At 53.9% G+C, this 57671-nt stretch carries 47 protein-coding genes (2 of these 47 running past the window's edge); 14 read left to right on the forward strand and 33 right to left on the reverse strand.

What is annotated here, in order from left to right:
* The 9 genes from H7F31_RS00765 to H7F31_RS00800 all read right to left on the reverse strand — a co-directional run.
* On the reverse strand, positions 1–2233 hold the 5' portion of the coding sequence (locus H7F31_RS00765) for a hypothetical protein (RefSeq protein ID WP_187102584.1). The gene continues 98 nt to the left of window position 1, outside the view; only the first 2233 of its 2331 coding nucleotides appear in the window; the start codon lies at positions 2231–2233; the stop codon falls past the left edge of the window.
* A gap of 61 nt (positions 2234–2294) precedes the next feature.
* Positions 2295–2417, reverse strand: coding sequence for a hypothetical protein (locus H7F31_RS34085; protein WP_256976036.1), 123 nt, complete (start codon positions 2415–2417; stop codon positions 2295–2297).
* Positions 2418–2461: 44 nt separating this feature from the next.
* Complete coding sequence (locus H7F31_RS00770; protein WP_187102585.1) at positions 2462–2881, reverse strand: phage tail assembly chaperone; 420 nt, start codon at positions 2879–2881, stop codon at positions 2462–2464.
* Positions 2882–2920: 39 nt separating this feature from the next.
* Positions 2921–3379: a phage tail tube protein gene (locus H7F31_RS00775; RefSeq protein WP_187102586.1), complete on the reverse strand. Its 459-nt coding sequence runs from the start codon at positions 3377–3379 to the stop codon at positions 2921–2923.
* A gap of 1 nt (position 3380) precedes the next feature.
* A complete protein-coding gene (locus tag H7F31_RS00780; RefSeq protein ID WP_187102587.1) occupies positions 3381–4700 on the reverse strand; it encodes a phage tail sheath family protein in 1320 nt (439 codons plus the stop codon).
* Between the two features lies 1 nt (position 4701).
* Entirely contained in the window at positions 4702–4881 is a 180-nt protein-coding gene (locus tag H7F31_RS00785; RefSeq protein WP_187102588.1) for a hypothetical protein, read from the reverse strand.
* Complete coding sequence (locus H7F31_RS00790) at positions 4878–5300, reverse strand: phage tail terminator family protein (protein WP_187102589.1); 423 nt, start codon at positions 5298–5300, stop codon at positions 4878–4880. The genes H7F31_RS00785 and H7F31_RS00790 overlap by 4 nt, the downstream gene beginning before the upstream one ends.
* A 250-nt stretch (positions 5301–5550) precedes the next feature.
* Positions 5551–6510 carry an MraY family glycosyltransferase gene (locus tag H7F31_RS00795; RefSeq protein WP_108995680.1) on the reverse strand — a complete coding sequence of 320 codons (960 nt, stop codon included), beginning with the start codon at positions 6508–6510 and terminating at the stop codon, positions 5551–5553.
* Between the two features lie 91 nt (positions 6511–6601).
* Complete coding sequence (locus tag H7F31_RS00800; protein ID WP_187102590.1) at positions 6602–7087, reverse strand: hypothetical protein; 486 nt, start codon at positions 7085–7087, stop codon at positions 6602–6604.
* Positions 7088–7302: 215 nt separating this feature from the next.
* Here H7F31_RS00800 and H7F31_RS00805 point away from each other — a divergent pair, with 215 nt between their 5' ends.
* The 3 genes from H7F31_RS00805 to H7F31_RS00815 all read left to right on the forward strand — a co-directional run bounded on the left by H7F31_RS00805 (position 7303) and on the right by H7F31_RS00815 (position 8998).
* The gene (locus H7F31_RS00805) at positions 7303–7695 is read left to right on the forward strand and encodes a helix-turn-helix domain-containing protein (RefSeq protein ID WP_181376941.1); all 393 of its coding nucleotides are present in this window, start codon (positions 7303–7305) and stop codon (positions 7693–7695) included.
* 73 nt (positions 7696–7768) lie between these two features.
* Positions 7769–8410: an ImmA/IrrE family metallo-endopeptidase gene (locus H7F31_RS00810; protein ID WP_187102591.1), complete on the forward strand. Its 642-nt coding sequence runs from the start codon at positions 7769–7771 to the stop codon at positions 8408–8410.
* 189 nt (positions 8411–8599) lie between these two features.
* Positions 8600–8998, forward strand: a complete 399-nt coding sequence (locus H7F31_RS00815; RefSeq protein ID WP_187102592.1) for a hypothetical protein — start codon at positions 8600–8602, stop codon at positions 8996–8998.
* A 1079-nt stretch (positions 8999–10077) separates the two neighbouring features.
* Here the strand turns inward: H7F31_RS00815 and H7F31_RS00820 are convergent.
* The gene (locus tag H7F31_RS00820; RefSeq protein WP_187105150.1) at positions 10078–11046 is read right to left on the reverse strand and encodes a LacI family DNA-binding transcriptional regulator; all 969 of its coding nucleotides are present in this window, start codon (positions 11044–11046) and stop codon (positions 10078–10080) included.
* Between the two features lie 507 nt (positions 11047–11553).
* Here H7F31_RS00820 and H7F31_RS00825 point away from each other — a divergent pair.
* The 3 genes from H7F31_RS00825 to H7F31_RS00835 all read left to right on the forward strand — a co-directional run bounded on the left by H7F31_RS00825 (position 11554) and on the right by H7F31_RS00835 (position 15086).
* Positions 11554–12498, forward strand: a complete 945-nt coding sequence (locus H7F31_RS00825; protein ID WP_214626672.1) for an ABC transporter permease — start codon at positions 11554–11556, stop codon at positions 12496–12498.
* Between the two features lie 17 nt (positions 12499–12515).
* Positions 12516–13412 (forward strand): carbohydrate ABC transporter permease, encoded by an 897-nt coding sequence (locus H7F31_RS00830; protein ID WP_087571656.1) that lies wholly within the window; start codon positions 12516–12518, stop codon positions 13410–13412.
* An 87-nt stretch (positions 13413–13499) separates the two neighbouring features.
* On the forward strand, positions 13500–15086 hold the full coding sequence (locus H7F31_RS00835) for a DUF3502 domain-containing protein (protein ID WP_187102593.1): 1587 nt from the start codon (positions 13500–13502) through the stop codon (positions 15084–15086).
* Between the two features lie 1061 nt (positions 15087–16147).
* Here H7F31_RS00835 and H7F31_RS00840 read toward each other — a convergent pair.
* The 7 genes from H7F31_RS00840 to H7F31_RS00870 all read right to left on the reverse strand — a co-directional run bounded on the left by H7F31_RS00840 (position 16148) and on the right by H7F31_RS00870 (position 27502).
* Positions 16148–17119 (reverse strand): LacI family DNA-binding transcriptional regulator, encoded by a 972-nt coding sequence (locus tag H7F31_RS00840; protein WP_187102594.1) that lies wholly within the window; start codon positions 17117–17119, stop codon positions 16148–16150.
* A 106-nt stretch (positions 17120–17225) separates the two neighbouring features.
* Positions 17226–20624 (reverse strand): GH36-type glycosyl hydrolase domain-containing protein, encoded by a 3399-nt coding sequence (locus H7F31_RS00845; protein ID WP_187102595.1) that lies wholly within the window; start codon positions 20622–20624, stop codon positions 17226–17228.
* A gap of 17 nt (positions 20625–20641) precedes the next feature.
* Positions 20642–22807 (reverse strand): glycoside hydrolase family 3 N-terminal domain-containing protein, encoded by a 2166-nt coding sequence (locus tag H7F31_RS00850; RefSeq protein ID WP_187102596.1) that lies wholly within the window; start codon positions 22805–22807, stop codon positions 20642–20644.
* Positions 22808–22876: 69 nt separating this feature from the next.
* The gene (locus H7F31_RS00855; protein WP_187102597.1) at positions 22877–24283 is read right to left on the reverse strand and encodes a sulfatase family protein; all 1407 of its coding nucleotides are present in this window, start codon (positions 24281–24283) and stop codon (positions 22877–22879) included.
* A 36-nt stretch (positions 24284–24319) separates the two neighbouring features.
* A complete protein-coding gene (locus H7F31_RS00860) occupies positions 24320–25180 on the reverse strand; it encodes a carbohydrate ABC transporter permease (RefSeq protein WP_087571397.1) in 861 nt (286 codons plus the stop codon).
* A gap of 15 nt (positions 25181–25195) precedes the next feature.
* Entirely contained in the window at positions 25196–26086 is an 891-nt protein-coding gene (locus H7F31_RS00865) for a carbohydrate ABC transporter permease (RefSeq protein ID WP_087571396.1), read from the reverse strand.
* A 147-nt stretch (positions 26087–26233) separates the two neighbouring features.
* Positions 26234–27502, reverse strand: coding sequence for a sugar ABC transporter substrate-binding protein (locus H7F31_RS00870; RefSeq protein ID WP_187102598.1), 1269 nt, complete (start codon positions 27500–27502; stop codon positions 26234–26236).
* A 486-nt stretch (positions 27503–27988) separates the two neighbouring features.
* Between H7F31_RS00870 and H7F31_RS00875 the strand changes: the two genes are divergently transcribed.
* Positions 27989–29002, forward strand: a complete 1014-nt coding sequence (locus tag H7F31_RS00875; RefSeq protein ID WP_187102599.1) for a GNAT family N-acetyltransferase — start codon at positions 27989–27991, stop codon at positions 29000–29002.
* 887 nt (positions 29003–29889) lie between these two features.
* On the opposite strand, the gene H7F31_RS00880 is transcribed toward H7F31_RS00875, so the two are convergent.
* The 4 genes from H7F31_RS00880 to H7F31_RS00895 all read right to left on the reverse strand — a co-directional run bounded on the left by H7F31_RS00880 (position 29890) and on the right by H7F31_RS00895 (position 33014).
* Complete coding sequence (locus tag H7F31_RS00880; protein ID WP_187102600.1) at positions 29890–30588, reverse strand: hypothetical protein; 699 nt, start codon at positions 30586–30588, stop codon at positions 29890–29892.
* Positions 30585–31796 (reverse strand): hypothetical protein, encoded by a 1212-nt coding sequence (locus H7F31_RS00885; protein WP_397374625.1) that lies wholly within the window; start codon positions 31794–31796, stop codon positions 30585–30587. The genes H7F31_RS00880 and H7F31_RS00885 overlap by 4 nt, the downstream gene beginning before the upstream one ends.
* 88 nt (positions 31797–31884) lie before the next feature.
* Complete coding sequence (locus H7F31_RS00890) at positions 31885–32463, reverse strand: hypothetical protein (protein WP_187102602.1); 579 nt, start codon at positions 32461–32463, stop codon at positions 31885–31887.
* Entirely contained in the window at positions 32460–33014 is a 555-nt protein-coding gene (locus tag H7F31_RS00895; RefSeq protein WP_261800255.1) for a sigma-70 family RNA polymerase sigma factor, read from the reverse strand. Before H7F31_RS00895 ends, H7F31_RS00890 begins: the two co-directional genes overlap by 4 nt.
* Positions 33015–33346: 332 nt before the next feature.
* Between H7F31_RS00895 and H7F31_RS00900 the strand changes: the two genes are divergently transcribed.
* Positions 33347–34741, forward strand: coding sequence for an asparaginase (locus tag H7F31_RS00900; RefSeq protein ID WP_187102603.1), 1395 nt, complete (start codon positions 33347–33349; stop codon positions 34739–34741).
* Positions 34742–34761: 20 nt separating this feature from the next.
* Entirely contained in the window at positions 34762–37230 is a 2469-nt protein-coding gene (locus H7F31_RS00905) for an asparaginase domain-containing protein (RefSeq protein ID WP_187102604.1), read from the forward strand.
* Positions 37231–37434: 204 nt separating this feature from the next.
* Here the strand turns inward: H7F31_RS00905 and H7F31_RS00910 are convergent, their stop codons facing one another.
* Positions 37435–37956, reverse strand: a complete 522-nt coding sequence (locus tag H7F31_RS00910; RefSeq protein ID WP_187102605.1) for a YwhD family protein — start codon at positions 37954–37956, stop codon at positions 37435–37437.
* A gap of 103 nt (positions 37957–38059) precedes the next feature.
* Between H7F31_RS00910 and H7F31_RS00915 the strand changes: the two genes are divergently transcribed.
* A complete protein-coding gene (locus H7F31_RS00915) occupies positions 38060–40075 on the forward strand; it encodes a M1 family metallopeptidase (protein ID WP_187102606.1) in 2016 nt (671 codons plus the stop codon).
* A gap of 50 nt (positions 40076–40125) precedes the next feature.
* Positions 40126–40941 carry a hypothetical protein gene (locus H7F31_RS00920; RefSeq protein ID WP_187102607.1) on the forward strand — a complete coding sequence of 272 codons (816 nt, stop codon included), beginning with the start codon at positions 40126–40128 and terminating at the stop codon, positions 40939–40941.
* A gap of 993 nt (positions 40942–41934) precedes the next feature.
* Here the strand turns inward: H7F31_RS00920 and H7F31_RS00925 are convergent.
* The 3 genes from H7F31_RS00925 to H7F31_RS00935 form a co-directional block, all read right to left on the reverse strand.
* On the reverse strand, positions 41935–42423 hold the full coding sequence (locus H7F31_RS00925) for a CcdC family protein (RefSeq protein ID WP_187102608.1): 489 nt from the start codon (positions 42421–42423) through the stop codon (positions 41935–41937).
* A gap of 15 nt (positions 42424–42438) precedes the next feature.
* Positions 42439–43428 carry an aldo/keto reductase gene (locus H7F31_RS00930; RefSeq protein WP_187102609.1) on the reverse strand — a complete coding sequence of 330 codons (990 nt, stop codon included), beginning with the start codon at positions 43426–43428 and terminating at the stop codon, positions 42439–42441.
* Positions 43429–43579: 151 nt separating this feature from the next.
* On the reverse strand, positions 43580–44107 hold the full coding sequence (locus tag H7F31_RS00935) for a PadR family transcriptional regulator (protein WP_187102610.1): 528 nt from the start codon (positions 44105–44107) through the stop codon (positions 43580–43582).
* Positions 44108–44259: 152 nt separating this feature from the next.
* Between H7F31_RS00935 and H7F31_RS00940 the strand changes: the two genes are divergently transcribed.
* Positions 44260–45336 (forward strand): serine hydrolase domain-containing protein, encoded by a 1077-nt coding sequence (locus tag H7F31_RS00940; RefSeq protein ID WP_187102611.1) that lies wholly within the window; start codon positions 44260–44262, stop codon positions 45334–45336.
* 117 nt (positions 45337–45453) lie between these two features.
* Here the strand turns inward: H7F31_RS00940 and H7F31_RS00945 are convergent, their stop codons facing one another.
* The 4 genes from H7F31_RS00945 to H7F31_RS00960 form a co-directional block, all read right to left on the reverse strand.
* Positions 45454–46281, reverse strand: coding sequence for a winged helix-turn-helix transcriptional regulator (locus H7F31_RS00945; protein ID WP_187102612.1), 828 nt, complete (start codon positions 46279–46281; stop codon positions 45454–45456).
* Entirely contained in the window at positions 46266–46652 is a 387-nt protein-coding gene (locus H7F31_RS00950) for a Fur family transcriptional regulator (protein WP_187102613.1), read from the reverse strand. The genes H7F31_RS00945 and H7F31_RS00950 overlap by 16 nt, the downstream gene beginning before the upstream one ends.
* Positions 46653–47196: 544 nt before the next feature.
* Positions 47197–48645, reverse strand: a complete 1449-nt coding sequence (gene cls, locus H7F31_RS00955; RefSeq protein ID WP_187102614.1) for a cardiolipin synthase — start codon at positions 48643–48645, stop codon at positions 47197–47199.
* Positions 48646–48759: 114 nt separating this feature from the next.
* Complete coding sequence (locus tag H7F31_RS00960) at positions 48760–49731, reverse strand: M15 family metallopeptidase (protein WP_187102615.1); 972 nt, start codon at positions 49729–49731, stop codon at positions 48760–48762.
* Between the two features lie 191 nt (positions 49732–49922).
* On the opposite strand from H7F31_RS00960, the gene H7F31_RS00965 reads away from it, so the two are divergent.
* Positions 49923–51785, forward strand: a complete 1863-nt coding sequence (locus H7F31_RS00965; protein ID WP_187102616.1) for an LTA synthase family protein — start codon at positions 49923–49925, stop codon at positions 51783–51785.
* A 102-nt stretch (positions 51786–51887) separates the two neighbouring features.
* On the opposite strand, the gene bcp is transcribed toward H7F31_RS00965, so the two are convergent.
* From bcp to H7F31_RS00980, 3 genes are all read right to left on the reverse strand, one after another.
* Positions 51888–52358, reverse strand: coding sequence for a thioredoxin-dependent thiol peroxidase (gene bcp, locus H7F31_RS00970; protein ID WP_187102617.1), 471 nt, complete (start codon positions 52356–52358; stop codon positions 51888–51890).
* Positions 52359–52436: 78 nt separating this feature from the next.
* Entirely contained in the window at positions 52437–53156 is a 720-nt protein-coding gene (locus H7F31_RS00975; RefSeq protein ID WP_187102618.1) for a VOC family protein, read from the reverse strand.
* Positions 53146–54252 (reverse strand): asparaginase, encoded by a 1107-nt coding sequence (locus H7F31_RS00980; RefSeq protein WP_187102619.1) that lies wholly within the window; start codon positions 54250–54252, stop codon positions 53146–53148. Before H7F31_RS00980 ends, H7F31_RS00975 begins: the two co-directional genes overlap by 11 nt.
* Before the next feature lie 263 nt (positions 54253–54515).
* On the opposite strand from H7F31_RS00980, the gene H7F31_RS00985 reads away from it, so the two are divergent.
* Positions 54516–56075 (forward strand): IS1182 family transposase, encoded by a 1560-nt coding sequence (locus tag H7F31_RS00985; RefSeq protein ID WP_187101891.1) that lies wholly within the window; start codon positions 54516–54518, stop codon positions 56073–56075.
* Positions 56076–56184: 109 nt separating this feature from the next.
* Here the strand turns inward: H7F31_RS00985 and H7F31_RS00990 are convergent, their stop codons facing one another.
* Positions 56185–57671 carry the 3' end of an MMPL family transporter gene (locus H7F31_RS00990; RefSeq protein ID WP_187102620.1) on the reverse strand. It continues 1711 nt past the right edge of the window, so only the last 1487 of its 3198 coding nucleotides appear in the window; its start codon lies off the right edge, out of view; the stop codon is at positions 56185–56187.

Here is a 57671-nt window from a genome sequence, read left to right on the forward strand (position 1 = left end):
CGCCCGTCTGCACGTTCACCGAAGGCGTCAGCGTGACAAAGTTTTGGATGTTCTTCAGCTCCGCAAGCTCACGCATCGTCTTCAAATCCTCGCTGTTGATTTCGACGGTATCGTTTACGCGGCCAACCTCGTCGAGGCGACCTCCGCCGACCACGACGGCCTCCGCCTGCGCAACAGCTGGCATACCGGCATTCAGTGGCTGCTCCGCCTCTGCTTCCTTGTTTCGCGCATCCTCTCGATCCTTCAGAAACTTCGCCAGTTCGGCTTCATTATCTGCGGCCTTCTTGGCGGCGACTCCTTCCATACCCACCTTCAAAGCACGTACCACTTGAAGATTCCCATCCGCCCAATCTTCTACTGATTCTGGAGAAGGTAACTTGAAATCCTTATCGAATATCTCGTTATATATTTCGATTAGCCCTTGGAACTTCTGATAAAACCAGCCAAAAAACTTGGAAATAATCTCCGAGAACCTTTTGAACACATTCAATACGCCTTCAACCATACCGAGGAAAAAAATCGGAATTTGATCGACGAATCCCAGGATCCAGTGCCAGATCCGAATGAAGAAAGCCGCAAACTGATCATTGGTCTTCCAGAGCGAGATGAGCGCCATGACAATGCCAACGATTGCGGAAGCAATGAGAATAAACACATTGGCCTTCATCGTAGCATTCATAGCTGCCCAAGCATTCTTGAGTCCAAGTGTGGCTAACTGCTGCCCTTGCTGCGCCACAGTAACAAGGACGGTGTAGGCTCTGCTAATGAGCTGGAGCGTGTTATAAGCCGAGATTGCCGCGTTCACTCCCTTGTAGACATGCTCGAATGCCCCCCAATTATCAACAACAAAAGCCGATACAGCGGCATTCTGCGTCATGAACAAGTTGAAAGCTTGATTCAATCCCGCCACCTGATCTTTGAGATTGGGCATGGGTGCCACGTTAGGAACAGCCTGTCCGCTATTGTTCATAACCCCTGTGGTTGGAGCCGTGCTCCCTGCCACATTATTAGCGGTAAGAGCGTTGTTTGCGACCGCCTCCCGTGAAGCTTGCTGCTCGGTAGATTTCACCGACATTTCCATTTGTTTTCTTTGCTGAGCTTTTTCCTGCTCGGAAATTGCTTTAGCAGCAACCTCCACCGTTTTCGCCAGCTTCCCTTCTTGATCCGCATTGTTTTGCGATGTTTGCTTCACCTGTTTGGTTTTCTCGGCTGAAGCTGCTGCCTTGCTAGCATCCGCCGCTAATTTTGCCAGCGATTCGCCCCGATCTACATCGCTGTTTACCGCCGGCTTCGCTTGCTCGCTGGTTTTAAACTCATTTAAAGCTTTATCCACCAGATCGGCAGTATTAACTAACTGGTTTCCAGATTCCTTCTCCTCTTTCGCCTGCGTCGATTTCTCTACTACCGCCATCGCCCTACTGGCCGTCTCGACTACCTTAGAGGCTTGCATTTGGGCAGTCTCTTCGCTTGCAGCCTGCTTTTCCGACTTCTCCTGCTGCTCGCTGGTTTTAAACTCATTTAAAGCTTTATCCACCAGATCGGCAGTATTAACTAACTGGTTTCCAGATTCCTTCTCCTCTTTCACCTGCGTCGATTTCTCTACCGCCGCCATCGCCTTACTGGCCGTCTCGACTGCCTTGGAGGCTTGCATTCGGGCAGTCTCTTCACCTGCAGCCTGCTTTTCCGACTTCTCCTGCTGATCGCTAAGTTTATTTTCTCCGCTCGCTTGCTCTACCTTTTGATTCAGTTCGAATATAGGAATAGCGCTCGTCAGCATTTCGCCAACTCTGGCAAACGCAGGGAGCACGTCCTTCTTGACCTTATCCTCGATCTGCTTCTTCTGATCTTGCTTGTCCGACCCAACGGCTGCAGCCAAAGCCGGGCTTGAGCCCGACACGCTCGCAGTCGCTGAGGCCCGTGCGGTCAGCTGCATAGCGCTCATATGCTTGGTCATGCCGGCCAGCCGCCCGCTCGTTTCCCGAATAGCGGCATTCATATCCGCCAGGCTGGATGCCGCTTCCGTCATGGGGTCGACTAACCGTTGAACGGCGCGCTCCATTCGTTCCACGCTCTTGTTCAACCGTTCCGGCGCTTGAGCGTCATAGGCCGACATGGATCGGTTCAAGCCCTCAGCTGCCCTGGCAGCCAACCGCATCATTCCCGACAAACCGCGTACCGAGCCAAGAAGCTTTCTCTGCTGCGTATCCAGCGCCTTCGCCGTACTCAATTCCATCACCACCTCTCCAATGCAAAAAGGCACGTATCGCTACGCGCCTCCGCTCTGAATTTTTTCCTTACTTCCGCCGCGCCGCCTGCTTCTTCTCCTCGGCGATCCGCTCCTGGATGCAGGCGATCATAAACGCCTTCTCCTCTCGAGTCTGACCCATGTATTCGCGCGGCGTCATATGGAATTTCATGAGGGCGTAGTACGCGTAGTTCGCGTCGCTGTCGCCCTCGCGAATTAGTTTTTTGCTTCGTCGACGAGCTCCTCGAAGTTCGTGTTATAACCCGAGATGCGCTGAATCTCCTTCGCCAGCTCCTCGATCTCGCCGGCCAGCAGCACCTTCTGCAGGTAGCTGTCCGCATCGAAGCAGCCAAGCTCGCGAATGCTCTCCGCATCCTTGAAGCTCGGGTTCACCGTGTGGTTCACCACGATCGCTTTCGTAATGGCGCCGGAGTCGATCTCCACCTTGCGGTCCTTGCTCTTGGGGTTGATCTTCATCGCCCGCTTTTGATAGGAAGCCATATCGTCGGCGCTCATGGCGCGGATCGTGAACTTCATCAACTGGCCCTCTTCATCGCGGAACCGGTCGGAGATGACGACCTCCTCCGTCAGGTTGTCCACGGGATGCCGATTCAAAAATTGTTGCAGTGTGCTCATCTACAATAGCCTCCTTTAATTTGTCGTTGCTAGGGATGTCTACAGCGCCGTGAAAGGTGTGTTAATCGTGAAGTCCTCGAAGGTGAACGGAAGTTCCTCCTCCAACGTGTCCTCTCCGGCCGCGTCGAACTTCGCCAGAAGCACGCTGTCCAAGTTGCAGCGCTTCAGCGTGACCGCCTGCTTGCCCGTGCGGGAAGCCGGGTCCTCGTTCACGATCATAAGTTCGAAATAAAAGTCCGTGCCTTTCGCAGCGTATTCCTCCATAAGCTGGCGGAATTTGGATGTGACATAATAAATCGTCAGCGTGCCGGTTCCCGTCCAGCCCATCGTTTTTTTGCCGATAGACGTTTTGCCGAGCATCGGCACGTCCGCTTTTGTCTTCTCGATCGTCGCTTCGCCCGTCTTGGCGTAGAACAATTCCTCCTGCTGTTTGCCGATCTTTATAATCGCCTTCGCTTGCTTGCCGCTAATCGTATCTTCTACATTCATATAGGCCATATTAGACTACCTCCACGGAAATATAGATTTTTTCGACGGCATCCACCGGCTGCACGCGCAGCTCGACCAATACGCCGTCAGTCTGCCCTTCGATCGGCTGCACGATTACGTCGGCTCCGGGGTCGAAGTTCTGAAGAGCGCCCAAATTCACCAGATTCGTCAAATAGTTGACGCATTCGTTCTTGAACAGCTCCCGGCCATTGGCATCGTTGGAGATTTTGCCAATATAATAGTTGCTGAACAATCCGGACAGATCGTTATTGATGGCATCCAGCGCTCGAATAACGCGGTTCTTAGAGAAGGTGCGTCCCTTGTCCGGAGAGAACGAAGTGAGCGAGTTAATGTCCTGCTCGACAAACGCTCTTCCGCCATCCTGCGTGAATAAGAACTCACCGTTCTGCAAAGCCGTCGTTGTCTGCGTATGCGTGTAACGCGGAGACGCGTCCACCGCGCCGTCGTACGAAGCGTAAGTGAGCGATTCGTTCACGCCGGCGGCTGCCGATGCTCCCGCTACCCATGCCGTCGCTTGTGCCGCCGTCAACGCGGCGCCATCCTCCAGAACGACGCCGTTTTTGACGCTGATGACGCCCTCGCTGTCGGCACCGGGATAGTTCTCCAGAACAAGCGTCGCTTTGCGTCCCTCATTGTTCCGAAGTCCGTTTACGAAGGCAACGAATACGGCCTTCAGATCTGTGTCGGTCGACGGCAGAGCCATCGCCTGGAACTGCTGCGTCTCGATCGCGTCCAGGTAATCCGAATAATCCTGGGCCGCAGCCGTGCCGTTCGAGCCGCCTGCAAGCGGAATGCCCGCGCTGGCAGCCAAATCGCCGGTCGCATTCCACGTCACCCAAGCGTTATCCTGCAGCCCCGCAATGTCGGCCACCGTCTGCGCATCCAACTCCGCGCCAGCCACTAACGTTCTGACGTCGAACAACGCTGCGTTGTCCACATTCGTCTCGACAACAATTGTAATGTCGTTGCCTCGAACGCCGCCATATCGCGCGGTCGCAACCAGCTCGCCGGCTGTCGCCGTAGCCTTAACGCCCTCATTTACGCGATACAGCAGGAGCGTTTTCGCCCGCTTTAGCGTCTCGCGCACCAGCAGCAGCTCCGGCGCCGACACCGGGTAGCCGAGCTTGTCCATCGTGTTTTCGCCCGCCTCGATCGCGATCAGTTGCTTGGATGCCCCCCACGGCAGGATCGCCGGCAAGGTAGCTACGCCTCTTTCGCCAACCGCTCCCAGCGGCTGCGGCGCATTTTTGAAGTTTACGTATACGCCTGGTCTTGTTTTGTTCGTTACCGTCCAATTTCCTCCGGTCATGTTACTCCACTCTCCTATTCGTAAAAGTTTGGGTTAGCCGCTTCGCTTGCTGAACCGTGTACGACTCTTCGTCCTTCAGCAAGGCAGCGAGCTGTTCTCGTTCTCTGGAGCTCCAGCCGCGTCCGCGCAGCAACTGCACTTTCGTGAACCTTGGCTCTTCCTTGGCCGTCGATTTTGTCATTTGACGCCCGCCTCCTGTTCCAACGCGCCCATCTTGGGAAGCTCCTGCTCGGTTCGCCGCAGCCGCATCACCATCTCGAAGCGGAAAGCCAGCTTCCCGTCCGCGACCTCGTGACGCATATTCGTCGTTCGATAACGCACGCCGCCCAAGTCCACTTGATCCAGCGCTTCGTACAATTGCTCCGCCACTCCATGCAGTTCGGCCGCGCCGCCTCCTCCATCCGAATAATGGATGGCGAAGCCGAATGTTCGGCTGCACATGTTGCCAAGCATCGCCGTCTGCGACACGGCTGGCAGCTCGACCAGCAGTTGCATGGCATCGACGCTGGCCGGCGCGTCGCCGATTACGTCGTATGCGGGGAGCTTGGCCGCCAGCATCGCGATCATGCCCGTCCTTATGCTATTGGCCGTTACAGCCACCGCGCACCGCCTCCTTTGTACCTGTCGTCCAATGGGATTCCGTATTGTGCAACGATTCCCAACCTCCTTTCTCTTACCTCGAAACTAGAACGTTTGTTCGTATTTCGACAACTAAATCTTAGCACGGGAATCGCCCCGAGTGCTCCCCAATTTACCCCCACTTTGCCCCGTAGGACTATGACACAACAAAAAAAGCCCCTCTAACGGACAGGTCCGCAAAGGGGCTTACTTAAGAGAATATAAGTTCGTTCTAAACTTGCACCAGCATCAAAATAATAGAAGATAAACCTAAGCAAGTGCTTAGCAGCATGAGTACCATCAGCGCCTGCTTGTGATTGAGTCCCGCCCGCAGCAAACGGTAATGGGCCTGGCTGGCATCCGCCTGGTACATCGGCTTGCCTTGCATAAAACGTTTGACGACAACGAACAGGTTGTCGAAGATCGGCACGCCAAGCGCCAGGATCGGGATAAATAAAGACAAGACCGTTGCTTGCTTGAACGCGCCGTCAAGCGCGATCACAGCCAGCAGGAAGCCTAGGAACGTCGCGCCGGCGTCTCCCATAAACACTTTGGCGGGAGGTTTGTTGTATTTGAGATAAGCTAGCGTAACCCCCACCAATATAATAGCCATAATGGCCGAATTGGACTGGCCCATCGTCAAAGCTACAATAAAAAGAGTGGCGGCAGAGATGGCCGAAAGCCCGCCCGCCAGTCCGTCCAGCCCATCCGAGAAATTGATGACCGTCGTCACGCCGAAAATCCAGAGGATCGTCAGGACGAACTGCAGGATGACCGGCAATACGATGTAGTCGCCGGAGAACGGATTATAGAAACCCGTGAACACGTTGCCGGAAACGTAGACAAGCACGGCCGCCGACAACTGCACGATCAACTTCGGCAGAGCCGGGAAATCTTTGCCCTTAGTCTTGTACCAATCGTCCAACGTTCCGATGGCCAGCAGCAAAATGCCGCCTGCGAACAACGCGCCGGTCTCCCATGTAATTTCTCTGGAGACAGCCAAATACGCGGCAAAAAATCCTATAAATATCGCATAACTCGCGGTTAGCGGAATGGGTTCCCGGTGCAGTTTGCGTTCGACGTCCTTACGGGGCTTGTCCACAAAATCGAGCTTGAAGGCCAGCTTGCTGAAAGGCGGAATCAGAATATACACGACAAGAAAAGACAGCAGAAACGCTGCTAAATAAAGAATAACACTCACCACCGATAATAAATTGTTAATGCCATCCGTATTATACCTTTTTTCGGTGAATGCTGTCGACTTTTGCCGCAGCCCAGCGAGTTCAAGCCTTTCCTTCCCACGCCAGCAGCCCCCAAAGCTTCAATGTACTCGCAACGGAAGAAACGCCGTCGTTTAAGCGTCGGTCCAGCGTTGAGCTTTTTTCGCCGCGTCTCATATAGTAGAGCGTCTCCGAATACGAGTGTCCCTTTAAATAACGAAGCGTGACCGCCTGCCGGGCCTCATCGTCCCGAATCATCCCAACCGCCCGCTCGATCGCTCCGCTGACCAACTCGCATTCCTCCGCCGCCAGCTTCTGATTATGCGCGACCTGGACGGCGTTGGCCGTCCGATTGCCGTACAAATCCTCGCCGTCCAGTCTGCGCGTCCTTTCGCTCTCATATAGCGTCGTTTTAATCAATTCTTCATGCTCCTTGTAATCCTCCACGACCCTCTTTAGTTCAATATAATTGCGAAGCAAACGCTGCGCCTGCTTCTTCTCATCCGTTGTAGGCTTGGCCAAATAAGTCATCGCGGTTTTTCCGTTCATGTAGGTCCCCCCTTAAAGTAAAAAGCAATATAGACTTGAACATCAAAAGTACAAGAATCTTGTACTTATAGATTTATGGTACGAACAAATGATCGCTTAGTCAATCCAAAAGTACAAGAATCTTGTTTTTTATTGCTTTTTCAGCTGTATCATGTACAATATACTTGTACTTTGCCTCCGCAAGATTTTTGTCATCCTAAGAAGGAGAGATCCCCTTGTTCAGAGCCGATCGGTTAACGGAACGCAGAAAGCTTCATAAACTAACGCAAGAGCAGCTCGCGCGACAAATTGACCTGACCAAGGCCGCGATCAGCAATTACGAGCAGGGCCGAAGCGTTCCGCCTCTAGAAACATTATCTTCGCTGGTGGACGCGCTGCAGACAAATGCCGATTATTTGCTGGGACTTACGGATGACCCCGAAGCGAAGACTCCCATCCAGTCCTCCCAGGAGGAGGGTTTGGCTCCTGTCTATCTCGCCTTTCTCGGCGGACCGCCGGAGGAAATGGACGAGGAGGAAGCGGAACACCTGAAGCGCGAGCTCGAGATGTTTCGCGCATTCAAGGAGAAGCGCCGCAAGGAAGGGCAACCTTACAACAACCAAGACTAGCATCAGAACCCCATGCGGGTTTTATTTTTGGCCATACATACGAACATACATTCTTATAAGTAGGAGGAGCATTATGGAAGAGCTGGATTTCGAGCTGTATCGCCCGACCGATTTGGAGCTTTGGATCGGATCTGTCTATGAGAAGAACGGCATTCATTACCCGGGGGATCTGGATGATCTGGATCATATCGCCACGCTGTTCGGGGCCCATCTCGCCTACACGCAGGGGAGTACCAAGGTAATCTTCGACGAAGAAGGGTTTTTCATGATTTTCCTGAATATTCACTTGGATCAAGCCGAGCAGAGACTCGCGTTTTTTCACGAGCTTGCTCATCCGGCTCTTCATTCTGGGGATCAGCGCCAATTGCCGCCGGCTTTTGTCGATCTGCAAGAATCGCAAGCGGCGCACTTCCAGCTTTATAGCGCAATACCCTACCACATCCTGAAAGAGCTAGAGCATCTCAGGCACCAGCCCCACTTTCCCCGGTTGATCGCAGGCGCGTTCGGCGTGCCGCTCTCCTTCGCGGAGACTCGGCTTGAACGAATGGCGGCACGCATGCGTCAGGAACGCTCTGACCGCAATCTGCGCGCTAAACTGGCTTCGCTCTCGGCGAAAGTATGCGGCTATGATCAACCCGAAGCGGCAGAACGGCTTCTTGCACAGCTCGCCAGACAAACCGCGCGGAAGAAGCAGCTGAAGAATACAGCGAGGTAAGTTCTTGTACGATATGGAGGAGACGATAGAGGGAGGGAAGTTGTGCGAATTTGGATGTGGAATATAAGAGAGAAGTCTTGTGAATAGGGATGTGACGATTTGGGAGGGAAGCCTTGTGAATAGGGATAGACGATATTACAGGGATGTCTGGTGAATACGGACGAGACGGAATAGGGAGGAGCCTCTGGAATGGACAATGGTAAATTGCATGTATTATATGAGAGAGACGGGGACGCCGGGCATCAATTGCCTGTTTGGGTCATGCTTACGGAGATGAGAGGAACGGACTGGGGGCAGACCTTATATATTCGGTTGGATGCGCCGTTCGAAGCTTATCCCTCCGACGAGCTGGATGCGGACGCACTGGCCGTCGCCGTTCCGGATCACGTTTACGTGCGGCATAAGGATGATCCTAACGTGATCGGCATTCATATGCCTTCTTTAAGAACCTATGTAGAAAGATATACAACCATGGCGGAATATCCCGTTCACTATACGGAAATGGACCGACTGCTGCTGCGCATAGCCGATATAGAGGATATTCTGCAATACGATGTTCGGGTGCTGCTGCCGTGGAACGAAGTTTGACCGCCGAGGTGTGACCGAACACCGCGTGCCGCGATGCGCGCGGTGCGGAGAGATGATCATCCGCAGAGGGATCGCCCTAGTTGGGCTTGTCCGGAAGTAGGGCATCGGCTGAGCTTTTGAAAGCAAAGGGAAAAACTCCATCTAATTCGTTGGATTGTGATTGCGAAGAAAAAACAGAAGGATTAGCTCCCTCTATTTCTCCTCAAAAGGCTGTGGAAGCCAGGCTGAAGGCAAATCAGAGGGCAGTAATCCCTTTATTTTTGCATTTCCGCTGATTTGGAGTGAAATAAAGGGAGTTTTTCCCGCAATTGAGTCAGGGCGAAATGTACGACCAGCTCGTCCCTAAGAGCGTCACTCTACACACTTACACAAACTTCTTGACGGAACCCTCGTCCGCGCGCATTTTACTAACCACCTCGCCGATCCCCTTCCTGCTAACGACACATGAAATACAGAGCACGAGACATCCCAGGCACTGACTCAACATTTATCCACTCTAACGAACTGAGATGACATCACTTCGGGGGTATCGTCGATTTTTGAATTCTAACGGACGGCGCAGACGTTCTATACGTGCTGCACCACTCCAAGTAACCAAATTTGCCCAATAAGGTTTCCCACGAGACTGCGATTCATTGTGTGCAAAGCTGTAAATGGAACTATATTTGATCATCGGCCAACCTGCAAACGGAAATGAGAGCTCTTATTTTGATCGATTGGCGTGATATTAAAATCTAACGGAACCCTGCGACTTTATTCGCGAGAAATCTAGGCAAAACGCGGACTTTTGCCCATCATAAGGGCTGTCAGTTCCATTAGAATCGCGAATTGCTGCTTTTTACCGATATAACGCCTTTCATTTCCGTTAAAGCAGCTCCAGTCGGTTTCTTACCGGACAGTTGCCCGCTGTTTCACCTATGCGCAGTTAATCGAAAGTCTCCCCACGCCCGCTAGATCCTACATTCCCCGATTTTCTCTCACATAGCGCCGACCTTTTCCGTTAGATCAGCATCTTGTCCATTAAAGCCGCGTCACGCCATTTACGACATTGGTCCGTTAGGGCCTGGACTCACCGTTAATTAAACCTGCCCCACCGACTCGCCTTCCACCAGCGAGACGTAGATGCGCTCGTGCTCCGCGCCGCTGCCTTCGATCAACCGGATGAGCTGCTCCGCAGCGACGGAGCCCCAGCGACGCTCGGAGTAGTCGATCGACGTCAGACGGGGCTGCAAAAAGTCGGCAATATCGATATGGTCGAAGCCCACCACATGAACATGCTCCCCTATGTGGTACGGCGTATCCTTTAATCCATGGTACATGCCGATCGCCATCTCGTCGTTCAGGCAGAAGACGCCGACCGGTCCGTCGTATTCGGACGCGATCCGCTTTGCCGCGGCAGTGCCGCTCGCTTTGTCAAAATTGCCAGGAAGCTCGCAGTAATCCAACTCCGGATCGCCGCGCTCCACGGTCTGGCGCGCGGCCGCGAGGCGCTGTTCCGAATCAAACGAGCCCTCGGGCCCCGTCAACGCGTATAGCTTCTTGTGCCCCTGGCGGATCAAATATTCCATCGCGAACGTCGCTCCGGCCTTATTGTCGAGCAAAACCTGTATGATGTTATCGTGGCTTAGCTCACGGTCGAGCACAACGAGCTTGTGTCCGCGGTTCGCATGCAGTATCAATTCCTCATCGGAGAATCGTCTGTCGAGGACGATCGCGCCGTCGAGCATGCCCTCCGGCAGCATGCGATGCGACTGCGTGCCGCTGCAGATGACAAGGTCATACCCGCGTTTGTTCAGTTCCTCCTTCATGCCCTGCAGCAGCTCGCCGTAAAAAGCTCCCTCAAAGGTCGTAAGAAACGCGCCGATGATGCGGGTTTCACGTTTCTTGAGCGTACGCGCAGCCGCGTTCGGCACATAATTTAATTCTTTGGCGACAGCCAATATTTTTTTGCTTGTTTCTTCCGTTACTTTCGAATTTCCGTTTAATGCATAGGATACGGTGGAAATCGAAACGCCTGCGTGTTTGGCAATATCTTTGATGCTTACCACAACATTCCCCATCCCCTTTCTCTTGTTGTCGTTAAACATTATTGCGAAACGTTTCAATTCCTTACTCTCCAACTTAAAAACCGTATTTTTCCGCAAAAGATATACGGTTGTTCGCTTCCCCAATCCAAGTTAAACGTTTCAATTCAATTATATTTCTTATTGTAAACGCATTCAACGTGGTCTTGTCAACAAAAAATTAGGGTTTACAATCAAAAAGAGTGATGATATATTCTAGGAGAAGCGTTTTCATTCCAATGAAAGCGATTACTCAAAATGAATCCATTGCTCATACTCTGTTTCAATCTTTTTTTTACCCAAAATATAAACGTTTCGATGATTTGCTGTAAAAACGTGCTCCACCCCATTCTGCCATGCTTCGTAAAGGAGGTCAGAACGTATTGTCAGCCTTTTTATGAAAGGGTCTCCAACAGTAACCTCATCCTTATTGAAAACGTTGCCAATCGGTCGGCCGAACTGTTTCTATCCATGATCAAGGAGTTGGTATACATGCGCGTCCTAACCAGTCTAAAGCTTCAATGCGGCAATATCGCGCGCGAAGTCATGAAGAATAAAATTCTTTTCCTCATGCTTCTGCCCGTTATTCTGTACTTCATCATCTTTCATTATCTGGTTATGCCGGGCGCTTACGTCGCCTTCGTTGACTTCAATATTAGCAAAGGGATTTTCGGAAGCCGATTTCTCGGGCTGGATAACTTCAAGTTTCTGATTCAGACCGGCGATCTTTGGAACATCACGAAAAACACGCTCCTCTACAATTTCGTTTTCCTGGCGCTCGGCAACGTCATTCAGGTCGTGTTCGCGATCATGCTCACCGAGGTAGCCGGGAAATGGTTCAAAAAAATTTCCCAATCGATCATTCTGCTGCCGCACTTCATCTCGATGGTTATCGTCGGCGTGTTTGCCTACAACATGCTGAACTTCAACTCCGGCTTTATCAATACGCTGCTTGTTCAGGCGGGACTTGAGCGTTACGAATTTTATTCGGATCCGGGAATCTGGAAGTACATCATCGTCGCCTTTAAAATCTGGAGCATGACCGGCTACGGCATGATCGTCTACCTGGCCGCCATAACCGGCATCAATAACGATCTGTACGAAGCCGCGTACATGGACGGAGCGAGCAACTGGCAACGCATCCGCTACATGACGCTTCCAATGCTCAAGCCGACGTTTATCCTGCTGCTGCTCTTCGGGCTCGGCGGCATCATGAAAGGCTCGTTCGACCTGTTCTACAACCTGATCGGCAACAACTCGGTGCTGTATCCGCAGACCGATATTATCGATACTTTCGTATTCCGCAGCTTGGTCGGCCAATTCAACTTCTCGATGGGTGCGGCGGTCGGCTTCTATCAATCGGCGTTCGGCCTGCTCCTGGTTCTTTTCGTCAACTACATCGTGCGGAAGGTCGAGCCGGACAGCGCATTATTCTAACAAGGGAGGCGAAATTCATGACTTCAGCCAAAATCAAGCAGGACCGCGGCACCCTCGCGATCAAGGCGATCAGCTACTTCAGCATTACCGCATTCGCCTTGGCTTGCCTCTTCCCGTTCGTTCTGATGATTTCTTCTTCGTTCATGAACGAACGCGAAATTCTTCAGGAAGGCTACAAGCTGTTCCCGAAAGAGATTTCGTTCAAGGCCTACGATATGATGCTCAACAATTCCACGGCGTTGACCAAAGCCTACGGCGTCACCATCTTCATCACGGTCGTCGGCACGCTGTTCGGACTGTTCATGATGTCGATGGCGGGCTTCGTGCTCAACCGGAAGGACTTCAAATACCGGAACTTCTTCTCGTTCATGATTTATTTCACGACGTTGTTCGGCGGCGGACTGATCCCGACCTATATTCTGATGGTCAAATACCTGGACCTCAAGGACAGCCTGTACGCGATGATTTTGCCCGGCATCGTCGGAGCATGGTCGATCTTTCTAATGCGGAACTTTATGAAGGCTATACCCGATTCGCTCTACGAATCGGCTACGATAGACGGCGCGGGCGACTTCCGAATCTATTGGCAGGTGTTCCTGCCGCTCGCCGTCCCGTCGCTGGCTACCGTCGGCTTGTTCACGGCGCTGGGCTTTTGGAACGAATGGTATAACGGCATGTTGTACATTCAGTCGCCCGATAAGTTCCCGCTTCAATACTTCCTGCAGCGAATGATTAACCAGACGAACATCCAGGCGCTCATTAACCAAGGCGCCGTCATCGACACGGCGGATCTGCCTTCGCAGTCCATCAAGATGGCGACGGCCGTGCTCGCCACAGGCCCGATCATTCTGCTTTATCCGTTCTTGCAGAGGTACTTCATCACCGGTCTGACGATCGGCGCGGTAAAAGGGTAAGATCATTTTCGTTAATAGACGGCCCACAGGACCGTTTATTATATAGCTTCATGATATGGGTTCCATTACGAAGGGGAGGTTTTTAGAATGAAAGGGAAAAAGTTATTAGGTGTGGCTCTTGCGGCCACGATGTCGATGAGCTTGCTTAGCGCTTGTTCTTCCAACAACGGGAATGAACCGACGAATACCGGATCCAATAACGGGAAGACGCCGACCCAAACGGAAGGTACGGGATCGAGCGGGGTGGACACCTCCAAGGAAGCGAAGCTCGTTTATTATCTGTGGGGCGGGGAAGGAGTCGCCAACAAGGATATTTTGGCCGAAATCAACAAAAAGCTGAAGGCGGACATTAACGCGACCATCGAAGTGAAATACATCGACTGGGGCGATATCGCGACGAAATATCCGCTGCTCTTCGCATCCGGCGAGAAGTTCGACATGTCCCACGCATCCCCGGGCGCCCAAGTTTCCTACTATACGCTCGCGTCGCAGGACGCGCTGGTCGATATCACGGACATGCTGGACAAAGTCGCGCCGAAGCTGAAAGCCGCGATTTCGGAAACCGCGTGGAAAGGCACCATGGTTGACGGCCGCATCTACGGCGTGCCTTCCATGTACAGCGAATATACGCCTTCCGGTTACGCATACCGTTCCGACCTGCTCAAGAAATACGGCATGGAGAAAATCGCTTCCATCGAAGACATGGAGAAATACATGGACAACGTCTTGGCGAACGAATCGTATGCGCCGATCAACGGCAACGCGGCGGATGCACAGAACATGTTCCGCATGCTGGTCGACACGACGGGCATGTGGCTGAACGCGCCGGGCATTTCGTTCTCCGAGCTTAACCTTGTGACGGAAAGCCCGGAAAGCTTTAAGAAAGTGTTCCACCCGGCCTTTACGCCGGAATTCGAGGCATGGGCGGTCAAAATGCGCGAGTGGTCCGATAAAGGCTACTGGCCGAAGGACATTTTGTCCTCGCAGGTCGGCGCGAACACGAACTTCCAGGCGGCCAACTCCGCGGGTTATCTGACGCACGCGCAGGACTGGATCGGCAAATACGGCGCCGACAAAAAGGCTCAGCCGGAAGCCGATCCTTACTTCTACACGTTCGGGGAAGCTAACGGCAAGATCAAGAGAAAGATCGGCGTCGAAAACTCGACGGTCATCAGCACGAACTCCGGCAATCCGGAGCGCGCCCTCATGGCTATCGAGAAGTTCATGACCGACCCGAGCTACTACAACCTGATCCAATACGGCATCGAAGGCCGTCAATACGAGATCGTCGACGGCGTGAAAAAGACGCCGGCGAGCTTCAACCAAGAGAAAGACGGCGGCGGCTTCGCGGCTTGGTCGTTGCGTACCGACGAGTACAACCTGCCGATGGATTCCGAGAACCCTGTCCGCAAATCGCTCTACGAAGAGTGGGATAAAGTGGCCATCAACGATCCGTACGTCGGCTTCAGCTTCGATCCGTCCAAGGTTACGACGGAGCTGGCGGCGATCTCGAACGTCAACATGCAGCTCGGCATGCAGCTGATGCTCGGCAAAACGAGCAAGGATCCCAAAACTGCCGTTGAAGAATACAGAGCAGACCTCAAGAAAGCCGGCATCGACAAGGTTATCGCCGAAGTCGAGGCTCAACTGGCGAACTTCGAGCCTATTCAATAAAACTCGTACAAGGCGAAACGGCTACGCCGTCCTTTGGCGGCGGGGCTCGTTTCGTTCCGAGAAATTTTTCGAGCCCCACGTCAAGTCGGATTTTTTCAAGAAAAGGACCTCATCCCACAGTGGAATTCGAGTTCCTTTTGCGTGTGAATCGGAACGTTTCCCTATCATTTGAACACTTTTGGGACAGTCCCCCTTGCGTTCGAGTGTCGCCAAATAGCATGAACAAAGCGAGCTTGTCGCATACGTATGGAGTATCCCTGCATGCGTGTATCAGTAACCCTCTAGCCCTCTATACATGAATCTATACATGAAAATGAATATGCAATCTTGTCTGAGTCGACGGGATATCGTTCAAAGGGATTCGTTTGCACATGGCAAGGCCCAAACATCGGATTCTCTGCACATTTGTGCATTTCTCCCCAATTTCCGAAACATATGGGGCCCTTGTACAGCGATTTGTACGAAAATACACAAATTCTCGCTTCACATCGTCGTTCGGGCCCCCTCTGAACAAATATTTATGTATATATGTACAAATATACGAAGGAACGGCTCTTACCTTACCATCATTGTGTATTTTCGCTCAATTATTGCGTAAACAGCACAAACTAATCTGCATCCGAGAGCGCCATAACCAAGCCGACACGATAGCAAACTTATATTCCCCCTTAATTCAAAAAAGGGGCTGTCAAAGTGACAGCCCCTTACTGCGTTATCGCATCAACAACAAACTAACGGAACTGAAAGGCGTTATTTCATCAAAAAACGCCATTTCGCCATTCTAACGGAACTGACAGCTCTTAAGAGGGGCACAAGTCCGCGGTTTGCCTGGATTTCTCACGAATAACGTCGCCCCGTTCCGTTAGATTCTACTAACACGCCAAATGATCAAAATAAGGCTTCTCAGTTCCTTTACAGGTTGTCGATGATCGATCGATTATAGCTTCATTTCCAGCTTTGCATCAATGAATCGATAGCCTCTTTTCTCGGGCTATCCCATCCCAAGTCGCCCCGCGCGACTCCAAGGGGCTGTCCCATAAGGTGACAGCCCCTTCTCTCGTTTATTCAATGCGCCCAACCGACTCGCCTTCGATCAGAGATACGTAGACGCGCTCATGCTCCGCGCCCTCGCATGCGATCAGCTTAATAAGCTGCTCTGCGGCAAGCGCGCCCCAGCGACGCTCCGAATAATCGACCGTGGCCAAACGCGGCTGCAAATAATCGGAGATCTCGATATGATCGAAGCCCACCACATGCAGATGTTCGCCGATCCGGTACGGCGTATCCTTTAACGCTTGATACACGCCGATTGCCATCTCGTCATTTTGACAAAATACGGCGGCCGGACCGTCGTATTCGGCAAGAATGCGTCTCGCGGCCGACACGCCGCTCGCTTTGTCGAAGTTGCCTGGAATTTCGTTGTACGTCAGTCCCGGTCCACCCCGCTCCACCGCTTGACGCACGGCTGCCAGCCGCTGATCGGAGTCGAAGGAGCCCTCCGGCCCCGTCACGACGTACAGCTTTTTATGCCCTTGCCGGATCAGATACTCGATTGCAAACGTCGCGCCCGCCTTGTTGTCGAGCAGCACCTGCACGATGTTCTCATGGCTCAGCTCACGGTCCAGCACAACCAGCTTATGGCCTCTCCCCGCATGAAGCAGCAGCTCTTCGTCCGAGAACAGTCTGTCCAAAATAATGGCGCCGTCCAGCATGCCTTCCGGCAGCATCCGGTGGGATTGCGTTCCGCTGCAGATGACGAGGTCGTAATCCCGCTTATTCAATTCTTCCTTCATGCCTTGCAGGAGCTCTCCGTAGAAAGCCCCTTCGAGGGTCGTCAGGTAGGCTCCGATAATTTTGGTCTCCCGCTTCTTGAGCGTTCGCGCTGCCGCATTAGGCACATAATTTAATTGTTTGGCCACGGCCAGAATTTTTTTGCTTGTTTCTTCCGTGACTTTGGGATTTCCATTTAACGCGTACGATACGGTCGAGATGGATACCCCCGCGTGCTTGGCAATGTCTTTTATACTTACCACAACTATCGCCCCTATTCCTTACTGCCCGCTTTCTTATCTCAGTCGATTATATAGTAAAAAGAGCAGCGATGGGAATACTACCCCATCGCCATCGCTCAACCTTCACTTATGCCATTGTAATGACGACTTCGTTCGAGCCCTCGGCGAACATGCCTTCCAGCGTCTCGCGAGCGATCCGCACGCCGCCCGGGCGATAGCGGTTCGTCACCGTGGCAGTATCGACTGCCGCTCCGTTTACCGTCACGCCGCGCACCGTGCCGCCGGCGATCTCGTAGCGGAACGTGACATTATGCCCCGCCCACCGGAACGCGAACCGAAGTCCGTCCAGCTCCGCAGGCATCACGGGATCGAGCACAAGGTCGCCGCCTTCCTGGCGGATGCCAAGCGCGTTCGAGATGAGCTGATTCATGTAGATGCCGGGACCGCTGGAGTAGATCCGCCAGCCGCCTTTTACCTGCACTTCGCCGGTACACAGCTTGCCAAAGCCTTCGCGCGCCTCGTAGCGATCCGCGAACTTGCCGTCGGAGCTGCTGAAGTACGAGTTGCTTTGGCGCCAGTCGGCGTTAGGCACAACGTCTCGGATGCCGACCGGATTTATGCTCGCAAGCGACGTCCACACTTCGTCCGTCTTGCCCAGCTTCGCCATCGCCTCGATATAACGAATATGCGCGTGGACGTATTGCAAGCCGATCTCGCGGCCAAAGTTCGCCGCTTGCTCCGCGCGCTTGAAGCGCGTGCTGACGCCGCCCGCATAATCGGCCGGACGGTTCATCAAACGTACGCCGTCCGGGCAATACAACTCCTGCTTGATCAGTCGATAATGCGACTCCGCCTGTTGTGCATCAAACAGCTCGCCGATCATGCTGCGCGTCATCGGCAGCAAACGGTATTCGATGCCCGTCTTGCTATCGCCCGGATGCAGCATCAGATCGATGCGGCCCGGTTCTTCCATATAGGCAAAGCCGGAAGTGACGCCATCCTTGACCAGGAAGCGGTTAAAGTCGGCCTTGATGCCTTCTGCCAGTTTCTTCAGCTCCGCCGACAGCCCGTCCAGCTCCTCGCTTTGACCGGCCAACGCGGCCGACAGCTGCGAGAACGTCTGGAAGGTCAGCGACACGGTCCAACTGCTGATCATAAACTGCTTTAGCTTGGCGTTAGCAGGCTGCAGGGTATCATCCCAGTCGCCATCGCCGTACGAGGACAACCGAGTGCCGTGAAGGAAGTGATCCTTGATGTAGCCAAGTTCCTTGCGAGCATGGTCCAGAATCGTATACGTCTCCTCCGTCTGCTCGCCATCATGGGTCGTATATGGCACGCGTTCTTCCAGAATCGTATAATCCTCGGTCACTCTCAGGTAGTCGCCCAGCACTTTGAGCGGCCATACGATGATGTCGCCGTGGCTCTCTTCCTGCTGTATCCGGTAATAGCGGTCGAACATGAACCATTGCGGCCAGTTGCCATCCTTCTTGTACTGATGCGAGTAGACCGTCTTTAAAATATCTTTCACTTGTTCGTGTTTGCCCATCGCCATAAAATATTCCGTCGGTCCCTGGCACACATCCCGCGTCCCCCATGCGGCACCGCTGTATTGCTCCAGGCCGTGCGGCACGGAATAATGAACGAGCATGTTGTGGGTGTACCACCAGGCCAACGCGTTGAACTTCTCCAGCTTCCGTGCCTTCTCCGCCGAGTCGTGCGACAAGCCGAAGCCGTTCATGACGGAGGAGAGGAACGAACGGTATTGTTCGATATCCGCTTCGACCGGAAGGTCGTTCGCGCCAACCGTTGCACCAGTCGCAACAAACTGCTCATCCGTCTTGTCCAGCCTGCCCTCAATCGTTAGCCGCCACTTGGCGGACGGAGCGAGCTCCAGCACGACCAGCGACGCCGAACCTGCCTGCGCTTCGGCGACGAATGCCCGCTCGTCCAACACCTTCATCTCCGCGCCGCGCAGACCGAGACGGAATTGCAGCTCCGGATAGACGCCCGAGCTTGGCGATTCCGCATGGGCGCGAAATACCAGCCCGCCCTCTTCTGCCTCCATCCGATATGGCAACTCGTATTCCTTGTCGTTCATCGTCATCTGATTCGACACGAGGAACCGGTACGATTTGCCCTTCCGGGAGACGACTTCAAGCGCCAGTTCGGGAGCATCGGCCTTCGTCCACGCGGTAATGACAAGAGTGTCCCCGCCTGTTTTGTAATACCAGCGCGCATAGTTGAAGCCGATCTCGTATAGGGAAGGCATCGTCAACAGGCGGAATTGCCCGTCGGTCTCCACGTAGATCCGCTGCCCGGACGTCTTCAGCACGTTCAGTGCGTTCCGAGCGTTCGTCATCAGCTTGTTGAACGACGTATTGCCGATCGTGATCTGCGAGTGGAAAATGCCGTACATATAATTGGTCGAGGACAATACGTTGTCGTTTATCCGGGCATTGTCGCCGCTCATCAAAATATGGCCATGCGGACGCTCCATTCGCAGCTCCTTGGCCTTCAGCACCACATGCTCGTACGTCGGGGTAAAGAAGGACAGCAGCTCGTCGCCATCGCGCTCTTCTTGCAATCGCACAGGGTACAACGTTTCGATCTCTTCAGGGGTTACATTCTCGGCACGCAGCGGATTTCCGATTCGATCACTCCACGAGACGCGTTCGCCAACCGGGCCAGTCTCGTCGTTTTTCCCCAGTGCCTGAGCGCCTTCCCATGCTGCAAGAATGTCCTCCGTATAAGCCAGCTCGCTTATTGCTTCCGGATGGTTCGGCTTCAGCAGGCCATAAAACACGAACGATGCCTCTTGACCGGCGGTTAACCGCACCGTCTGAGATTGCAGCGCCGTATAAGCGAATTCGTATTGATAGACCTTATCGTCCAGACGATCGCGACCGAGTGCTTCCGGCACGTCTGTTTCCTTGTAGGATAGTCCGAAGAACTGGAAGCCGTCGGTCGAATACGATACCGCTCCGGTGAGCGATCCTTGCTGCAAATATGGGAATCCGGTCGACATCGGCTGATTCTGTCTCGAGCAGACCGCGTATCCTTTCTCCTCCGTCTGAAAAACGGTATGGCCCAAGTATTGGGACATGTACGCTTCGTTCGTGCGCACCGCGCCTTTGTCGGCGAGGCCCACATCCTGGCCGTACACCAGATCCGCTTCCAATCCGTCGCCGCTAAGCCGGACATCCCAGAACCAGATCAGTCCCGGCATCAGCGTAAACGTCACCCGATAGGCTATGCCCAGCGTCTCCCCGTTCCAGACAACCCGGCGGCCTGCAGCCGCCACGTTGCTGTTCGACCTTACGCCAAGCAGCGGCGCAAACAGGTAATTGCCCTCTTTGCGCACGCGCACATACAAATTGTTCATGGATCCGTCCAACGGATTCGACATGACTTGATTGATCATCAGATCTTTGTAGCCGATCTCGCGCAGGTCTCCGCTGCTCAGAAATGTAAACGTCAAGCCGTCCGCTTGCACGGCAATTGTTTTCTCTTGCTGTTGAATACTCATCTCCGGGCTCCTTCCCACTATCTCAATTCGAACGCAAGCTCCCGTACGTCTCGGCTGTTCGGGCCGACCATGGCCAGAAATCGGCCGGGATCGCTGCTATACTGCAAGTCGGAATGATGATACCTGAGCATCTCTTCCGTTATTTGGAATGCGACCGTCTTCGTTTCGCCCGCTTCGAGCTTAACCTTCTCGAACCCCTTAAGCTCGCGCAACGGCCGGACGGTCTCGCCGGCCATGTCGCGGACGTACAGCTGCACCGTCTCTTCCGCTGCGAAATCTCCCGAGTTCGTCACCGCAACGGTCAGCGTCAGCTTGCCGTCCGCGCTCAGCGTGCCGGAAGACAACGAGGCTTCGCCATACCGGATGTCCGTATAGCCAAGTCCGTAACCGAACGGCAGCAACGGCTCGTTCGGAACGTCCAGATACTGCGATACGTAGCGTACGCGCTCGCCGTTCGGATCCTGCGGACGGCCCGTATTAAATGCGTTGTAATAAACCGGAATCTGTCCCGCCGAATGCGGGAAACTCATCGTTAATCGGCCCGAAGGAGCCGCGATGCCATACAACAGTTCAGCCACCGCAGCGCCGCCGTTCGTGCCGGGGTACCATGCCTCCAGCACGGCATCCGTCTCGGTCAGAACGCCTCGCAAATCCAGCGGGCGGCCGTTAAACAGCACGGCGACCGTTGGCTTGCCCAGCGCACGAACCTGCCGAACCAGCTCAAGCTGGCTTCCCGGCAGCGTAAGCTCCGAACGGCAGCCCGCTTCCCCGCTCATTTCCGAATCCTCGCCGAGCGCAAGCACGACGACGTCCGCCGAACGCGCTGCATCCAGCATGGCTGCGAGCTCTTCGTCCGACAAGCGCTCCGCACCGCCGCAGCCGACGGCCGTAACGGCTGAGGATCCGGCAACGACTCGCATGCCGTCTGCAAGCGTAACGACTTCTTCGCGCTTGCCCATGCACGACCAAGGACCGAGCAGGTCATCGCTGTTCGCGAACGGCCCGATTAACGCCACCTTCGCCCCTTTGGCAAGCGGCAGCGTTTTTCCCTCGTTCTGAAGCAGTACGCATGACTTAAGCGCCGCTTCATGCGCGGCAGCGCGATGTTCCGCGCTTAATAGCACTTCGCGTTCAACAGCAGAATCCGCATAACGATGCGGATTCTCGAACAGTCCCAGCTTGCGCTTCAGCTTTAGAATGCGCATAACCGCTTCGTCCAGCAGGCGAATGTCCACGTCTCCGCCCTCGACCAGCTCTTGCAGGTGATGCGGATAACATGGCGACATCATCTCGATATCAACGCCCGCTTCGATCGCCTTGCGCGCGCATTCCTTCTCGTCTTCCGCGACGCCGTGCGGAATCATCTCCTTAACGGCGCCCCAATCGGAGATCAACACGCCGTCAAAGCCCCATTCGCCGCGAAGCAGGTCGCGCATCAGCTTGCGGTTGGCCGTCGCAGGGATGCCGTCCACCGTATTAAACGCCGTCATGACCATCTCGCAGCCTTCTTCGAGCGCGGCCCGGTAGGACGGCATGTAATACTCGCGGCGCATCCATTCCGACATATCGACGGTGTTGTAGTCCCTTCCGCCCTCTGCAGCGCCATATGCCGCAAAATGTTTTATGCACGCGGCAATTTTATACGGCTCCTTGGACACGTCCTTGCCCTGATAGCCGCGCACGAAGGCGCGGGCGAACTGGCTGTTGAGCCACGGATCCTCGCCCGTAGATTCCATCACCCGTCCCCAGCGCGGATCGCGGGTCAGATCTGCCATCGGAGAGAATGTGACGTGAATGCCCGCCACGGCCGACTCTTTCGCCGCAATCGCGGCCGAACGTTCCGCCAGCTCAAGATCCCACGAACAGCCAAGCGCCAGAGGCACCGGGAAGATCGTGCGATAGCCATGGATAACGTCCGCCATCGTTAGCAGCGGGATGTTTAGCCGGTTATGCTTCAGGTGGGCTTCCTGAATCGCGATCGCTTCTTCGGCGCCGCCGAGCCCCAGCACGGATCCGGTCTGGCGAACCGTCTCTTCGGTAATGCCCATCCCTTCGAGCGGTCCCGTAATTTGGCCGGCGCTGTTCGCCCCTTCGTAGAAAGCGGGCGCGAGCTGTAGCAGTTGATTAACCTCCTCCTCCAGCGTCATCTCGTCCAGCAATCGTTGCAATTCGTAATCGTTCACTGCGTCATTCCTCCAAGCTTCCACTGAAATTCCGATGTTCGCCGAAGCCGAAAAGGATTCCGACGTCTTCTAGTGGATATATTCGTCCTGCACCTCGTCCATCAGACGCTCCAATTGCTTTGTAAGCGCGGCAATCCGGTCTGCATAATCAGGGTTGTCGTATATATTGTTTAACTCGTACGGATCCTGCTCCAGGTCGAAGCATTCCCATTCCGGCGGCCGGTTTTCGTCCCGCGAGTCCGTCGTGCCTAACGCCTGCGCGTAATAGTAGATAAGCTTGTAGCGATGAGTGCGGATGCCGTAATGCGAATAAACCTCATGAATGCCGTCCAGATGCATCCAATAGCGATAAACCATCGCAGTTCTCCAGTCCCCCGGCCTCTCGCCGTTTAACAGCGGCCGAATGCTGCCGCCCTGCATCCGCTCATGAACCGGCAACCCGGCATACTCCAGAAACGTAGGCGCAAAATCCGTGTTCAAAATCATATCCTCACACACGCCGCCCGGCTTGATTTCTTTCGGGTACCGAATCAGGAACGGCATGCGCAGCGATTCCTCGTACATGAACCTTTTGTCGAACCAGCCATGGTCGCCCAGGAAGAAACCTTGATCCGACGTATAGATGACAATCGTATCCTCGGCCAGTCCTTTCTCGTCAAGGTAGTCCAGCATCCTCCCGACGTTATCGTCGATGGAAGCGATACAGCGCAAATAATCCTTGATATAGCGTTGATACTTCCACTTCCGAGCTTCCTCCGGCGACAAGCCTTCGGGAGGCGGTCCCTTTGTATCGAGCTCGTTCAGGTCATCGATGCGCATCTTCGCCTGGACGGCAGCCTGCGAGCGGGTCGCATAATCGTCATTAAACGTCTCCGGCTCGGGAATATCGATATCCTCGTACAGATGCTTGTGTTTCTCGTCCGGTTCCCAATGGCGATGCGGTGCCTTGTGATGGCACATCAACATAAACGGGCGTTCCGGATCCCGATTATCGATCCACTCCAAAGACTTGTCCGTGACGACATCCGTAACGTATCCATTAAACGTCTTCCTTGTCCCCATCTCGTAGAAATCGGGATTACGGTACTCGCCCTGGTCCGGCAACACACTCCAATAATCGAAGCCGGTCGGATCGTGATATCCCCCATGACCCAGATGCCACTTGCCGATGATGGCCGTTTGATAACCGTCCGCTTGAAGCAGCTTGGGAAAGGTAACCTGCCTGCCGTCGAGATCGTCGCCAAGCGTCTTTACGCCGTTGATGTGATTGTAAGTACCCGTCAAAATCGTTGCGCGGCTCGGGGCACAGATCGAATTGGTGCAAAAGCAGTTATCGAAGCGCATCCCCTCGTCCGCCAACCGATCCAGATTCGGCGTCGCGTTAATCCGGCTGCCGTAAGCGCCGATCGCATGCGAAGCGTGGTCGTCCGACATGATAAACAAAATGTTCGGGCGCCTGCGTAAAGCTGAACTCATCCTCGCACCTTCCTTTTCCCATGAAAAATACGTAGCTTATTTCAATCCGGAAATCGTGAAGTTTTCAATAATGTGTTTCTGGAAGTAAGTGAACAACACGATGACCGGCGCCACCATAAACGTAGCTCCCGCCATCTGCAGACCAAAGTTCGCAGCGTATTGTCCCTTCAGCAAGGATAGTCCGACGGACAACGTATACAGGCTCTCGTCGTTCGCGATAATGAGGGGCCAAAGGAAGCTGTTCCAGCCCGCGATGAACGTCAGAATAGCCTGTACCGCCAGAATCGGCTTCGAGATCGGCAAGGCGATCTGCAAGAAGATGCGGTATTCGCTTGCGCCGTCCAGGCGCGTAGCCTCCAGCAGCTCCGTCGGAATGGTCGACATAAACTGTCGGAACAAGAAGATCGCGAACGCTCCTACGAGACCCGGCAGGACAATGCCCGTCATCGTGTTCGTCAGGCCCAACGAGTTCAGAATGAGATAAACCGGGATCATTGTTACCTGGCTCGGGATCATCATCGTGGCGAGCACCAGAACAAACAATCCGTTGCGGCCTTTAAAATCGTATTTGGCGAAGCCGAAACCGGCCAGCGCGTTAAGCATCAGACCTCCGAACGAGAACAGGACGATGATCAGCGTGTTTTTAAGATATACGCCAAAATTCATATTCTCGAACAGGTAGCTGAAATTGTAAGTCGTAAACGTTGCCGGCCAAAAGGTTGGCGGAATCTGTACGATCTCGCTCTCCGGCTTAAAGGAGGACAAAACCATCCAGAAGAACGGCAGAAGGAAAAATATGCCGCCAATGGTCAGCAAGATGCCGGATATCCACTGGAACGTTAAATTGCCTTCGCGATCCCGCGCCCCTCCTTTTTTCCCTGCGACAGTTGTACGCATGATGTTATCCCCCCTTTAAGTCATGTCCGACTCGTTCTTTTGCAGCCTGAGCTGAACGAGCGTCACGGCGATAATGCAGACAAACAGCACGAAGGAACCGGCGGCTGCATAGCCGAAGTTGTTGAATTTAAAGCCGTTTTGGTAGATAAAGAGCGCTACGGACAACGTGCCGTCGAGCGGACCGCCTTCCGTCATGACGAACGGCTCTTCGAAAAATTGCAGCCAACCTATCATCGTCGTGATCGACACGAAGAAGATCGCGAAGCGCAGCATCGGAATCGTAATGCTCGTCACTTGCTGCCAAGTGTTCGCTCCATCGAGCTGGGCGGCTTCGTAATACGTTTTCGGAATGCCTTGAAGCGCCGCGATGAAGATAATCATATTGAGACCGATCGCCTTCCAGATCGCAAGCAAGATCAGGGACAGCTTGGCAATTGTCGGTTCCGTCAGCCAAGGAACATCCGGCAGACCAACCGAATTCAACAGGTAGTTAAACAGGCCAAGCGCCGGATTATAAAGATAACTCCAGACAACCGCAACGGCAACGATATTGGTTACGGAAGGGAGGTAATAGACGACCCTAAAGGCTTTGAAGATTCGGGACGTGCCCAGATTGATCAGCAAAGCGATGGTTAAGGAGAACAGGATAACGAGCGGTACCCCGATTGCGACGTAGAAGAGCGTGTTGAGTATAGCCTTCAGGAAGACGGGATCCTTTAGCACTTCGACATAATTTTCGAAGCCAATAAACGAAACCCTGTCCCAATTCGCGAGTCCCCTTAAATCCATGTCCGTAAAGCTGATCACAAGCGCGACCACAATCGGTACGATGGAGAACAGCGTAAGTAGCAGCAAAGTCGGCGCAATAAAAAAATATGGCGCCTGCCTATTCATAAACCCTTTCATCACCTTGAACCTCACATCCTTCCTCATGCCGCAAACGGCATATATAGAAAGCGGGCCGGCCTATGCAGCCGGCCCGCTTCGGTCGCTTGTATGGCGACCGTCGCCCGCTTTAGCTGCGGTTGCCATACATGACAAGCTGGTGGATCGTTATTTCATCAATTTAATCGCGTCGTTGTTGAAGCTTTCCAGTTCTTTTTTCACGTCCGCGTTATTGCGGTAAATCACTTCGAAGTGTTTTACGTAGCTTTCGCTGATTTGCGCCCATTCGGTAATAACAGGCATCGGTTGGGCTGCGTTCAGCTGCTCGCCGATCACTTTATAGTTCTCGTCGTTCTTCAGCTTGTCGTCTTCCCAAGCAGCAGTAGCCGCCGGCAGGGAGCTAGTTGTCTCCATCCATTGAAGCTGCGTCTCCGGCTTGCTCATAAATGCGATGAACTTGGCTGCGGCATCTTTGTTCTTCGAGTATTCGAAGATCGACAGGTTGGAACCGCCAAGCAGCGAGATGTTGTTCTCTTTCTTCGGAAGAACCGCCATTGCCCATTTGCCGTCGATTTCCGGAGCTTGATCCTGAATCAGCTTGATCATCCAAGGACCGCTGATGAACATCGGCAGAATGCCTTCTTTGAAGGCAGGGATGATGTCGAGGCCCAGATCCTTCGGCGCGGAGCCGTTTTGGTAGAAGCTATTGATGTACTCTACCGCTTCGACGAATTTGGGGTCGCTGAAGTTAGGCTGGCCGTCCGCCGTGAACCATTCCGCGCCGTTCTGGCGGGAGAACATGAAGCCAAGCGATTGCTCCTTCGGATCGATGCTGATGCCGTACTTGCCGTCGCCGCGGGCCGCCAGCTTCTGCGCCGCGTCGGACAGCTCCTCCCAAGTTTTCGGAGCGGCTTCATAACCGACTTCCTTCAGCAGATCCGTGCGGTAGTATAATACGCGCGTTTCGACGTACCACGGGGAGCTGACATATTTGTCGCCCGCTTTGCCGGCCGCTACGGCGCCTTCGTAAAAGTTGTCCGGATTCAGCTCCGGATATTTTTCGACGTATGGCGTCAGATCCGCAAGCGCCTCCGCGTCGGCGAATTCCGGAATCCAGGACGTGCCCATCTGGATGACGTCAGGACCTTTTTTCGAAGCGATTGCCGTCAAGAGCTTCTCATGGCCTTGATTCCATGGCAGCGCCTGTACGTTGATCGTAATGTTCGGGTTTTCTTTCGTAAATTGCTCCGCCAGCTTAGGCAATGTTTTGGCCTCTTCGCCCATGCCCCATACGCTAAGCGTTACTTTTTCGTTTTCCTTGCCGCCGCCGTTGCCTGCTCCCGTATTGCCTTCCGTGTTGTTGCCGTTCGCCCCGCAGCCGGCGAGCAATCCCGCGCCTAGAGCAACCGTCGTAATCATCGCAAATGTCTTTTTCATCCTGCAAACCCCTCTCGAAATGTCATTTGATCATGTTCACTACCTGTTCTTACCCCGTTCCCTCGTATTCCAACCATTTGGACGATTTCATACTTATATTTGAAGCACGCGCCCTTGCATGGTTAGAATGCCCTTAGAAGCAGAGCTTCATTCCAATAAAGCTGTGGCCTCCAACTGATGCAACCTATTAGAGAAACGTTTCGATAACGACCAAAAATCATGCTGCGATTGTTTCTTCTTGTCAGATGATCGCAATCGAAACGTTTCGATATTGATTATAATGCAAGTTGAAATCGTATTCAAGTGAGGTTTTTAACTTTATCGAAACGTTTTTATTTCCATCTGCCGTATCTCTTGCCACGCTTGCTTACATTTTGTTTTCAGTATTATTTATTTCAAGCTAATGTTTCCCTATCCATGGACCTTTCGCGTAAGCGATACTTCAAATATATAAACTTGAGGATAAGAAAGGTCGGTGTTAAGTACATGAAACAACCTTTCACGCTGCGTGCCCTTCGATTGCCGGAGGACTACGCTCCGCTCGCCGAGCTCCTGAACGAATATTGGTCGGAGCCAACTACCGCCGGGCGTTTGGAGGAGGACGACAAAAAGCTGTACGAAGTCGGACATACCTGGATGGATGACAGCGGATTGCTTGGAGGTTATGACCGCACAAGACGCGTAGCCGTCTCCCTGGACGGAGATATCGTCGGATATGTATGGGCATGGCGGGCTCCGTGGACAGAGCCGGGGTATCTGTGCAACACATTGATTGTCGGCAAAGCTTATCGGGGGCAGGGAATTGGCGAAGCGCTGCTGCGCCACGCCTTCCACTGGGGAGAAGAACTTGGCGCAGCCTCCCTCATTACGGAGGTATGGGACGATCACCCGGAAGCTTTGCAATTCGCCGTTCGTCGGGGATTCGTCGTGGAACGCCACGCGTATCAGTCCGTGCTGCAGCTTGCCGACGTATCCCCGGAGTGGTCGGATCGCAATCCCGCAGCCATCCTGGCAAAAAGCGGACTAAGACTGTTGACTCTCGCGGATGAGCCAGGCGAGGAGAGCGAGCGCAAGCTTTACGAGCTATCCGCCTCGACAATGCGGGACATCCCCAGCTTCCTTGGCGACGTGCCTGACTTCGATCAGTGGAAGAAATGGTATCTGGAGGTGGACGGCTTTCGGCCTGGGCTGGTGCTGATTGCCGCCGCCGGCGACCGGTTCGTCGGCATGACGAACGTCCTCCATATTGAGGCGACCGGGGGATTGTATCATGAGTATACAGGAGTCGACCGCGAATACCGCGGCATAGGAGTTGCTCTCGCGTTAAAACTGGAGGCGATCCGCAAAGGCTTGCATTTGGGGGCGAGCTACATCCGGACGGACAACGATTCTATGAACGCGCCGATTCTGGCCATCAACCGGAAACTCGGTTACGAACCTCTGCGCGGCATGTACCGAATCGTAGCATCGATGGAGAAGGTAAAGGAGGCTCTCGCTTAGTCAGAAGGTTAAAGTCCCGGACATAGAGAGGCGGTCGATTCATTGTGGACGGCAGCGCAGTTAAGTAAAGGCTGATCTTACGGACACCACAGTCGCTATTTCGCAAAAATGGGGCCTGTTCAAATCGTAACGGACACAGACGACCTTACTTCCGTCAAAATCGCATAGAATAGGCGGAAATGCACCACATAGCGTCATCTGATTCCGTTAGATTTTCAATATCGCGAAAATGCTGCAAATAGAGGCTCTGAGGTCCGTTAGCGTAAGCAGAACGTTTCTGTTCAGTTACTCACATTGAATCGACAGCCTCATACACGACATTATGGGCATCATCATCGCTCAAATTGGCACCATTACGACCAAATAGTGTTTTTCTGAGGACGTCGATTCATTGTGTGTAAAACTGGAAAAAAGAAGCTGCAATCCATCATCGCCAACGTGTTAACAGAAGTGAGCGCCCTTATATGGATCGTTTGGCGCGATTTTAAAATCTAACGAAACTCTGCGACGTTATTCGTGAGAAATCCAGGCAAAACGCGGATTTTTGCCCCTCATAAGGGCTGTCAGTTCCGTTAGATTTGCGAAGTGCTGCTTTTTGCAGAAATAACGCCTTTCATTTCCGTTACAGTTGCTCCCGTTCATTTCTTACCGGACACTTGCCCGCAATTTCACCTTTGCACACTTAATAGACAACCTCTATATGTCCGTTAGATTTGGGCGAGGTTAAAAAAAGAACAAATAGCGTCGTTCGCGTCTGTTAGATTTCTTATTTTTTGTTCACAAGTTTTAGAGTTACACAATGTCCTAAACAAACAACAAAAAGCCCGGCAAACCTCTATGATCGAGGCATTGCCGGGCTGCCCATTTAGTATTTCTTTAGCAGTTCTTTAGTAGTTCTGCCTCTCCACCTGCAAGCCCTTCGGCAGCGCAAGCATTAGCATTGGTCTTACAGAATCGGTAACGAACCCTCCGTCTCTGCGGGGGACTGTTCCGATCACGATGTACATCGTATCCCCGACAACTTTCGTCCGCCAGATATCGTCGTTGATAGATGCGATCGGCCCCTCCGACCAATAACGAATTTGTCCCATAAGATGGGCTTCGCGAGTTTCCGACTCGTTTAACGTCACGCCGTCTGTCGCCTGGACGATGACCTTGGTCACCTCAGCCGGGATGGCGACGCCGTCCGTGTCGACGTATGCCGTGCGCTGCGTCATCTGCAATCCGGAGCGCAGCTCGTCGAAGACGCCCGTCGACATCAGCAGAGCAAGCAAAAGACTAGCCGCGCCGATCAGGCCGACAAAGAAGACGCTGATCCAGTCGTACCGGACGACGGTATCGCGGCTTCCGGACATTTTCAGATGAATCAGCAGCTCCGCGCCCAACAGGACAAATACGATGGGAGCGACCCATAGCAGCAACTCGTAGGCTTCCGTATCTTGCCAGAGGGAAACGGCAAAAGCCGTCCCCATCAAAATTAACGTAATGCCCATCGATAACGAGCCGACCCGCCATGTCCGGAGCCCTCGTTCTGCCGCTCCGGCGGATGGAGAGCCTGGCAGCGGCGGCATATTCATTGCGTTCATCGTCCGTCCCCTCCTTCTTTATCCCGTCCCGCAAAATCGCGTTCCGGCGGCATGACCGCGCCGAGCACGCTCTTGCTTCCGAAGGCAAGACGCAGGCCCAACACGATCATGACGAACGCGATGATCGCGGTCGGGAACATATATTTGTACATCAAATACTCGCGAACGATAACCGGAAAACGCTCATTGAGCGCCCGCATCACGATTCGGTCTACGAGGAAGTATGCCCCGAAGCCAAGAAGCGCGATTCCGAACCAACGCTGGTACGGCACGAACATCGGCAGCAGAGGCTCGTCGCTTAGCTCGCCGCGCTCGTAACGGCCAATCTGCTGGAGGGCGTCGAAGAAAGCGAAGCACCAGTAGAGCGGCAGCAAGAACAGGAAGAGCGACAGCCTTAAATTATCCATGACGTAGATGGCCAGCAGGAACCCTCCCATGTATTGAAGCCCCCGCTTCTGCAAGCCCAGATATAAGTGACCTGCACCTGGGAAAATGGACAGGGCGATGGTGAGCACTTTATTTTTATGGCCGGAACCGATATGCGCCTCGAAGCCCTCGAACAACGATTTGTCCTGCAGCTGTTCTCCCCGATGCTTCGCCTGCAGCAATTGAACGGCGTCGAACATGCTGTAAATCCAGATGACCGGCAGCGCCAGCAGGAAGACCAAAATTGCACCGGAGCCCATCACCGCGCTAATGAACACGATAATCGCGAACAACCCGATAAACGAAATAAGGAAGGTAATGCCGCGCTGCGTCAATCCGAGGAACATATGGCCAAGCCCCGGAATGACGGACAACATAATTGTTTTTGATTTCTCTTGCTCCTGCGCGTAGTCCAGCCGACCTCCATGACCGCCATAGACGCCGCTGTAACCCTCGCCGCCATTAGCCTGCGGTCCGTATGCATATCCGCCATCCCCGTAAACGGGGGGATTCCCTTGCAGCCCCGGGGCTTTGCCGGAAATTAACGTAAAAATCATATCCAGCATATTGATGAAAGCTGCCGCGAAAGCCAATATGATCATCATCATGAAGGCATCCGACTCGTAACCTCCGTTCGCAATTTGAATCAATATGCCCAGGCCGATCAAGCCGAAGAATAAACCCGCGTATATCAAACAACGAAAAGGTCTGCCCAAATACGCGTGTCCCGCTCCCGGTATAAACGACAGAAAAAATGCCGCAGCCTTGCTCTTGCGCACCATCACAACTCATCTCCTCTCTGCTTCCCTTAAAAATATCGCAACTGGAATATTCAAACCTTTTACACTCGCTGTTCTTGTCTTCAACCGTTTATTTAAATCGCGAAGCCTGAATGCCTTCCAGCCAGCTTCCCGTACGCTGGACTAACTCGTCAGACCAGGTAGGCTCGACACGCCAAGCGTTTTCGGCATCAGGCTGCGCAGGCATGGCAAGCTGGCTTTCATCCAGCTTCTCCAGTCCGCGTGTAAAATCCGCAAGAGCTCCGGAAGCGAGCAGCAGCAATGTAACCGATGCGGCTATTGTATATTGGACGACTGGCCTCTGCATGAGAGCGGGTCGCCGTTCCATACTTCTTCGCCTTGGCTCGACCGGCTTCATGGAGGCAGACTTCGGCATTGGAACCGGCACTTTAACTTGCCGTTCGGAGGATCCCGCTAACCGCGCGATCACTTTCTCCTCCATCGCCAACAGATCCGGCATCGGCTGCATCTCGCTGCCTGGTCCTCCCGCATCCGCCTCGTCACCTAACATGCTCATAAATAATGCCAGACATCGGTCGCATACCAGCAACTCGTCATCTACGCGCGCACGTTCCGCTTCTCCGAGAGTTCCTCTCGCGTAACCTCTCATGACTTCGGTCGATATATGTCGCATTTCGTTCTCTGTCATTCGAAATCCTCCTTCCGCCAGTGTCGCCTCATCCAGCTTCTTGCCCGGTACAGCCGCGACTCCACGCTCTTGCGTTCCAGACCTGTCTCGGCCGCGATTTGCTCATAGCTTTTCTCTTCCATGTAGAAGGCTTCTACCACCTCGCGATAATGCTCCGGCATGCCGCCGACCCGTTCATGCAAAGCTCTGCTCCACTCCTGCTTCATGGCTACATCCTCGGCAGCGGGGGAGGGCGTCGCATCCAGCATGCCGATCGCAGACACCGACGTTGCCCGCTGCAGCGCTTCCTCGCCGGCTCCCGACAGCTGCTCCGGCCTTCTGGCCTTGCTTCGTTTGTAATCGATCGCTCGATTGACCGCGATGCGGGTGATCCAGCTCTTTAATCCGTCCATACGGTAATTCGGGAGGGAACGGTAGATCTGGATAAGCACTTCCTGCGTTACGTCTTCCGCATCATGCGGCGACTGCAACACGGCGTGAACGGTGTGATAGATATAAGTTCCGTAAGCCTGCACGAACGGTCGATAATGCTCAGGCCCGCCGTCCCGCACAGCCTTGATCCACGCTTCGTCGTGAATGTCGCTCTCCTCCCTTCCCGCTTATATAGACGTCAGCCACTGCAGGAAACCCTGCGCTTTCCTCAAAAATATTTTTTATTTGTTTAAATGTAAGCTTTTATGACATGTAATCGTGGTTCATATTTCATTTTTCATTTATCTGAAAATTGATTTATCTATGTATCGAAACGAATTCAAAAGCATGAACAAGATATTTAATAATGTATGCGTTTTATTAGCCTACTTTTATGTTTGTCATATTATCTAACGTGAATTACGATTTTACCAAGGTTCTCTTATACACATTACTTAAAAGGAGAGATAACATGACACAAACTGTCGGGAAAATGATTGGCAAAAAGGTATTGATCTCTATTCTAGCATTCGCGCTCGTCGCAGGTGCAATCGGTTCATTAACCTGGAGAAACCTGGTCAATGCTGCCGAGCCTATCCCTCTTCCGACCTTCGACATCCCGGCGTTATCCGAAGCGCATCAAACTTCTCCTCTCCCCAACGTCATCGTGGTTGCTACTGGCGGCACGCTTGCCGGCGCAGCCCGCAACGGCGACAAAACGAACTTCCAAAGTTATTCGGCCGGCACTTATACAATGGAAAAGCTGCTCGGCGATTTGCCTCTGCATAAGACAGCAGACGTTTCCTCTTACCAATTCGGCAATAAAGGCTCAGGCGGCTATACGATTCAAGAGCTGTATGATCTGTCGCTTGCCGTGGATGCCGCTCTCGAACTATATGATGGGGCGGTCGTAACAACAGGCACGGACACGATGGAGGAGATCGCCTACTTCCTCGATCTGACCGTACGCAGCGAGAAGCCGGTCGTCGTCACTGGCGCTATGAGACCATGGGACGTTATCGGGACGGATGGACCCGCCAACCTGTATCAAGCGATCAAGGTCGCGGGCAGCGGCAAAACAAAATGGTTCGGTACCGTCGTCATGCTCAACGATGTGATCCACGCCGCTCGCGAAGTGACGAAGTCGAATTCGCATCGCATGGACACGTTCGAGACGCCAATGTTCGGCGCGATCGGTTACGTAGACGACCCTGCGGTTCGTATCTACCGCGCGCCGGCAAGAGCGCTCAAAGCAGGCACGCCGGAATGGGCCTCGCCGTTCGATCTGAAAACGATCGAGAAAACCAGCCTGCCGATCGTCGAGATCGCTTATAACTACCAAGAAGCTGGCGGCGGCGCGATTCGCGGCTTCGTCGAAGACGGCGCGAAAGGCATCGTAACGGCCGGAACGGGCGCTGGCGGCATTTCTTCAAAGATGAGCGCGGCCCGCACGGCAGCTATCCGGGATCATGGCGTCATGTTCGTAACAACGACAAGAACGGGCTCCGGCACGATGTACGGCGGCAGCGGCAATACGATCGCCGGCGATAACCTGAACGCTCAACATGCGCGTATGCTGCTTCTGCTCTCGCTCGCGTTTTCCAGTGACGCGAACACAATCCGCGGCTGGTTCTCCACCTTCGGAACGCAAGACGTGGAAATTTCCGTCGATGAGAACACCGCTTTGACGGCGAGTGTCGATGAGCCCGAAGCAACGGAGCCCGTTGTCGCCGAGCCGGTCGCAACAGAACCTGCCATCGAGCCTACTCCCGCAACTACGCCGGAGGTAACGGAGTCGCCTGCGGCTACGGAAGAAAGTGAAGCTCCGGCCGCTCCTGAAGCGCCAGAACTCGTAACGACACCATAAAAAGGGGGAGGTAAGCAGTCATGACCATATTCCAAACCAACAAGACGCTAAGGAAGCTGCTTGCTCCGCTGCTGGTCGCCGCGCTCCTCGCCACGCTGCTGGCCTCAAGTCCCGGTCCGGCACGCGCGGCGGATGCGCCTCCCTCATTGCCCACCTTCAACATACCGGCCCTATCGCAGACGCATATCGAATCGCCTCTGCCTAATGTTATCGTGGTCGCAACGGGGGGCACGCTTGCCGGCAAAGCCTCGAACAGCACAAGCTTCCAGAGCTATTCGGCCGGTACTTATACGATGGAGAAGCTGCTCGGCGATCTGCCCGTGCACAAGACCGCCGACGTATCCTCGTACCAATTCGGCAACAAAGGCTCCGGCGGCTATACGATGCAAGAGCTGTACGACCTCTCTCTCGCGGTCGACGCGGCGCTGGAGATTTACGACAGCGCGGTCGTGACGACGGGAACGGATACAATGGAGGAGATCGCCTACTTCCTCGATCTGACCGTGCGCAGCCCGAAGCCGGTAGTCGTCACCGGGGCGATGCGCCCCTGGGATGTAATCGGCACAGATGGCCCTGCCAACCTGTATCAAGCCATCAAGGTGGCGGGCAGCAATAAGACCCAATGGTTCGGCACCGTCGTCATGCTCAACGACGTGATCCATACGGCACGCGAAGTGACAAAGTCCAACTCGCACCGCATGGACACATTCGAAACGCCGATGTTCGGCGCGATAGGCTATGTCGATGATCCCGCCGTACGCATCTACCGCCTTACCGCTCGCGCAATGAAGGCCGGACAGGCGGATTGGGCGACTCCGTTCGATCTGCGCGCCATAGCAAAGACGGCGCTCCCTGTCGTGGAGATCGTCTATAACTACCAGGAAGCCGGCGGCGGCGCGATCCGGGCGCTGGTACAGGACGGCGCGAAGGGAATCGTTACGGCCGGCACCGGCGCGGGAGGCATCTCTAGCAAAATGAGCGCGGCCCGCAGCGCAGCCATCCAGGATCACGGCGTCGTATTCGCTTCGACAACGCGAACGGGCTCCGGCTCTACTTCCGGCGGCAGCAACGGCATTGTCGCAGCCGACAACCTGAATCCACAGCACGCGCGCATCATGTTGATGCTGTCGCTCGCGTTTTCCAGCGATTTCAACACGATCAAAAATTGGTTCGAAACGGTAGGAACGCAGGACATTACATCCGCTTTGGAGCAAGCGCCGATATGGGCAGACGGCAGCGCGCTGACTCTGGAGAGCAGATCCACAACGGCCATCGCCTTTGCTTGGCCGCTAGCATTGGACGATGAGAGCATTAACGGCTATTCGGTATACGTCACGGGCAAAGATGTACCGATCGCACGCCTCTCCGCGACAACCAAATCCTACTCTGCGAGCGGCTTGTTGCCGGGAACCTCCTATTCCTACACGGTCAAAGCCATTGATAACAGCGGTCTCGAAAGCGCGCCTTTGATAGGCTCATTCTTTACGGATTCGCTACCGACGCCTGGCGGCGGAGGCGGCGGCACGACAACGCCGATTAGCAAGACGGAAGGAATGATCCAACCGGCTAACGGAGGCTCCCTGACTCTCGAGCAACAAATAACGCTGAACGTGCCGAAAGGCGCGACCGAAGGCGAGACTAAGATGTCTATCGAGAAGCTGCTGAACTCTGCGGTACCGGGCAGCCAGCCGGGAGACCTGGCAACGTCGGTCTACGAACTGTTAAAGGACCGTATCGGCAACTTCCTTGTACCGGTCACATTAACCTTTAAGTTCGACCCTTCTCTCGTGAAGGAAGGACAAAAAGCCTCCATCTTCTACTTCGACGAAGAGCTGAAGCAATGGGTTGAGATCGGAGGCACCGTCGAAGGAGACACCATCACCGCTCCAACCGATCACTTTACCAAATTCGCGGTATTCGTCGTAGATAACGAGACGGCGCAGGAACCGGAAATTTCCTTCACGGACATCGTCGGCCACTGGTCGGAAGAAGCGATTAAGGAAGCCGCAGCCGCCGGCATCGTGCAGGGTTACGACGACGGCACGTTCAAGCCGGAGAAAACCGTCACCCGCGCAGAATTCGCCGTCATGCTGATGAATGCCTTGCAAGCGGAAGAGAGCGGAGCGCCGCTCGCCTTCACGGACAATTCCGCGATCGGCTCATGGGCTCGGACAGCTATCGCCCAAGCGCTGCAACGCGGCATTGTCGGAGGATATCCGGACGGCAGCTTCAGACCTGGAGCCACGATTAATCGGGCCGAGATGGCCTCCATGATCGCCAAAGCGATTTCGCTTCCGACAGGCGGAACCGCGGCAACGAGCTTTGCGGATAACGCAGCCATCCCTTCGTGGGCGCTTGGAGCCGTCAAGTCCGCGGCCGACGAAGGCATTCTGCATGGCCGCACGGGCAACCGTTTCGTCCCGCAAGGGACGGCGACCAGAGCCGAAGCCGTAACCGCCATTCTAAATATGCTGAAGTCAGACAAGTAGCAATGCGCACAAAACAAGCTGTCCCGGCCATCTTTATGGCCGGGACAGCTTGTTTAATTATGATTGGAATTCGATGCGGCAACACGGCATGACCGACGGTTCCCGCAAGCTATGCTTGCTCGTCAAGCAGTACCCGCTCCTCAGGCTGGAGGCCGTCCCGGGAGAGACCTCGACCGAAGTCTTCTCATTGTCGGTCGCATCCTCTTATTGAAGCTTCTCCTTCAGTTCCTCCGGCGAGCGATCCCACCACTCCGCGTTATGCTCGACAAGAAGCTTGCGCAGCGCCGCCTTTTCGGTTTCTCCGAGATTCTCCAGCATGTAGCGGCGCTTGATCGCGTAATCCAGGCGATTTACATGATCGGCGAGAATCTTCCAGCCCCGCCTCGCTTCCGTATCGACCAGCATCTCGCAAGAAGTAACACCCGCGTAATAGGAACCCTCATCGTTACGATCGACGGCGACCCACACGATCCAGCACGGACGACCGTTCGGCGTGTCTTCCTTGTTCGGGGTGAACTTGATGCCTCGTTCCACCTTGCTCTTTGCATGCATAATGCCAACGTCGATGTAGGCGACGCCGTCGTCGATCATCACGCACGCCACATCGCTAAGGTCGATTGACCCCGCGCCGAAGCCTTTATGTTTTTTGTTGCTCACCACGTTGAGCGACAAGGATTTCTTTTCTTTCGCCGCCGGCTGCTCCGGCGTATTCCCTTGCTCCGTCACGCTTATCCCACCTTCCCGTACAATAATTCCATTTTAGCTAATAATCTTGGAATTGCAAACATATACATGCCTTAGATGCTTGTCAACGGGAGGGAAACGTTCAATGACTCCACGCAATGTCAAACGGTTAATATTCGGTTTGCTCGCGGCCTTATTGCTCGTCATATCCGTGCAATTCGGCTTCGGGAACGCTTGGCAATCGCAGTATACATTCGCTTTCGCCCCTGCCGCCGGCGCCTCCAAGGCCGCCCCGCCTGCCGCAAATTCGGCCAAGCCGCAAGTTGTCCAGCAGCCGGACAATAACCTGCCCGCAAAGCCGGAAAGTCTGAGCAAACGGGTCGTCGAATACCATATCAACGTCTCCTTGCGCGAGGATGGTCAGCATCTGGACGGCGTGCAGGACGTTACTTGGACGAACCCTGGGCACAAGGCCGTATCGGAGCTTTATTTCCACCTGTATCCTAATGCCTTCCAATCCCCCAAGACCACCTTCATGACGGAATCCGGCGGCAAGCTGCGGCAGGACAAGGCTACGCTGAACAGCCGCAGCTACATCGAGCTGCTCACGCTCGAGACGCTGGAGGGCGAAAGCCTTCTTCCCAGGCTGCAATACATGCAGCCCGACGACGGCAACGTCAACGACTATACGCTCGTCCGCCTCAAGCTGCCGGAACCGGTCGCCCCGGGCAAGTCGGTGACGCTTAAGATGAGCTACGAGGTCAAGCTTCCAGAGGTGTTCGCGCGAATGGGCTACTCCGGAGATTTCGTTATGGCCGGCCAATGGTTTCCCAAGCTCGCCGTGTACGAAACCGTCGGCATGCGCGGTCGGACGAGCGAAGGCTGGAATGTCCACCAGTATCATGGCAACTCGGAATTTTACAGCGACTTCGGCATATACAGCGTGCGGATTACCGTGCCGGAAACTCATATCGTCGCCGCCACAGGCTTCCAGACCAAGCCGGTCGTGACGAAGGACAGAAAGAAAATCTTCCAATTCTATGCGGAAGACGTGCACGACTTCGCATGGTCGGCCTCTCCCGACTTCGTCTACGAGGAGACCGTCCATTCAGACAAAGGCATTCCCGGCGTACGGATCAAGCTGTATCTCGATCCGCTGCATGCCGAGCTCAAGGAGCGTTACTTCCACGCTGCCAAGTCGGCTCTGTCGAACTATGCCCGCTGGTACGGCTCCTACCCGTACAACACCCTCTCCATCGTTGTTCCGCCTGCCGGCGCGAACGGCGCGGGGGGCATGGAGTATCCAACGTTGATAACGGCCTTCGGAGCCATGAATGCGAACCCGGGCTACGATCTGGAGCGAACGGTCGTACATGAGATAGGCCATCAATATTGGTATGGCATGGTCGCTTCCAATGAATTCGAAGAAGCCTGGCTGGACGAAGGTTTCACCTCCTATGCCGAAGACAAAGTGATGGAAGCCACGTACGGCATAACGCCGAATCTTCGCTTGGAAGCCAGCTATATGACGGATCCCGCTCCGCTCAAGCAGCCGTCGTGGGCCTACGACGACTCCAGCCAATATGCGGAGAATGTCTATATGCGGGCCAAGCTTGTGCTCGTGGATATCGAGAACAAGGTCGGCGAGAAGCTGATGGAGCGGATTATGCGAACTTACTTCCAGAAGTATAAATTCAAGCATCCGACCACCGGCGACTTCCAGCGTGTAGTGGAACAAGTCACGAAGGCAAAATGGACGGACTACTTCAACCAATACGTCTACAACAGCGAAATGGCCGACGTTTCCGTCGAAGCCATCCAGGTTCAGCCTTTTCAGCAGGACGGCGGAACGATGTACGAATCCACGGTGCTCATCCAGCGCAACGGAGGTTTGACCGGTCCCGTGCCGATCGTCTTCCATTTTAGCGACGGCTCGTCGATTACCAGGGAATGGTCGAATTCCGAGACGCATATTCAGTACACCGAAGTTTCGGAATTCCCGCTCCATTCCGTCACCGTCGATCCCGATCAGAGCAACGTGCTGGACAACAAGCTCATCAACAACTTCATGATGGCAGAGCTGCCGAGCGAGTCGCGTACACGCTGGAGCCTGGCAGCCATTAAGCTGGTGGAGAGCCTGCTCGGCGCGATTGGCTGGTAGCCGCCCCCGGAGCAACAAACCTATCCTTCGCACGCAAGGAGCGATTAACGATGAAGACTCATATTACGCAGGGCTGGAAGCTGGCGCTGAGACACTTCCACCTGGTGCTGCTTTTATTCCTTTATCAATTCGCGTGGGGCTTCTTCTTATACCGCGCGATCGACGGCACCATTGCGCCTATCCTGCGGCGGTTGCCCCATTCCGGCTCATCCGAAGCGGTCATGCGGCATTTCATAACCGAAGCGCAGATCCAGCTGTTCAAAACAGATCTCGTAGAGCCCTACCTCTGGATGCTCGGAGGACTGTTCCTTGCTCGCATGCTGCTGACGCCGCTGTTCAATGCCGGCATCCTCTACTCGCTTAGCGAGCAGTCCCGATCCGCCGGGGGCAAGACACGCTTCCTCGAAGGCGTGCGCCGGACATGGCGGCCGATCGCGCTTCTCTACCTGGTGCAGTCTGTACTCACCCTACTGCCTAGCGTATGGTTCGTGCCGCGCGGGTTGGAGGCGCTCATCCACAGCGCTTCCTACGAGGAGCTGGCGCTCACGCTGCTGCCCGGCATCTTAGCCTGGGCCGCTTGGGGCGCGCTGCTGCACCTGCTGTTCCTCGCGATGCAGTTCGGCGCCGTCTCCGGAGAGAACATTTTCGCTGCGTTATGGCGTTCGGTTCGGTTATTCCTGCCCTTCGCCGGTCTTTCCCTGCTCATGTGGGGCATTGCGGGCGCGCTTGGTCTCGTCGTAAGCAGCATGTCGCTTCTCTGGGCCGGTCTCATCGCGATCATCGTCCACCAGTGTTATTACCTCGTACGAACTTTGCTAAAGGTATGGACGATCGCGGCGCAATTCGAATGTCTGCAGACAAAGTGAGGAATACGGTTGGTTGGGTACGGTTGGTTGGGTACGGTTGGTTGTCTGGTTTGACAGCCTCTATGAGCTTTTTAAGACGAAATCACCGTTTGCCGCAATCCCGGAGTTGGCGTGATGCCGAGTCCGGGAATCTGCATGCGACGTAGCGCCAAATCAGAAACTCTACATGCGACGTGGCGCCAAATCAGAAACTCTACAAGCGACGTGGCGCCAGTTCCGAGACTCTACATGCGACGTAGCGCCAAATCAGAAACTCTACAAGCGACGTGGCGCCAGTTCCGTGACTCTGCATGCGACATGGAGCCGAATCTGAGACTCTGTATGCGACGTGGCGCCAAATTCGTGACTCTGCATGCGTTGTCTCGCTCGCCTTCTGCTCCCGCCCACTCCCTTGTCCGCTTGTCGACGATACAGTGGACGAGTTACTTACCTGACAGTCTTTTAGAAGGAATTCCTCCCTCTAATCCGACCATTCGAACTCCTTTATCCAACTTTAGTGGAAATCCTCCCTCTATTCCTTTGGTTCTTACCACTTTGCCGGAAATCCAGCATAATTATAGGGAGGTTTTCCTCTTATACACCCCATTCTGCCGTTATCAGAGTCTTTAGCGGGAGGTTTTCCCTTTATTGGTGCTCAGCCCCCTTTTTTCTTTCAAAAAAAATGCACATGACTCTCACCGAACTCTCACATTTAACATTCTCACTTTGACCGACTCCATTGTTCGCATCTTCTGTATCACTATCCCATTATCGGGTAGTCCTCTCCACTAACCTTCGGCCAGCCTCTTCCTCCGTATCCAACCATTAATCTACTTCAACTGACCGCTCCCCACACTATTCGCACATTTCGATTAAACGTCCTACCATTTCCGCACGCCAAAAAACCCGCCTTCTTCAATAGCAAGCGGGCGTGGTTAGGTCGTCTTTTAGCGAAGATTCAAGGCCGGTTTTCACAAAGATTCGAACGACGGCACCATGAACGTGCTCGTCCTGTCAAACATGATGTCCCTCTACCTTTTTAAGGCGCAGGAAGTCGCCCAGCATCGCGAATCTCCATGGCAGAATCATGCCAAACGCCAGCAAGTAAAAGAGCGCTCCCGTCTGCGGAATCGACATATACTGCTCGACGATGCCATGCAATAGCAGGCGGATAAGAAAGAGCGTAATCATAATCGCGATGAACGCCTTGGACCGCCGCACGAAAATATGCTCCTCTACCCGTTCCATCTGCGTCGTAACGATAAGAGGGAACGCAAAGATGAGCAGTCCTGTTCCGAACGCGGATACTCCCCACAGCCAAGGGATGTGCGTCACGGGGAACGCGAACATCGCGAGCCCCGTTGCCATGCCGAGCGGCGGAATAACAATTTTCTTAAGCGTCGCCGGCTTCTTCCCCGCCCTCATGCGCAGTACGATCAAGGTGATGCCCGCTAGCGCGGAGAACGCTATAGATAAAATTTGTACGATTGGATTCGACCACACAAGCAAGCGCCTCCCTTAGTACGATCCTCGGATATGCGCATGCACATGATCCTTGTAGAATGCGCGAACCCGGTCCATCTCATCGTCAGAGAACGGCTGAACATGGAGCGCGGAGAGATTGTCTTGCACCTGCTGGACATTTTTGAAGCCAGGGATGACGCAGGTGATCGCCTCGTGGTCGAGCAGCCAGCGCAGTGACGCTCGCGCCATATTGTCGCGGCCTACCTCGATCCAGCGCAGCTGCTCCGCAAGCTCGACGCCCTTGGCGAAGCCCAGTCCCGCGAACGTCTCGCCCACGTTAAACGACTCGCCATTCTCATTGAAGCGGCGATGATCGTTCTCTTCGAACGCCGCCGCGGATTCCGCGGCGAATTTGCCCGTCAGGAGACCGCTTGCCAGCGGGAGCCGGACCAGGATGCCGACGCCTTTCTCCTGCGCTTCGCCCAGAAGGCGCTCCGCAGGTTTTTGACGGAACAGGTTAAAAATGACTTGAAGCGCTCGGACGCCCGGCTGCTCCAGACAGAACAACCCTTCTTCCACGGATTCGACGCTAACGCCGTATTCCCGGATCTTTCCTTCTTCCTTGAGCTTGTCCAGCACGCCGAAGACGTTGCCTGCCTTCAAGATCGACAGAGGCGGACAATGAATCTGGTACAGATCGATTCGCTCGCGTCCCAGTCTTGACAGGCTGCCTTCCAAATAAGCGCGTACGGATTCCTCCGAATACGTGGCCGGATCGTGGATGTCCCCCGCTCTGCAAAACTTGGTCGCTATGTAGATTTGGTCTTCCTTGCCCTTGGTCGCTTGCGCCAGCAACCGCTCGCTGTGACCGTCTCCGTACACATCTGCCGTATCGAAGAAGTTGACGCCGTCATCAATTGCCGCCTCCAGCGCGCTCAGAGAATCCGCGTCGTCCTTGCTGCCCCAGGAGCCGCCGATCGCCCAGGTGCCAAAGCTGATCTCGCTAACTTGCATATCGGATGAGCCTAATGCCCGGTAATTCATCGCAATGTACCCCCTACAGGAGATGATGTGACACTCCTTCAGTTTACCCTTGTGATGGCTTGCAAGCAAATTGCGAGTACCCGCTTCCATCACGCTTCCAGGCGAGGCACCGATAGATCAGACTGGCAGGATTGGCTTCCACACCAGCTCTTTACTGCTCGTCCAACAGCCCCTTGAACCACTTGCTCGCGAAGCCGTGCGCCCCGATGCCGTAACTCAGCGTCTTCATTTGGAATTTCATGATCGGCTCATATTCGACGGGAACGGGCTGCCGTTCCAGCTCCTTCTCCAAGCCGGCAAGCTGCCGTTCCATCGCTTCCATCTTGGCGACGAGATCGGCCAGAATCCCTTTCGCCATTGCTTTATCTTGAATCAGCCCCAAAAAATAAAGCTTGGACAAAGCCGTTACTTCCAACTTGCTTTCGTCCGCCTCCCCGTTCATCCATGCCATAAAAGCAGCCTGCCCTTCGGCCGTGATGGCATACACCTTCTTGTTCCTGCCTTGCGCCGTCTCTTCGCTGTAGGTTGCCCAACCTTTGGCCAGAAGCTTCTTAAGAGAGGTCTGCAGACTGCCGTAGCTTGCGCTATAGAACAGCGAAATACCTTGTCGGAACGATTGATTCAACTCATAAATCGTCATCCCTCGAATCATGAGCAAGCCCAAGACTACGAATTCCATCCCGTACGCCTCCCGTTTACAAATTTCATAGATTGACAGGACAAACCGCCTGATATTACTATTAGTTATATACCTAAAAGTAACATTAACATATAAAAAAACTTCTATCTACTGTGGTAAACTCAAATCCCCTACAAGGAGCCGATTGATTCATGACACATGCCGCTTTAGACCGCTACTTCGCGAAAGTGGCCAAAAAAAGCAAAAATCCGTCCAACTTTCAATTGCTTGTGCATTCCGACAAGCTGGATTTGCATTATACGTTTGCCACGAACTCTATTCATACCCCATTCCACATTGCCAGCGTGGGCAAAACATTTACCGTTGTCCTGCTGGCCTTGCTCGAAGAACGGGGACAACTATCCTTCGGCGATCCCATCAGCCGATACCTCTCACCAAGCGTGTTGTCCGGCCTCTTTCTATTCGAAGGCGTTCATTACGACAAGCAAGTGACGATCCAGCATTTGGTCGGCCATACCTCCGGCGTAAACGATTATTTTGAGGGGAATGTACATGACGGACCTCCCTTCCTTGACCTCCTTCTGAACGAATCGAATACGTTCTGGACGCCTGCGAGCCTGCTGGACTTCACTCGGCATCAGCAACGCACGGTAGGTGCACCGGGGCAACGTTACCTGTACTCCGACACTGGCTACATCCTGCTCGGTTTAATCATTGAAGCCATTACGGGCGAGTCGTTCCACGACAATCTTCATCGTCATTTGTTTATCCCCATTGGCATGAAGGATAGTTACTTGATGTTCTACTCCAAACCTTACAACAAATCGGAACTGCCTATAGAGGAAATTTGGATAAATGGCCGCGAGATCAGCAAGTTCCGCAGCTTAAGCTGCGACTGGTCGGGAGGAGGAATCGTCTCTACCGTTTCCGATCTGCACCTCTTCCTCCGCGCTCTGAAAGAAGGACGTCTCGTCAAGACGGACCGTCTGCGGGAGCTCGCGCTTCCCCGGCATAAATTCCGCGCCGGCATGCACTACGGCCTGGGCCTCATGGAAATCCGATTCGAGGAGTTCTTCTTCCTGCTGCGCGGATTCCCTCGGCTGTGGGGACATAGCGGGGTTTTGTCCACGCATTTGTATTACGATCCCGAGAACGACGCATACATCATTATGAATATGGGCTCCACCCGCAGCATGCCCAAGAGCTTCAAAGCCATTATTCAGATCATTACCGCGCTGCGCGCCGCAGCAAAAAAGACCCTGAGCTAGACTCGTTCCAGATGTACTCCATAAAGGATACTTCCAGCTTTCAAGAGAGCACGGAACCGTATGCCTATTCCGAAAGCAGCACAATTCCGTCAATAGTTAGGAGGGTTGCTGAAACCCTTATTGCAGATGATCGTCCGCTAGCCGATAACCCGCCCCGCGTACCGTAACGATATATCGGGGCGAAACCGCGCTGTCCTTCAGCTTCTTGCGCAGACTCTTGATATGAACGTCTACCACATTGCTGCCGCCGTAAAATTGCATGCCCCATACGGAATCGAGCAGATTCTCGCGAGTCAGTACGGACCCATCCGACGATACAAAATGCAGCAGCAAATCGTATTCGGTCTTCGTCAGCTCGATCCGCTGTCCCCCGCGCGTGACTCTCATCCGTCGCTGATCGATCCGGATATCCTTGAACGTTCGGAAATCCTCGTCGTTCCTGAGTAAGTCGACAGGGTTCCCGGCTTCCATGCCAGCGACGGCGGATCCTGCCGCGACCAACGCGCTCGCCGGCCGTTCCTCCAGCATCCGGTTAATGCGGGACAACGCCGCCTCCGGATCTGAAGGCCAAACGAGGAGCTCCGCGCCCGATAATTCCGCGTTGCCTCGTGTCTCATAGGCTTCGCCGTTCAGCAGCACCAGCACGGGCACTCCGTGCGCCCGCGCCGCCTGCAGAAGCTCGGCCCCTCCTTGCAGCGTATGCGAGGAAGCAGCAGCGGCCGACTTGTCGACAGGCAACGCGTCATAGACGAGCAGCTCCGGCTGCAGCGCGGGCAGAAGCCCTGCCGTAAACTCGTGAAGCGAGAAGACGTCGAAGCAGTCGCCCGACAGCTTTACAAGCAGACTGCGAACGCGATCCGGCAGCGGGCTGATCAGCATGACCCGCTTCGTAAGGGAACACAATACGCCTTCCGTGAAATCCGTTATGGCTAGCTCTTCGCGCATGTCTCGCACACTCCTTCCAGCACGACGTGAGCGTGCTCGATCACGAATTTCGTTTCGTCCGCCACAGTCGAGACCCAGCTCGCAGGCAGCTCAGTCAGCACCTCGCCGACGCGCCCGCATTTCGTGCAGACGATATGCTGGTGATCTTCGGTTCGGGCATCATATCGGCTGACCGCTTCGCCTAGCTTCAGCTCTCTGATCAGACCCACGTCGGCCAGATAACGCAGGGAGTTATAGACGGTGCCATAGGCGAAGTTAAAGCCTTTGCTCCGCAGTCTCTCGATTACGTCCGCCGCAGTAGGATGATCATGCGATCCTTGAACGACCTCGTAGATCGCTTTCCGTTGTATCGTCAGGTTTATTTTCGCCATAGTCGGTTTATACCGCCTTTTATGATTTTAGACTAAGTATAAATATAAATTGGTGAATTAGCAATGGCTCCCCCTCTTTAAAAGGCTTATCTGCTATATTCGGCACATTAGTAAGCATAGGGTAGTTTTCATCGCTAATAGAAATGATCTTTTTTAACGCTTATCGCCTTAAACAGCATAAACTTTTTACACAATTAAATAATCTGAATATTTACAAAATTAAAATAATGGGTTATACTAAAGCCATCCTACACGAGAGGGGATAGTCCATTGAAGCACGTTAGCGAAGCATGCCTTACGAAGTGAGGTATCGAAGATCGATGCCGGGGCATGTGGGCAGAAGAGCGATTGACGAGAACGGGACGTCAGCCTTTAAGAGTTGTTGGATATGAAATACTTACCGAAAGGATGGCGTTCAAGAGAAATTGAGGAAGCCATGGATTGGAGCGTTAGAATAAATTGAATAGTTGTCACATCAGAAAGTGAAGGGATTCCGGTTGCCACAGGACAAGCGGAATCCCTTTCATTTTGTCTAAATACGTACTTACAGGATGGGACTGAGCAGGCGCGAAACGGATTCCTTGAACCGGTTGAACAGCGGTCTGCGGTTATAACGCTCCATCGTCAGCTCGAAAGAATTCTCCGAATCCTCCAAGAAGATGTCTGCAAGCTCGGCTGCCGTGTCTTCGTCATAGATAAAGGCATTTATCTCGAAATTCAGCTTAAAGCTGCGAATATCCAGATTGGCCGTCCCTACGGATGCGACCATGCGATCGACGACGAGCGTCTTCGCATGCAGGAAACCCTCCTTGTACAGGTACACTCTAACTCCGCTCTCCAGCAAATCCCCCAGAAACGATTGCGTCGCCCAATACACGAAGAAGTGATCGGGCTTGCTCGGCAGCATGATGTTTACGCTGACGCCGGACAAAGCTGCGATGCGCAGCGCGGTCATGAGACTTTCATCCGGTACAAAATATGGCGTCTGCAGGCAGATGGTATGTTTGGCGGAGTAGATCATTTTGATATAGGCGTTCTTGATTTCCTGATACTCGGTATCCGGTCCGCTGGCCACAAGCTGCATGCCGATTATGCCGTTGACGTTGTGCGGGTAAGGGAAGTATGCCGGTCCCAGAGGCATCTTGGTCGCGACCGCCAGATTCCAATCCATCAGGAACTGGGCCTGCATCTGCAGCACCGCCCCGCCCTGCACCTTAAGATGCGTATCCCGCCATGCGCCGAAATGTTTATTCAGCCCCAAATACTCGTTCCCGATATTAAAGCCGCCGATATATCCAATCCTGCCGTCGATGATCGCCAGCTTGCGATGATTGCGGTAGTTGATCTTTAAATTAAGGAAGGGAATCCGCGATGGGAAAAACGCTGCCTCTTTGCCCCCTACTGCCCGAAGCTCCCGAAAATATTTTCTCGGCAATGCCAGACTGCCGATCTGGTCGTACAGAAACCGAATCTCAACGCCTTGCGAAGCCTTCCGCACAAGCGCGTCCATCAGCCGACGGCCAAGCGCGTCATCCCTTACGATGTAGTAGACGAGATGGATATGATGTTCGGCATTCTCGATATCGGTCAGCAGCTCATCGAACTTCCGGTTGCCGTCCGTAAAGATCTCGATCTCGTTGTTGTTCGTGTACAGTGCATAGCTCGTAGTCAAATTCATGTACATCATATCCTGGTACTTGGCCATTTCGCTGCCCTCGGGAAACATCTCTCTGCGCTCCAGCATGATGCTCTGCTTCTCCAGCGCCTCCTCGATAATGCGACGGTTCTCTCCGAGCAATTTGTTTAACTGCCGCTTGCGCACCTTCTGTCCCAGAATCAAATACATCACGAAACCGAGCACGGGAATAAAGAACAGAACCATGAGCCACGCCCAAGTCGAGCTGGCATTGCGCCGTTCCAGAAAAATGACCGTGATCGCGAGGAAAATATTTAATAGAATGATGACGAATGAAAAGTTTTGCAGCAAATTCATGGGGACATCCACGCCTTTCGCATCGCTGTCTTCTAACGTTTCGAACGCTGAATCCTGCGCGGATCACCGTTCCGTCATGCGCCTTATTGGACTGACAGCAGGAGGATTCCAGTCTTATTGTGTTACCGGAACCGCATTATAATACTCTTCCAAGGTCAGCCCGGATGACGCGAGCTCGCCTGCAAGCTCCGCTCCTACATAACGAAGATGCCACGGTTCGTACTGGTAGCCCGTAATTTCGTCCTTGCCCTTCGGATACCTGATGATGAATCCGTATTCCGAAGCATGCTTCGCCAGCCATGCCGCTTCCTTGGTATCTCCGAAGCAGTCGGCTGCCGCGCAAGAGCCATCGCTTCCGGACAAGTCTACGGCGAGTCCCGTCTCATGCTCGCTGGTACCCGGGAGGGCGCTGTACGTTCTCGCCTTCTCGTAGCCGTCTCTCTTCACGTACCGATCGAACAGCTTCGTTTGTGTCGCGTGAGAACGATAAGCCGATACGCCGGCCAGATAGATGCCGTCCTCTTCCGCTCCGGCGAACAGCTTCTCGAGCGCCTCGGCGGCTTCCTTCCGAAGCATCCGCTTCTCCACCTTCTCCGAGAAGATAAACTTCACATCAGGGTACACCAGGTCGTCCGGCTCGTAATCCTCCGGCAGCTTGTTGAACGGGTTCACCAGCGCAGTGGCGCTATGCGGCTCCGCGATGACGGCGATATCCCCGTTTTCTCCGCGGGAAATACCTTCTTCGCCGCTGGCTCCGGGTGTATTTCCGGTTCCCGGGGTCGTTGTTGCAGTCGGCTTCGGTTTGTTCGTCTCGGCAGGCTTGTCCGTTGATTTGTTGTCCGATCCTCCGTCCGGATCCGGCACGCTGATGCCGCCGCCGGTATTGGAGTTTCCAGCTCCAGGCACATCCCCTTCGAGCTCCCCGCCCGCCTGGCCGTCTCCATCATCTATGCCCTCAGCCAGCTTGGGCGGCTGTGCGGCTCCGCTTGCAGGATCGAATAGTCCGTATTCCTGTGCTACAAAGTAACCTCCAGCTAATAGAAATCCTGTCAAAACAATCGCCAAAAATGGCTTTTTCTTCCTCATTTTCGTTCCTCCTGCAGTTTAAGGGCTGTTTTGCCTTTTGACTTTTGGTGTAAGAAAGGAGCATAATGATAATGTCTTTACAATAAGTATACTAATATTCTCTGAACGCCAAAGAAAAAAGCAAAGCGGCTTCCTCGAAAAGAGATAGAGATAAGCCTGTTTGTGCTGTGAAAGGTAGGGGTGCTTTCCTAATGTCAACTCTAGCATCTGGACGATTGCTCGGTACTCGTCCTATATTGTTTTTCTCGATCATCCTGCTACTCAAAAGCTTTTTAGCATGGACAGTCGTTTTCCCGGACGGTGCGTCCTGGACAACCCTTCTTAAGGAAGTTCCTTTTGTGCTGATCGTTTTTAGCCTGATCGAATGGTTCGCAAGCAAGCGCAAGTTCACGTACTATCTAATCGCGAACCTTGCCATGACTTCTATTCTATTTGCTGTCATTATGTATTACAAGTATTACGGCGTTATCGTCGATTATTCGGCCCTGCAGCAGGTCAATCAGGTAACCGCGGTAAAGAACAGCGTGTTCTCGCTGATGGATCCTCAATATTTGCTGATCTACATCGACGTTGTCCTGATGATCGGTCTGCTGTTCTTCCGCCGGAAGGCGAAGGAAGTTAAAAAAGCCTTCACTCGCAAGGAGAATAAGAGAGTCATGATCGCCGTGCTGTCCGTATCGTTGGCGCTTTGCTTGTTCAACGTCCTGCCAAACAGCGCCAGCATGAACGAAATCGTCAAGGCGGAGCAAATGGGCATCCTTAACTACGAAGCTTACCGTATTCTGGCTAACAAAGAAATCCAGTATGTCGATTCTTCCGAAATTACGCAAGAGAAGATTCAGAATGTAAAGAACGTCCAACCGCCCGCTGAACCTAAGCTGTTCGGATCGGCGGAAGACAAAAACCTGATCATTCTTCAGATGGAATCCATGCAAAACTTCCTGGTGGGCCTGTCCATCGAGGGTCAAGAAATTACGCCTAACTTGAACAAGCTGGTGAAAGAGAACAGCTACTTCTCCCACTTCTACCAGCAAGTCGGCCAAGGCAATACGTCGGATGCGGAGTTCGTCGTCAATACGTCGCTGTACATTCCTCCGCGGGGTGCCGCGACGCAAGTGTATGCGGGCAAGGAGCTTCCTAGCTTGCCGAAGCTAGTGAAGTCGGTCGGCTACGACACGGCAACGTTCCATACGAACGTCGTTGAGTTTTGGAACCGCGCCGAGTTGTATAAGGCTATCGGCTTCGATCGTTATTACGATGCCGAATTTTTCGGAACGGAGGATGCGATCTTCTTCGGCGCCTCCGATGAAATGTTGTACAAGAAATCTATCGAGGAGCTTGACCGCATGAACGCGAGCGGCAAGCCGTTCTATACGCAGATCATCTCCATGACGGCGCATCATCCTTACACGATACCGCAGGAGAAACGTCTGATCGACCTGCCCGACCGCTTCGACGGCACGCTGGTGGGCGACTATATCGAGTCGCAAAACTATGCGGACCACGCGCTGGGCGAATTCATCGACGACCTGAAGGCCCGCGGCATCTGGGACAACAGCCTGATCGTGCTGTACGGCGACCATCTCGGCTTGCCGATCTACTCGCTCGACAACGGCGAGAAGGACCTGATGGCCGAAATTTACGGCCGCGAGTACACGTATACCGATATGATCAACATACCGCTTGTCGTCGTTAATCCGGGCGACGAGGCGCCGGCTACGTATGACCAGCTTGGCGGACAAGTCGACATCTTGCCGACGATCGCCAACCTGCTTGGTCTGCCGCTGGATAATCAGATGCATTTCGGCCAGGACTTGTTCAATCAATCGTACAACATTCTTCCTCAACGTTATTATTTGCCGTCCGGCTCCTTCTTAAGCAGCGAAGAGCTGTTTATGTCCGGCAGCGGCTTCAACGACGGCAAACATTACCCGCTAGCGGGTAACGGCAATAACGAGCAGCAATCGACCGAAGAGGAATTCGACCGTGCGCTGGAACTGCTTAATCTGTCCGACAGCTTCGTGCAGTCTCTGCCGAACTGGAAGAAAAAATAAATCCCGCATAAGCGAACAGAGCCCTGCCTCCAATTGGAGGCAGGGCTCTGTTGTTTGCGCATGTTGCGCTAGCGAGACTTTTCGAGCGAACGTAAAGTTAAGTTAACCTTTTACCGCTTCAAGCACCTCTTGTACATGGCCCTCGACGCTGACGGCGCGCCATTCGCGAATGAGCTTGCCTTCCTCGTCGATCAGGAACGTCGAACGCTCCACGCCGAGGAACGTCTTGCCGCCCCAGCTAAGCTCCTTCCATACGCCGAACAGTTCGGCCACGCCATGATTTGTGTCCGATAACAGCAGGAACGGCAGCTTATGCTCCGATACGAATTGCTCGTGCGACGTTAAATCGTCGGGGCTAATGCCGATCACTTCCGCGTTATGCTCCGCGAACTCTCCATTGTAATCCCGGAAATCGCAGGATTCCGCCGTACAGCCAGGCGTCATGTCCTTCGGATAGAAGTAGATGACAAGCTTCTTCCCGCGATAGTCCTCCGGCGATACTTCCTTCCCGTTCGATGCGAGCAGATTAAAATTAGGCACCAGCTCTCCAACTCTAACAATACCGTTACTCATAAGTTCAGCCTCCTTAGTGTAATTGTATAGAAACCGCAAAAGCGCGAAGCATCCTGCGGGTGTTCTCCGCGATTGATCTTAATTGCGCTGCAGCTTCAAACCCTGCTCATCCTCCGCGAGGAGAAGCTTGCCGACTCCTTCAACAAACACCTCGAAGGGGTAACACTCCGCCGTCAGGTTAGTGAAGTGCCAGCGTCTCCCCGGCTGCACGACAATGAACATGCCTTCTTCGTCGCCCACCGGGTTAAAGCTGTCATTCCTTCCTTGATAGCTCCCGATGCCTATGGCCTCCAACCGGTCAACCGCCAAAACCACGTTGCGGGTCGGCAATCCGATTTCACTGAGACATTGAACATCCCGATCCGGATCAAAAGGACGCTGAATGCCATTGTCCATCGTATGTCTTGCGATCAGCTCCAAAATATTGCCCGCCGGGTCCATAAAGTAGACGGAGTCCGAGTTCCACGCCTCGCTTCGGGAAATATCCCGGCCCGCCTCCTTCCCTAGCTCCGTAACGGTCTCGATCCAGCCCTTCGCCTCGTCCAGCTTATTCTCCGGTATGTTGAACGCGAAGTGGTAATAAGGAGTGGACTGCCCCTCGTAACTTCGTGCCAGACGGCTTCCCGCTTTCTCCGAAGCTCCCGGCTCCCACCGAACGAAACGCAATGCCGTATCTCCCGCCTGGACGACCAATTGCTCCTCCTCAGCCGTCACCACAGGAAACCGAAGCCCATCCCGATAGAAGGGCAGCAGCCCAAGCGGCTCCTTCGTCAAAAACGTCGCTTCCTTAATTTTCATTCGTCTCCGCCCCTTCCGAATCGACGCCGGAGCCAATCTTCTCGTAAGCAAATGTCGCTTCCGTCATCCATGTCCGCGCTTGCTCCGCGTTCGACGCAAGGCCGTAGACGGCAACCAGCTTCGTCAGAGCCGCTTCCATCCCGATCCCCTCGAGGAACACGCCCCCCGCTTCTATCAAGGCATGCGACGAGGCGTAGAGCGCTGCCGAGGCGTCCTTAAGCGGGCTCATGTACACATCGATCCCGCGAGCTTTGCAACGCTCGATAAAAGCGGGCAGCGAATACGGGCCGCCGGGCAGAGCCGTCGCCGTGCCGGAGTGATGAAGATCATGCAGTATGGCGCTGGGCTTCCGACCGCTCCATTCGTACAGCGAATAGTTCAAGCCCGGATAAGGACGTATGTACAAGACGGAATCGTCCAAGCTCAATTTCTCCGACTCCCATGGAAGCGGAGGCGATAGCGCGGCTTTCGATCCTCCCGATAGCCTATCCGGTTTAGGATTCCTTGCGTCATCCCGCCATACGAACCGCCGGTTTTCCATTACGCCGTAAGGAAGATCGTACGGGCTGCGGAATTGATCCGTAAACGACTCGCATTGCGCAAGCCTCGTACCGAGATAGACGAGCATCTCTCCGCGATCGTTCTCGTAGACGGCGAATACGCCGGGCAACGCTTCTTCCACGACGAAGTCGATGGCCCCCGCCAAATTGCGCAGTCCGTTAGCACGCCGATCCGCAATAGGATAATTGCTTGCGGTAAACACGATCGGCACGCCGACCCCGGCAAACAAGTAGCTGAACATCGCCGCCGTGTAAGCCAGCGTATCCGAACCATGCGTCACGATGAGACCGTCGTAAGAGCCTGGGTCGGCGTTCCGAATGGCAACGGCCAACGTCCGCCAATCACCCGTCGTCAAGTTCTCGCTGAGCAAATTAAGAGGTTCGAGCGTTGACAGCTCGACATCTTTCCGGACCTCATCCGTATTGCGGTAGGCCTCCAGCAGCGCATAGGAACCGGAGTCGTGTACGTTGATGGATTTCCCCTCCGCCTTACTGCCGATCGTCCCTCCTGTAAATATAACCAAAATCCGCTTCATGCAAGCAGCCCTCCTTCCTCAACCTTTCCTGTGAAGCTTGCCCATGCTCCTATCTTACTACTCCTGCCGCCGCTTTGTCTAAGCAGCCAAGGGCACAGAATGCCCTTCAATTGCGAGCGGGAAGCACGCCGAAGGGGCTGTCCCAAAAGTCATCGTCAGTTGACTAAAGGCCCCCCCTTTTCTCTAAATTGTAAAACAAAAAGAAACCTTTCCTTGGTAAAATGGAGGTACCACCCAACCACATACCAAAGGAGAGGTTTCTTTTGTACATTCAATATACCATGGACCAACTTCATCTGCCAATGGACTTGGAGGACGACATTCCTCCCAATCACCTCGTTCGTGTAGTCAATGAGGCTGTCAATCGCTTAGATGACAAGATCTTCAGGGATGCTTACCCCGGTGGAGGAAGAGACAGCTACCATCCCAAAATGCTCACCAAAGTCATCATTTATGCCTATACACAGCGGATCTACTCTTCTCGGCAGATTGCCAAGGCGGTCCGTGAAAATATCATGTTTATGTGGATTGCCGGCAGACAACGCCCAGACTTCCGGACCATCAATCGCTTTCGCTCCGAGCGGATGAAAGACATATTGGAGACGGTCTTCACTGGTGTGCTTCAATTTCTTGCTGCTGAGAAATATGTGAAGCTTGAGCATTACTTTGTAGATGGCACAAAAATCGAAGCGAACGCGAATCGGTACACGTTTGTCTGGGGTAAGGCAGTCGTGAAGCAGAAAGCGAAGCTCCAGGAAAAAGTAAAAACGTTGTTTGCCACCATTGAAGCGACTGAAAAACAAGAAGATCAGGAGCAGGCCGGACAGGATCTTGCGGAGCTAGGCGAAGCATCCGAGTTGACCAGCGAGAAATTGGAATCGGCCGTTCAGCAATTGGAAGCCAACCTGCAAACTCGGCCGAAGGATAAGCCCCTTAAAAAAGCGGTACGCGCCCTTCGTAAGGACCTGTTGCCTCGTCTGCAGAAATACGAGACCCAGCAAGAGATTCTCGGAGATCGGAACAGCTTTAGCAAGACTGATCATGACGCCACATTCATGCGAATGAAAGAAGATCATATGCGTAATGGTCAGCTTAAGCCTGGCTACAATGTGCAGATCGGAACAGAGAACCAGTTCATTATCGGGTACAGCTTGCACCAACGTCCGACCGATACGCGATGCCTAAAACCTCACTTGGAGAAGGTCAAAGCAGCGCTCGGCAAGTTGCCGAAAACGGTTATTGCGGACGCTGGATACGGTGGTGAGGAAAACTACGCCTATTTGGAAAGCGAACAACTGGAAGCATTAGTGAAGTACAGCACCTACCATAAGGAAAAATCGAAGAAATGGAAGCAAGACATCAGTAAGCTGGATAATTGGCAGTACAACGAGATCGAAGACACGTGGACGTGCGCCGCAGGACGAAAACTATTATTCCGTTATGAAAGCAAGGAGAAATCGGAAAGTGGGTATGAGCTAAGGAAGCGGCACTATCGGAGCGAGAGTTGCGAGGGTTGTCCGTTTAAGGAATTGTGCACGAAAGCGAAAGGAAATCGCGAAATCAGTGTAAGTATGAAGTATTTAAGTTACAAGCAGCGAGCACGCGAGAAGCTCAGAAGTGAGGACGGGTACGCCCTCTCGGTTCGAAGGATGATTGAGCCGGAAAGTGTATTCGGGCAAATAAAGAATAACCGCGGATTCAGACGTTTTCTGCTTCGAGGCCTGCCAAAAGTGAGCCTAGAGGTCGGGTGGCTTTCGCTCGCCCACAATTTGCTCAAGAAGGCGGCAATAGACCAAAAAGCAGAAATGGTGGTGCAGGGATAGCCTCCCTAGCACCACCATTTTTCCATTTTAGACGCTTCATTCATCAAGTGAGCTATTACATAAGCGAACGATCTTACTTTTGAGACAGCCCCTTATCATTGACGCATTACTATTCCTTGTGGCTATGAACAAACGCTTCCTTCTCGCGCAGACTGTATCCGGCTTCCTTGTCGTTCCTCATGAACGGCCACCAGTTGGCTTCTCCGAAAACTCGGACCATGACCGGAATAAAAAGCGGCAGCATGACGAGCGCGTACAGGAACAACCCGCACAAAACCATCGTCGCGATCTGAAGCAGCGACATAACGCCCGAAGGCAGCATAGCCGCAAATGTTCCGCCCAAAATAACGGCTGCCGACATAATGACTCCGCCCATGTTCTTCATCGCTTCCAAGATGGCTTGCTTCGGCTCCAGATGGCGGAATTCGCGGAACCGGTCCATCAAGAAGATACTGTAATCGACGCCAAGCGCGACGAGCAGCACGAAGCCGAAAAACGGCACGGCCCAGCTGATGCCGGACAAGTCGAATATACGCACGAAGATCAGCTCCGTGATCGCCAGAGACGTATAATACGTAACGATCAACGATAATACGACGTATGCCGGGATTACTATGGAACGGAACAGCACGATGAGAATAAGCGTAATGCCGACCAGCATCAGGACGACGGTCCGCGAATAGTCCGCGTTCGAGATCGTGTCGAGATCGTGGTTCATGCTCGTTACGCCGCCGATGGCGGTCACCGCTTCCTCAAAAGCCGTACCCCGCAGCGCACGATCGACGGCCGCTTCCAGCGCCGGAATCTCCTCCATGGTTGCCTCCGAATACGGATTGCTGTCGAAAATAACATCGAACTTCGCCGTCATCCGATCCGGTGACATATACACATCCAGCGACGATTGGAATTGCTCGTCGTCGATCGCTTCCTGCGGGATGTACCAACCCGTCAGCTCCTTGTCTGGAGCGCCTGCCAGGCTTTGCAGATAGCCGCCCGCCGAAGCCAAGCCGTCCGTCACTTGCGTCAAGCCGTCGACGCTCTGGTCGAGACCGCTCGTTAGTTCGCCAAGCTGATCGTTTAGCGAAGCAAAACCCGCTTGCAGCTCCTGCTGGCCGGATGCCAGCTCGCCGAGCCCTTGCGTCACGCCCGGGATTTGGTCCACGATGGCGCCTTGGCCCGCTGCCGCCTGTGCGATGCCGCCTTGCAGCTCCGCAATGCCTTTCGCCAATTCGCCGAGTCCGGCCGCAAGCGCCGCCTGGCCGTCGGCAGCTTGCTTGTAGCCTGCGTTTGCCTGCGCCATGCCGCCCGCCACGCCTGCCAGTTGGGCGTTCAGCTCCTTAAGGCCGGCTCCAAGCTGTACCGCGCCTTGCTGCAAGCCCGCTACCGCAAGCAGCGTCTCTTGATACGCCGGGTCTTCCTTTAGCTCTGGATATTTGTCGCCAAGAGCGTCCAGTCCTCCGGATACGCCAGAGAGCCCTTCCGCCAGCTTACCGCTCTGGTCGGCAACAGCCTCGTAGCCAGCGCTCAGCCCGGACAAGCCGCCGCCGATGCCTTCATAGCCGCTCAACAGCTGCGCATGGGCCGCAGCCAGCTCTT

Source organism: Paenibacillus sp. PAMC21692, assembly GCF_014303795.1.
Classification (GTDB): domain Bacteria; phylum Bacillota; class Bacilli; order Paenibacillales; family Paenibacillaceae; genus Pristimantibacillus; species Pristimantibacillus agaridevorans.

Coding starts and splice junctions, on each gene's coding strand:
- cls (WP_187102614.1), bottom strand. CDS start 48,645: ATGAATTTGCTGCAAAACTTTTCATTCGTCATCATTCTATTAAATATT.
- H7F31_RS00905 (WP_187102604.1), top strand. CDS start 34,762: ATGACCATATTCCAAACCAACAAGACGCTAAGGAAGCTGCTTGCTCCG.
- H7F31_RS00830 (WP_087571656.1), top strand. CDS start 12,516: ATGACTTCAGCCAAAATCAAGCAGGACCGCGGCACCCTCGCGATCAAG.
- H7F31_RS00855 (WP_187102597.1), bottom strand. CDS start 24,283: ATGAGTTCAGCTTTACGCAGGCGCCCGAACATTTTGTTTATCATGTCG.
- H7F31_RS00870 (WP_187102598.1), bottom strand. CDS start 27,502: ATGAAAAAGACATTTGCGATGATTACGACGGTTGCTCTAGGCGCGGGA.
- H7F31_RS00930 (WP_187102609.1), bottom strand. CDS start 43,428: ATGAATTACCGGGCATTAGGCTCATCCGATATGCAAGTTAGCGAGATC.
- H7F31_RS00775 (WP_187102586.1), bottom strand. CDS start 3,379: ATGGCCTATATGAATGTAGAAGATACGATTAGCGGCAAGCAAGCGAAG.
- H7F31_RS00815 (WP_187102592.1), top strand. CDS start 8,600: ATGGACAATGGTAAATTGCATGTATTATATGAGAGAGACGGGGACGCC.
- H7F31_RS00950 (WP_187102613.1), bottom strand. CDS start 46,652: ATGGCGAAAATAAACCTGACGATACAACGGAAAGCGATCTACGAGGTC.
- H7F31_RS00785 (WP_187102588.1), bottom strand. CDS start 4,881: ATGACAAAATCGACGGCCAAGGAAGAGCCAAGGTTCACGAAAGTGCAG.
- H7F31_RS00960 (WP_187102615.1), bottom strand. CDS start 49,731: ATGAGGAAGAAAAAGCCATTTTTGGCGATTGTTTTGACAGGATTTCTA.
- H7F31_RS00835 (WP_187102593.1), top strand. CDS start 13,500: ATGAAAGGGAAAAAGTTATTAGGTGTGGCTCTTGCGGCCACGATGTCG.
- bcp (WP_187102617.1), bottom strand. CDS start 52,358: ATGAGTAACGGTATTGTTAGAGTTGGAGAGCTGGTGCCTAATTTTAAT.
- H7F31_RS00845 (WP_187102595.1), bottom strand. CDS start 20,624: ATGAGTATTCAACAGCAAGAGAAAACAATTGCCGTGCAAGCGGACGGC.
- H7F31_RS00965 (WP_187102616.1), top strand. CDS start 49,923: ATGTCAACTCTAGCATCTGGACGATTGCTCGGTACTCGTCCTATATTG.
- H7F31_RS00980 (WP_187102619.1), bottom strand. CDS start 54,252: ATGAAGCGGATTTTGGTTATATTTACAGGAGGGACGATCGGCAGTAAG.
- H7F31_RS00800 (WP_187102590.1), bottom strand. CDS start 7,087: ATGAACGGAAAAACCGCGATGACTTATTTGGCCAAGCCTACAACGGAT.
- H7F31_RS00890 (WP_187102602.1), bottom strand. CDS start 32,463: ATGACAGAGAACGAAATGCGACATATATCGACCGAAGTCATGAGAGGT.
- H7F31_RS00875 (WP_187102599.1), top strand. CDS start 27,989: ATGAAACAACCTTTCACGCTGCGTGCCCTTCGATTGCCGGAGGACTAC.
- H7F31_RS00935 (WP_187102610.1), bottom strand. CDS start 44,107: ATGGAATTCGTAGTCTTGGGCTTGCTCATGATTCGAGGGATGACGATT.
- H7F31_RS00900 (WP_187102603.1), top strand. CDS start 33,347: ATGACACAAACTGTCGGGAAAATGATTGGCAAAAAGGTATTGATCTCT.
- H7F31_RS00860 (WP_087571397.1), bottom strand. CDS start 25,180: ATGCGTACAACTGTCGCAGGGAAAAAAGGAGGGGCGCGGGATCGCGAA.
- H7F31_RS00920 (WP_187102607.1), top strand. CDS start 40,126: ATGAAGACTCATATTACGCAGGGCTGGAAGCTGGCGCTGAGACACTTC.
- H7F31_RS34085 (WP_256976036.1), bottom strand. CDS start 2,417: ATGAAATTCCATATGACGCCGCGCGAATACATGGGTCAGACTCGAGAG.
- H7F31_RS00865 (WP_087571396.1), bottom strand. CDS start 26,086: ATGAAAGGGTTTATGAATAGGCAGGCGCCATATTTTTTTATTGCGCCG.
- H7F31_RS00825 (WP_214626672.1), top strand. CDS start 11,554: ATGCGCGTCCTAACCAGTCTAAAGCTTCAATGCGGCAATATCGCGCGC.
- H7F31_RS00940 (WP_187102611.1), top strand. CDS start 44,260: ATGACACATGCCGCTTTAGACCGCTACTTCGCGAAAGTGGCCAAAAAA.
- H7F31_RS00880 (WP_187102600.1), bottom strand. CDS start 30,588: ATGAACGCAATGAATATGCCGCCGCTGCCAGGCTCTCCATCCGCCGGA.
- H7F31_RS00770 (WP_187102585.1), bottom strand. CDS start 2,881: ATGAGCACACTGCAACAATTTTTGAATCGGCATCCCGTGGACAACCTG.
- H7F31_RS00975 (WP_187102618.1), bottom strand. CDS start 53,156: ATGAAAATTAAGGAAGCGACGTTTTTGACGAAGGAGCCGCTTGGGCTG.
- H7F31_RS00810 (WP_187102591.1), top strand. CDS start 7,769: ATGGAAGAGCTGGATTTCGAGCTGTATCGCCCGACCGATTTGGAGCTT.
- H7F31_RS00945 (WP_187102612.1), bottom strand. CDS start 46,281: ATGCGCGAAGAGCTAGCCATAACGGATTTCACGGAAGGCGTATTGTGT.
- H7F31_RS00780 (WP_187102587.1), bottom strand. CDS start 4,700: ATGACCGGAGGAAATTGGACGGTAACGAACAAAACAAGACCAGGCGTA.
- H7F31_RS00915 (WP_187102606.1), top strand. CDS start 38,060: ATGACTCCACGCAATGTCAAACGGTTAATATTCGGTTTGCTCGCGGCC.
- H7F31_RS00885 (WP_397374625.1), bottom strand. CDS start 31,796: ATGGTGCGCAAGAGCAAGGCTGCGGCATTTTTTCTGTCGTTTATACCG.